This is a genomic window from Nonomuraea jiangxiensis (assembly GCF_900099965.1).
Lineage (GTDB): Bacteria > Actinomycetota > Actinomycetes > Streptosporangiales > Streptosporangiaceae > Nonomuraea > Nonomuraea jiangxiensis.
This window is the reverse complement of record NZ_FNDJ01000004.1, coordinates 572,456-620,536: the sequence shown is the minus strand read 5'-3', so window position 1 is coordinate 620,536 and position 48,081 is coordinate 572,456. Positions and strand designations below refer to the sequence as shown.

The 48,081-nt window shown below is 71.5% G+C and carries 44 protein-coding genes (1 of these 44 running past the window's edge); 23 read left to right on the top strand and 21 right to left on the bottom strand.

The features are described from left to right. The 4 genes from BLS95_RS12125 to BLS95_RS12110 all read right to left on the bottom strand — a co-directional run. Positions 1-2,509: phosphodiester glycosidase family protein (locus tag BLS95_RS12125; protein ID WP_176993144.1), on the bottom strand; the 2,509-nt coding region annotated here is incomplete at its 3' end. 233 nt (positions 2,510-2,742) lie between these two features. After that, a complete protein-coding gene (locus BLS95_RS12120; protein WP_090930992.1) occupies positions 2,743-3,618 on the bottom strand; it encodes an LLM class flavin-dependent oxidoreductase in 876 nt (291 codons plus the stop codon). Positions 3,619-3,791: 173 nt separating this feature from the next. Beyond that, complete coding sequence (locus tag BLS95_RS12115; RefSeq protein WP_090930991.1) at positions 3,792-5,450, bottom strand: FAD-dependent monooxygenase; 1,659 nt, start codon at positions 5,448-5,450, stop codon at positions 3,792-3,794. A gap of 74 nt (positions 5,451-5,524) precedes the next feature. After that, positions 5,525-6,100 (bottom strand): MFS transporter, encoded by a 576-nt coding sequence (locus BLS95_RS12110; RefSeq protein WP_176993143.1) that lies wholly within the window; start codon positions 6,098-6,100, stop codon positions 5,525-5,527. 281 nt (positions 6,101-6,381) lie between these two features. Here BLS95_RS12110 and BLS95_RS12105 point away from each other — a divergent pair, with 281 nt between their 5' ends. From BLS95_RS12105 to BLS95_RS12080, 6 genes are read left to right on the top strand one after another with little or no spacing between them, the layout of a single operon-like run. Further along, positions 6,382-7,488, top strand: coding sequence for a sensor histidine kinase (locus BLS95_RS12105; RefSeq protein WP_176993142.1), 1,107 nt, complete (start codon positions 6,382-6,384; stop codon positions 7,486-7,488). Further along, positions 7,485-8,162 carry a response regulator gene (locus BLS95_RS12100; RefSeq protein ID WP_090930988.1) on the top strand — a complete coding sequence of 226 codons (678 nt, stop codon included), beginning with the start codon at positions 7,485-7,487 and terminating at the stop codon, positions 8,160-8,162. The genes BLS95_RS12105 and BLS95_RS12100 overlap by 4 nt, the downstream gene beginning before the upstream one ends. Positions 8,163-8,220: 58 nt before the next feature. After that, on the top strand, positions 8,221-9,711 hold the full coding sequence (locus BLS95_RS12095) for an ArnT family glycosyltransferase (protein ID WP_090930987.1): 1,491 nt from the start codon (positions 8,221-8,223) through the stop codon (positions 9,709-9,711). Between the two features lie 9 nt (positions 9,712-9,720). After that, positions 9,721-10,461, top strand: a complete 741-nt coding sequence (locus BLS95_RS12090; protein ID WP_090930986.1) for a polyprenol monophosphomannose synthase — start codon at positions 9,721-9,723, stop codon at positions 10,459-10,461. A gap of 19 nt (positions 10,462-10,480) precedes the next feature. Continuing rightward, complete coding sequence (locus BLS95_RS12085) at positions 10,481-10,801, top strand: hypothetical protein (protein ID WP_143043674.1); 321 nt, start codon at positions 10,481-10,483, stop codon at positions 10,799-10,801. After that, the gene (locus BLS95_RS12080; RefSeq protein ID WP_090930984.1) at positions 10,798-11,250 is read left to right on the top strand and encodes an acyl-CoA thioesterase; all 453 of its coding nucleotides are present in this window, start codon (positions 10,798-10,800) and stop codon (positions 11,248-11,250) included. The genes BLS95_RS12085 and BLS95_RS12080 overlap by 4 nt, the downstream gene beginning before the upstream one ends. A gap of 11 nt (positions 11,251-11,261) precedes the next feature. Here the strand turns inward: BLS95_RS12080 and BLS95_RS12075 are convergent, their stop codons facing one another. Continuing rightward, entirely contained in the window at positions 11,262-12,425 is a 1,164-nt protein-coding gene (locus BLS95_RS12075) for an ROK family transcriptional regulator (RefSeq protein WP_218135706.1), read from the bottom strand. Between the two features lie 101 nt (positions 12,426-12,526). On the opposite strand from BLS95_RS12075, the gene BLS95_RS12070 reads away from it, so the two are divergent. From BLS95_RS12070 to BLS95_RS12055, 4 genes are all read left to right on the top strand, one after another. After that, a complete protein-coding gene (locus tag BLS95_RS12070; RefSeq protein ID WP_090930983.1) occupies positions 12,527-13,615 on the top strand; it encodes a sugar ABC transporter substrate-binding protein in 1,089 nt (362 codons plus the stop codon). Continuing rightward, complete coding sequence (locus BLS95_RS12065; protein WP_090930982.1) at positions 13,616-14,344, top strand: ATP-binding cassette domain-containing protein; 729 nt, start codon at positions 13,616-13,618, stop codon at positions 14,342-14,344. It abuts the gene before it with no gap. After that, positions 14,334-15,521 (top strand): sugar ABC transporter permease, encoded by a 1,188-nt coding sequence (locus tag BLS95_RS12060; protein WP_090930981.1) that lies wholly within the window; start codon positions 14,334-14,336, stop codon positions 15,519-15,521. The genes BLS95_RS12065 and BLS95_RS12060 overlap by 11 nt, the downstream gene beginning before the upstream one ends. A gap of 143 nt (positions 15,522-15,664) precedes the next feature. Continuing rightward, positions 15,665-17,722, top strand: a complete 2,058-nt coding sequence (locus tag BLS95_RS12055; protein WP_090930980.1) for a phosphocholine-specific phospholipase C — start codon at positions 15,665-15,667, stop codon at positions 17,720-17,722. Between the two features lie 69 nt (positions 17,723-17,791). On the opposite strand, the gene BLS95_RS12050 is transcribed toward BLS95_RS12055, so the two are convergent. From BLS95_RS12050 to BLS95_RS12035, 4 genes are all read right to left on the bottom strand, one after another. Then, positions 17,792-19,936, bottom strand: a complete 2,145-nt coding sequence (locus BLS95_RS12050; protein ID WP_218135705.1) for an alpha-galactosidase — start codon at positions 19,934-19,936, stop codon at positions 17,792-17,794. Beyond that, positions 19,933-20,757, bottom strand: a complete 825-nt coding sequence (locus tag BLS95_RS12045) for a carbohydrate ABC transporter permease (RefSeq protein WP_218135704.1) — start codon at positions 20,755-20,757, stop codon at positions 19,933-19,935. Before BLS95_RS12045 ends, BLS95_RS12050 begins: the two co-directional genes overlap by 4 nt. Beyond that, complete coding sequence (locus BLS95_RS12040) at positions 20,754-21,665, bottom strand: carbohydrate ABC transporter permease (protein ID WP_090930979.1); 912 nt, start codon at positions 21,663-21,665, stop codon at positions 20,754-20,756. The genes BLS95_RS12045 and BLS95_RS12040 overlap by 4 nt, the downstream gene beginning before the upstream one ends. A gap of 69 nt (positions 21,666-21,734) precedes the next feature. Beyond that, a complete protein-coding gene (locus BLS95_RS12035; protein WP_090930978.1) occupies positions 21,735-23,027 on the bottom strand; it encodes an extracellular solute-binding protein in 1,293 nt (430 codons plus the stop codon). 119 nt (positions 23,028-23,146) lie between these two features. Between BLS95_RS12035 and BLS95_RS12030 the strand changes: the two genes are divergently transcribed. The 3 genes from BLS95_RS12030 (at position 23,147) to BLS95_RS12020 (ending at position 28,780) form a co-directional block, all read left to right on the top strand. Next, positions 23,147-24,358: an ROK family transcriptional regulator gene (locus tag BLS95_RS12030; protein WP_090930977.1), complete on the top strand. Its 1,212-nt coding sequence runs from the start codon at positions 23,147-23,149 to the stop codon at positions 24,356-24,358. Between the two features lie 87 nt (positions 24,359-24,445). Further along, complete coding sequence (locus BLS95_RS12025) at positions 24,446-27,415, top strand: discoidin domain-containing protein (RefSeq protein WP_090930976.1); 2,970 nt, start codon at positions 24,446-24,448, stop codon at positions 27,413-27,415. A 165-nt stretch (positions 27,416-27,580) separates the two neighbouring features. After that, a complete protein-coding gene (locus BLS95_RS12020) occupies positions 27,581-28,780 on the top strand; it encodes a cytochrome P450 family protein (RefSeq protein WP_090930975.1) in 1,200 nt (399 codons plus the stop codon). Here the strand turns inward: BLS95_RS12020 and BLS95_RS12015 are convergent. The 3 genes from BLS95_RS12015 to BLS95_RS12005 form a co-directional block, all read right to left on the bottom strand. Then, a complete protein-coding gene (locus BLS95_RS12015) occupies positions 28,774-29,445 on the bottom strand; it encodes an SRPBCC family protein (protein WP_090930974.1) in 672 nt (223 codons plus the stop codon). The two genes, BLS95_RS12020 and BLS95_RS12015, sit on opposite strands and share 7 nt — an antisense overlap. A gap of 107 nt (positions 29,446-29,552) precedes the next feature. Further along, positions 29,553-30,230, bottom strand: a complete 678-nt coding sequence (locus BLS95_RS12010; RefSeq protein WP_090930973.1) for a response regulator transcription factor — start codon at positions 30,228-30,230, stop codon at positions 29,553-29,555. Continuing rightward, on the bottom strand, positions 30,227-31,564 hold the full coding sequence (locus BLS95_RS12005; RefSeq protein ID WP_090930972.1) for a sensor histidine kinase: 1,338 nt from the start codon (positions 31,562-31,564) through the stop codon (positions 30,227-30,229). Before BLS95_RS12005 ends, BLS95_RS12010 begins: the two co-directional genes overlap by 4 nt. Before the next feature lie 164 nt (positions 31,565-31,728). Here BLS95_RS12005 and BLS95_RS12000 point away from each other — a divergent pair, with 164 nt between their 5' ends. The 6 genes from BLS95_RS12000 (at position 31,729) to BLS95_RS11975 (ending at position 37,511) form a co-directional block, all read left to right on the top strand. After that, entirely contained in the window at positions 31,729-32,145 is a 417-nt protein-coding gene (locus tag BLS95_RS12000) for a DUF6220 domain-containing protein (protein ID WP_090930971.1), read from the top strand. Beyond that, positions 32,142-34,097, top strand: coding sequence for a multicopper oxidase family protein (locus BLS95_RS11995; RefSeq protein ID WP_090930970.1), 1,956 nt, complete (start codon positions 32,142-32,144; stop codon positions 34,095-34,097). Before BLS95_RS12000 ends, BLS95_RS11995 begins: the two co-directional genes overlap by 4 nt. Positions 34,098-34,120: 23 nt before the next feature. Next, the gene (locus BLS95_RS11990) at positions 34,121-35,560 is read left to right on the top strand and encodes an MFS transporter (protein ID WP_245764992.1); all 1,440 of its coding nucleotides are present in this window, start codon (positions 34,121-34,123) and stop codon (positions 35,558-35,560) included. 41 nt (positions 35,561-35,601) lie between these two features. After that, positions 35,602-36,015, top strand: coding sequence for a cupin domain-containing protein (locus tag BLS95_RS11985; RefSeq protein ID WP_090931053.1), 414 nt, complete (start codon positions 35,602-35,604; stop codon positions 36,013-36,015). A 193-nt stretch (positions 36,016-36,208) separates the two neighbouring features. Beyond that, positions 36,209-37,018 (top strand): ArsR/SmtB family transcription factor, encoded by an 810-nt coding sequence (locus BLS95_RS11980; protein ID WP_090930968.1) that lies wholly within the window; start codon positions 36,209-36,211, stop codon positions 37,016-37,018. Position 37,019: 1 nt separating this feature from the next. Next, entirely contained in the window at positions 37,020-37,511 is a 492-nt protein-coding gene (locus tag BLS95_RS11975) for an SRPBCC family protein (RefSeq protein WP_218135703.1), read from the top strand. 48 nt (positions 37,512-37,559) lie between these two features. On the opposite strand, the gene BLS95_RS11970 is transcribed toward BLS95_RS11975, so the two are convergent. The 5 genes from BLS95_RS11970 to BLS95_RS11950 form a co-directional block, all read right to left on the bottom strand. Further along, entirely contained in the window at positions 37,560-37,865 is a 306-nt protein-coding gene (locus BLS95_RS11970) for a hypothetical protein (protein WP_143043673.1), read from the bottom strand. A gap of 142 nt (positions 37,866-38,007) precedes the next feature. Next, positions 38,008-38,961, bottom strand: a complete 954-nt coding sequence (locus tag BLS95_RS11965; RefSeq protein WP_090930966.1) for a TIGR03557 family F420-dependent LLM class oxidoreductase — start codon at positions 38,959-38,961, stop codon at positions 38,008-38,010. Positions 38,962-39,014: 53 nt separating this feature from the next. Next, complete coding sequence (locus BLS95_RS11960) at positions 39,015-39,272, bottom strand: hypothetical protein (protein ID WP_090930965.1); 258 nt, start codon at positions 39,270-39,272, stop codon at positions 39,015-39,017. Then, positions 39,272-40,375: a dermokine domain-containing protein gene (locus tag BLS95_RS55580; protein WP_176993141.1), complete on the bottom strand. Its 1,104-nt coding sequence runs from the start codon at positions 40,373-40,375 to the stop codon at positions 39,272-39,274. The genes BLS95_RS11960 and BLS95_RS55580 overlap by 1 nt, the downstream gene beginning before the upstream one ends. Positions 40,376-40,594: 219 nt before the next feature. Continuing rightward, entirely contained in the window at positions 40,595-42,664 is a 2,070-nt protein-coding gene (locus BLS95_RS11950) for a tetratricopeptide repeat protein (RefSeq protein ID WP_090930964.1), read from the bottom strand. 286 nt (positions 42,665-42,950) lie between these two features. Here BLS95_RS11950 and BLS95_RS54040 point away from each other — a divergent pair, with 286 nt between their 5' ends. Genes BLS95_RS54040 through BLS95_RS11940 form a run of 3 tightly spaced genes read left to right on the top strand, consistent with a single transcriptional unit; the run spans position 42,951 to position 44,725 of the window. Further along, a complete protein-coding gene (locus BLS95_RS54040) occupies positions 42,951-43,196 on the top strand; it encodes a hypothetical protein (protein ID WP_143043672.1) in 246 nt (81 codons plus the stop codon). A 21-nt stretch (positions 43,197-43,217) separates the two neighbouring features. Then, a complete protein-coding gene (locus BLS95_RS11945) occupies positions 43,218-43,970 on the top strand; it encodes a 4'-phosphopantetheinyl transferase family protein (protein WP_090930963.1) in 753 nt (250 codons plus the stop codon). Between the two features lie 29 nt (positions 43,971-43,999). Then, positions 44,000-44,725 carry an alpha/beta fold hydrolase gene (locus tag BLS95_RS11940; RefSeq protein ID WP_090930962.1) on the top strand — a complete coding sequence of 242 codons (726 nt, stop codon included), beginning with the start codon at positions 44,000-44,002 and terminating at the stop codon, positions 44,723-44,725. A 196-nt stretch (positions 44,726-44,921) separates the two neighbouring features. Here the strand turns inward: BLS95_RS11940 and BLS95_RS55575 are convergent, their stop codons facing one another. From BLS95_RS55575 to BLS95_RS11925, 4 genes are all read right to left on the bottom strand, one after another. Beyond that, complete coding sequence (locus tag BLS95_RS55575; RefSeq protein ID WP_176993140.1) at positions 44,922-45,188, bottom strand: alpha/beta hydrolase; 267 nt, start codon at positions 45,186-45,188, stop codon at positions 44,922-44,924. Beyond that, positions 45,149-45,346 (bottom strand): hypothetical protein, encoded by a 198-nt coding sequence (locus tag BLS95_RS55570; RefSeq protein WP_176993139.1) that lies wholly within the window; start codon positions 45,344-45,346, stop codon positions 45,149-45,151. Before BLS95_RS55570 ends, BLS95_RS55575 begins: the two co-directional genes overlap by 40 nt. 44 nt (positions 45,347-45,390) lie before the next feature. Continuing rightward, positions 45,391-45,597: a hypothetical protein gene (locus BLS95_RS11930; protein WP_090930960.1), complete on the bottom strand. Its 207-nt coding sequence runs from the start codon at positions 45,595-45,597 to the stop codon at positions 45,391-45,393. Between the two features lie 212 nt (positions 45,598-45,809). Continuing rightward, complete coding sequence (locus tag BLS95_RS11925) at positions 45,810-46,094, bottom strand: phosphopantetheine-binding protein (protein ID WP_090930959.1); 285 nt, start codon at positions 46,092-46,094, stop codon at positions 45,810-45,812. Between the two features lie 162 nt (positions 46,095-46,256). Here BLS95_RS11925 and BLS95_RS11920 point away from each other — a divergent pair, with 162 nt between their 5' ends. Beyond that, positions 46,257-48,081, top strand: the 5' portion of a protein-coding gene (locus BLS95_RS11920) for a non-ribosomal peptide synthetase (protein ID WP_218135702.1). The gene runs 1,328 nt beyond the window's last position; the window shows 1,825 of its 3,153 coding nt (coding positions 1-1,825); its start codon is at positions 46,257-46,259; its stop codon lies off the right edge, out of view.

Here is a 48,081-nt window from a genome sequence, read left to right as displayed (position 1 = left end):
TGCCGGTCTTCGGGTCGGGCGTGCTGTCCTCCGCCGGTTCCTGGCCGACCGGGATGAGGTCGCATCCGGCGTCGGTGAGCACCTGGCGGGCGAGCGCGAGGTCCTGCGGCAGGCCGCGGTCGGTGATGTCGCCGTTGAGGACGAGCAGGTCCGGCCTGGTCTGCCGGATCCGCTTGATGGCGGCTGTGGCGACCTGGGTCAGCGCCGGGTTGTCGGCCGTGAACTGCACGTCCGACAGCGTGGCGAACTGCCACGTGTCACGGCCCTCGGGCAGCACGCCGTCGTCGGAGATCAGCGGGTCCGGCTGCGGGTCGGGCTTGGCGGGCAGGTCGATCGACGTCGGGATGTCGGCCTCGATGCGGTCCAGGACGAACGAGCCCGGCTTCTGCTGGGTGACGCTCGTGTTGATGCCCTGGAAGCCGGAGATCGCGATCGGGAACGCCGTGCTCGACGGCAGCGTGAACGTCGCGTACTGCCAGTCCGCACCCGCCGTCAGAGCGGTGCCGTAGACGCCGTTGCTCTTGCCGTTCCCGTCGTAGTAGGCGAGGTAGGTCAGGCCGTTCGGGACGCTGATGCTGGACTTGATCCGCATCCGCAGGCGCAGCGGCTGCCCCGGCACCTGGACGCGCTGGGCCGCCGACGCCGCCGTGATGCCCACGTTGCGCATCGCGTTGAAGTCGATCCGCAGGCCGTCGGGGTCCGCCGAGAACGTCGTGGCCGAGGTGCTGTTGTTGCGCCACCGGGCGAGTACGTTGTCGTCGAAGTCGTAGACCGTCTGGGTCTGCACGCCGACCGTGATCGGGAGCTGCACCGACCTGCCGCCGACCGAGATCGTCAGGATCGTGCCCGCGGCGGTGAGCGGGGTGATCTTCAGCTGGCCGTCCACGGGCTGGATGTCGACCACACCGTGGTCGTAGTCGAGCGAGAGGTCCCGCGGGTCGATCGGAGCCGTGTAGCCCTGGGCGTCCCGGCCGGTCACGGCGACGGTGACCGCGTTCTCCGGCATCGCGTCGGCGATCGACAGGCGCTGGGACGACAGCTCGACGCGGTCGAGCGCGTCGAGGACGGTGACCTCCTGGTGCGCCTTCCTGCCACCCACCCGCGCGTCGACCGTGATCGTGCCCTGCCGGTCGGCCGTGGCCTTGAGCGTGCCCTGCTTGACCGAAGCTCCCCGGGCGGACCACCGCACGGACGCCGGCTTGACCTCCACCGGCGTCTGGTGGTCGTCGACACCCTCCGCGACGAGCGCGCGGTGCAGCCCCGGGAAGACCTTCACCTCGCCGTCGGCCGACGCCGCACCCGGCGCGGGCTTGACGAGGAGCCGGCGCAGCACGCCGTCGCCCTTCGTGACGAACACCCCCACGCCGTTCGGGTCATTGCGCTCGTGGCCGTCGGACGGGATGTTGCGGACGGTCGCCTGGTCCTCGCCGAGCGCGCGGGCGACCATCGTGGTCGAGCCGCCGCCGTCGAGGTTGACCGCGGTCTCCACGCCCATCGCGGCGAGGTCGCGCGCCTCCTTGTCGATGCCGACGCCGCCCTTGCCGGTGCCGCCCGGGCCGTCCCAGGTGGCGAGCACGAGCGTGCGGCCGCCGTCCTTGAAGCCGAGCGCGGTACGCGGGGCGATCGAGGGGTCGAGACCGCCGACGACCTGGCCACCGGAGACGATGGTGCCGCCGTGGCCGAGCGCGAACTTGATCGTCTTGGCGGCGTCGTCGGCGAGCTCGTAGCTGAACGTCACCGGGTCGCCGGGCTGCAACGCGCGGATCGCGGTCGCCGCGGCGCCGCGCCCGACCAGTACGAAGCCGTCGTCCGGGATCGTCCCCGAGCCCGCGGGCCCGTTCGGCGTGACCGACACGACCTTGCCGTTCTGGACCAGCACCTCGGCGATCTGGTCGTTGCCCACGGCCGTCAGGCCGCGGTTGCGGCTGTAGTCGCCCCACGCGGACGTGAACACGATCAGGCCGTCGGCCGGGACCCCGGCGCCGTTCGCGGCGTTGATCGACAGGACCCGGTGGTCCGCGCCGGAGAAGTTCGCGGTCGCGTTGACCGCGAGGTTCACGAGCTGGGCGATGCCGTCGGCGCTGACGCCCACGTGCTGGCGCCCGCCGATGTCGGCGGTCTTGATGAGCTGCCCGTTCTGGACCTCGCCACCGAGTGCCGCGTTGGAGTTGCCGATGTCGAAGAACTCGCCGTTGACACCCGCGACGGCGCCCGCCTTGTTGGCGGCCACGCTGAGCGGCCCGCCGGACGCGACCGGTCCGGCGGTCAGCAGGTCCGTGCCGACCGCGCTGTTGGACAGGTCCACGGTCAGGAAGTGCGCGTCGTACCAGCCCTTCTGGTCGAGCGCCTTCACGTGCCGCAGGTCGATCCCCGGGCCGATCTCCTCGGCCGTGTTGATCAAGGGGATTCCGCCGGTGACCGGAGCGGGCGGGTTGTCGTCCGCGTATGCGGCGGCGGGTGACACCACCAGGGTGGTCGCCGTGGCGAGCGCCACCAGCAGTGGCGTCATATGCCGATGGTTCAAGACCATCAATTTCATGGGAACCTCGGGTCAAAAGAAGACACGGGGGCAACGCCCCCGCCTGCGCCCAGTTCGATCAAGGGCAGCACACGATTGAAGAGATCGTCCGGGACGTGCTGATGACGTCACCAGGAGCACCTGATGAACCCTGGTAGAAGAGGCGTCGCGGGGGCCGGAGCAAGGTCATCCCCGAGCTCGGCGGGAGCGGTCTCGCCGCGGTTTCACCCGCCGCTGAACGCCCCGGCGAACAGCTCCACCTGGGTCACGTCCGGGGCCCAGCAGTAGAGCATGATCTCGTCGGCGCCGAGGTCCGCCATCCGGGTGGCGGCCTCGCGGATCTGCGCGCGTGTGGTGAGCATGCTCGCCACCGCGTCCTCGGCGAAGCCGGGCGGCAGGTTCATGTAGTGGGGGCCGCTGTAGTAGCGGTACAGCCGGTCGCGGGCCTCCTCGATCACGTGGTCCGGTCCCAGGGCGGCGTTGAACTGGGCGACGAGCCGCGGCCGGCCGGTGCGTCCCTGGGCGCGCCACTCCGTCTCGATGGCTCTGAACTGGCTCCGCGCGTCGGCGACGTGGGCCGCGCACAGGAAACCGTCACCCAGGCGCGCGGCACGCCGGATCGCGGCGGGGCTGAAGGCGCCGAAGAGCACCTCGGGGCCGCCCTCGCGGGTGGGCTCCGGGCCGATGGGGCCGACCTCCTTGCCGTACGGCTCTCCCGACCAGAGGCGGCGCATCACCTCCAGCGCCTCCTCCAGCCGCGCCCCACGCCGGTGGACGTCCACGCCCGCGGCCTCGTAGTCGTCCCGGCGTGCCCCCAGGCCGATGCCGAGTGTGAACCGCCCGCCCGCCAAGCGGTCCAGGGTCGCGACCTGCTTGGCGAGCAGCACCGGCTGGCGGAGCGGCGCCAGCAGCACCTCGGTCTGGAGCCGGACCCTGCGGGTGGCCCCGGCGAGCACGGCAAGGGTGACCAGGGGTTCGGGATTGTCATAGACCAGCCGATCGAGCAGGCCGAGCGTGCTGAACGGGCCCTCGTCCGCGCGCCGGGCCCACTCCGGCAACGCCGCGGGATCGCCGATGGGCAGGCCGAGACCGACGTTCATGCGTCCCCCGAGGTTCACCGGCTGATCTCGCCGCGTACCCCGGTCTCCGTGCCCACCGCGCGTCCGCTGATGCCACCGTGCCGCGTCTCCGGCCAGAACCTTTCCGGCCCCTTGACGCGACCACGGCCGCCGGCATCGGGCCCGTCCCATCGGCCTCCACGTGGGGTGTCCGGTCAGGCGGGCCCTGGGGCGCCGGGCAGGCGGAAGGCGAGGTCCGCGAGCAGGGCGTCGGCGTCGACGGGGGTGCCGCGGTAGCCGATCTGCAGATCCGGCCGGATCACGAACGCGGCTGCTCGATCGAGGCCGTAGTGGCGGTGCGCGGAGAGGTCCGGGTCGTGGACGAGTGCCGGCTGGTCGGCGGAGTGCCCGGCGGCGATCACGTGCGCGGTCACCAGGTCCGGGTAGGCCCGCGTGATCTGGCCGGCGATCCGGCACAGCTCGGCGGCGGGCCGGGGCGCGCCGGTCCCGGTGAACAGCAGCACGGTGTGGTGCGTGCCGTGGAGGAGGTCGTGGAGGTGCCGAGGCTCGCCGTCGATGACCACCTCGGCCTGCCGGGCCCGGTCACCGGGCGCCGGCGCGTCCTTCCAGTCCGTACCGTCCGCGCGGTTGAGCGGGCTTGCCGGGTACGCGGTCCGCAGCTGGGCCAGCCAGCCGACGAACCAGGTGCGGAACGAGTCGCGGGTGAGCACCCGCGAGGCGATCTGCGGGGCGAGGTGCGAGCGAAGGAATTTGGCCGCGGCGGCCTGCCCGGAGATCAGCGAGAACAGGCGGTCCGTGGTGGTCAGCAGCCGCTTGCCGATCGGATGGCGTTCGGCGTGGTAGCTGTCCAGCAGGGGCTCCTCGGCGATGCCGCGCACCACGAGGGCGAGTTTCCAGGCGAGGTTGTAGGCGTCCTGGATGCCGGTGTTCATGCCCTGGGCCCCGGCCGGGCTGTGCACGTGGGCGGCGTCGCCGACCAGGAAGACCCGGCCGTCGCGGTAGCGGGGCACGACGCGCCGGTGCAGCCGGTAGCGGCTCACCCAGTGCTCCTTGACGACGGTGGCGCGGAACGGGAGCCGCTCGTCCAGCATCGCCTGGAACTCCTCGTGGGTCGGCTCGCTGTATTCGGCACCCGCATTCTCGCCGGCGCTCACGTTGCCGAAGATGCGGAAGCGGTGTTCGCCCGGCATCGCGAACGCCCCGACGAACCCGGCGCGGTTGGGGACGACGTAGATGCCGCCGTCCGGCAGATGCCAGTCGAGCTCGGCGTCGGCCATGATGAACTCGTCGGGATAGGTGGCCCCCTCGAACGGGATCCCGGCGGCCCGGCGGACCGCGCTGTGTGATCCGTCGCAGCCGATGAGCCATCGGCACCGGATCTGCTCGGTCGTGCCGCCGGCGCCGCGTACGGACACGGTGACCTGCTCGTCGTCCACGCGCAGATCCGTCATCTCCAGCCCTCGTTCGACGTGCACGCCGCGTTCGGCCAGCTTCTTGGTGAGGATCCGCTCGGTGTCGTCCTGGGAGAGCGTGAAGAGGGTCTGGTACGTGGTGTAGTTCGCCGGGTCCGTGAGCAGGTCGTGGAACTCCAGCCGGACGCTTTTGTCCCCGGCGAAGACGATGTTCAGGTCGGGCGCCTTGTTGCCGATCGCGAGGGCGTCCTCGACGACCCCCATGTCCTCGAAGACCTCCATAGAACGCGGCTGCACGACCACTGCCCGGGAGGTCGTCGCCGGAGCCTGCGCGCGATCGATGATCCGTACCGGGACGCCATGGCGGGCGAGTTCGCCGGCCATGGTCAATCCGCTCGGCCCGGCGCCTACCACGAGCACCGGGATGTCGATGTTGAGCATTGCCGCCCCCTAAATTCATCACTCGATGAAATAGACGGTAGTCCAGTCTCGGGGATCCGACAACCCGTGCCGGGTCAGGTTCCGGGAGGGGCGTTCCCGGGACGCTCGGCGGCCTGCGGATAGGGCGGGCCGGCCGGATTCGGTTGCGCGGGCCGCCGGGTCAGCAGGAGCACGAATCCGCTGACGGCCGCGGCGAGCAGCCCCGCGAGCAGCGGGAGCACCACGACGAGATACCCCAGCCGCCACGTCATCGCACTCGTCAGCCCTTGGTTGACGAACGGCCCCAGCACCAGGGAGAGGACACCGAGAGCAGCCAATGTCGCGACCACCGCGCCCCGGCCGCGGCCCGTCCGCCACGCCAGTGCCGCCGTCGCCCCCACCGCGGCACCGGCGCCGAGCCCGCTCAGCACCCGGCCGATCGCGAAGATTCCGGCACCGGGGGCGAGCACGTCCAGCAGCACCCCGACGATCATGAGGGCGAGGGCCGACAGGCCCACGGTCGTCAGGAAACGCCTGCCGAGGACGGCGCCCAGCGCCCCGCCCGCCGCCGCGCTGACCACGTAGGCGACGACGGTCGTGAGGAGGATGGTCTGGTCCGACAGGTGGAGGGCGGACTGCAGGGTGCCCCACGGGATGGGTCCCAAGGGCATCGTCAGCAAGTAGAGACCGGCGAGCGCACCGATCCCCGGGCCGATCAACGCCCAGACCGGTCGTTCCCCGTCCGGCGGAACGGCGTACCTCTGTGATTGGTGATCATGCATGCGGTTCAGTCTCCTCCGGGCCCGACTGGCTCGTCCATTCCGCCGCCGGGCACATGGCCGGCGGGTGGAAGGGAAGCGCGGCGGGCGGGACGGGGCTCTGACCGTGGGCGGACGGCGGGTATCACTCTGGGCGGATGCGCCCGGGAACTGGGGATTCCTACGATGGGCGGATGACGGTGACTCCCCGCTGGCTGGTGCCGGCCGGTCTCGGGCTGCTGATCCTGCTGGTCGGGCTGACGTGGGTGCAGACGCTCACGCGCGGGTGCGGTGGTTTCTGCGCCTGGTCGTTCGCCGGCGGGGCCGCCCTGATCGTCCTGTGCGTCGTCATCGTGCGTACGGTGCCGCGCCGCACCGCCGAGGTGGCCGGTCTCCTGGCTCCCGTGGCCATAGCGGCACTGACGGAGCTCACGATCAACAGCATCGGCTGGTTCGTCCTGGTGCTCTGCATCGCCTTCGTCGCGCTGACCCTGCGGCTCTGGCCGGGCATCGCCGTCTGGCTCGCCTCGCTCGCCGTGGTGGCCGCGGCGGCGTTCACCACGCCCGACCCCGGCTGGCCGAACTGGCTGGCCGCCCTGACGCTGGTCTTCTGGAGCGGCTGGGCCGCGCGTTACCGCATCGAGGTGGGCGAGCGGCTGCACCGGGCGGAGAGCGCCGCCACCGCCGCCGCGGCCCTGGCCGATCGCCAGCGGCTGGCCGCCGACCTGCACGACATCGTCGCCCACACACTCGCCGTGACGGTGCTGCATCTCGGGGGCGCGCGGCTGGCGCTCGAACACGATCCCCGGGAGGCTGCGGCGGGCATCGCCGAGGCCGAGCGCCTCGCCCGGCAGAGCATGGCGGAGCTGCGCAAGGTGGTCCACGTGCTCGCCGAGGAGAACTCCGATCCCGCGGTGGTCGCTCCCCAGCCCACCGCGTCCCGGCTCGCCGAGTTGTTCGAGGAATACCGGACGGCCGGCCTGGAGCTGGAGTCCAGCGTCCACGGCGAGCTGTCGGCGGTGGGCCCGACCACCGGGATGGTGCTCTACCGGCTGGTTCAGGAGGCGCTGGCCAACGCCAGCCGCCACGCCCCGCGCCGCCCCGTCGAGGTACGGCTGCGCGTCGCGGCGGACGGCGCCGTGTCCGCCACGGTCGCCAATCTCCTGCCTGATCGCCCGTCCCGGCACAATGGCGGCATGGGACTTCGCGCGATGGCCGACAGGGTCGGCATGGTCGGTGGCCACGTCACCGCCGGCCCCGAGGACGACCGGTGGGTCGTGCGGACGGAGCTGCCGGCATGATCTCGGTGGTGCTCGTCGACGACCAGGAGCTCGCCAGGGCGGGGCTGCGGACGATCCTGCGCCAGCCGTACGGGTTCGACGTGCTCGCCGAGGCGGCCGACGGCCAGGCCGCGCTGGCGGAGGTGGCGCGGGTCCGGCCCGACGCCGTGGTCATGGACATTCGCATGCCGCGGATGGACGGCGTCGAGGCCACCCGTGCCCTGCTCGCCGCGGACCCGGCCGCCCGCGTTCTGGTGCTGACGACGTTCGGCGAGGACAGCGTGCTCGCGGCGGCGCTGCGGGCCGGCGCGTCGGGGTTCTGTCTCAAGGACGCCCCGGCCGAGGACATCCAGCGTGCCGTCCGGGCGGTGGCGGCCGGCGACGGCTGGCTGGATCCCGCCGTCTGCGAACGGGTCCTGCGGCGTTACCGCGCGGACCCGGTGACCGACCCCGAGGCGGCCCGGCGGCTCGGCGAGCTCACCGCACGCGAGCTCGACGTGCTCAAGCTCATCGGCCGGGGGCTCACGAACGCCGAGATCGCCCGCCATCTCGTGCTCGGCGAGGGCACGGTCAAGACCCACGTCGGCCGGATCTTCACCAAACTGGCGGTACGCGACCGGGCCGCCGCGGTCGTCTTCGCGTTCGACCACGGCGTGGTCCGCCCCGGGGAGCCGCCGCCTATGCCCGGGGCCTGACTCCGGTTCTGCTCCCGGCCAGACGACAGGCGGGGGCCGCATCGGAAACCGTGGAGGCATGCTGCTCCAAGCCCCCCTCCAAGCTCTCCGCCTCCGGTCCAGCGCTCCCTCGCTCCCGGCGATCTCCTGGCGGACCGCCGGCCCCATCGCGGGCGTCGTCGTGGTCACGCTGCTGCTGCTGAGCCCGTGGTACGGCTACCACCGCGACGAGCTCTACTTCCGCCTGCTCGGCCAGTCCCCCGCCTGGGGGTACTTCGACCAGCCGCCGCTGACCCCGCTCCTGGCCCGGCTGTCCACGACGCTGTTCGGGGACACCATCGTCGGGCTGCGGGTCGTGCCCGCGCTGTGCGCCGGGCTGCTGATCCTGCTCGGCACCGCGATCACGCGGGAGCTCGGCGGTGACAGGAGCGCGCAGACGCTCGCCGCCGCCGGCCTCGGCACCGGGATGTTCCCGCTGGTCGCCGGGCACACCCTGCTGACCCAGTCGGCCGACTTCGTGTTCTGGACGGCCTGCATGCTGTTCGTGCTGCGCGCCCTACTGCGCGGCGACGGGCGCTGGTGGGTGGCGGCCGGCGCCGTGGCGGGCGCCGCCACGTTCAACAAACACCTGATCGTCCTGCTGATCACCGGGCTGGCCACCGGCCTGCTCATCTCCGTCGGCCTGGCGGTGAAGGGGCCGCGTGCCGTCTTCGCCGACAGATGGTTCTGGTCCGGGGCGCTCCTGGCCGCCGTCATCGCCTCCCCGAACCTGCTCTACCAGGCCACCCACGGCTGGCCCCAGCTCGCCATGGCCGCCACGCTCAGCGAGCAGGAGAACCGGATCATGTTCGTGCCCATGCTGGTGGCGCTGCTCAGCATGGGAGGGTTCGTGATCGCCGTCGCCGGGTGGCTCTGGCTGCGCCGGCGGCAGGAGACCCGGGCGCTGGCGATCGCATCGCTGGTCACGATCCTGCTCGGTCTGGTGTCGGGCGGACGGGCGGACTACGTCGCCGGCAGCGTGATCTTCGCCTTCGTGGCCGGCTGCGTGCCCGTCACCGCGTGGACGCGGAGCCGGGTCGCGCGGCGCCGGACGGTGTGGTGGGGGCTGCTCGGCAGCTCGGTCATCGGGATCGCCGTGGCTCTGCCCCTGCTTCCGCTTCCCGCCCTGAATTTCTCGCCCAACGAGGTGTCCAGGGAGTCGGTGGGCTGGCCGCGCTTCGTCGCCCAGGTGGCCGGGGTGCACCGGCGGCTGCCGGCGGGGACGGTCGTGCTCACCTCGAACTACGGCGAGGCCGGCGCCCTGGACCGCTTCGCACCGGGCATTCCGGTCTACAGCGGGCACAACGAGCTGTGGTACCAGGGACCGCCCCCGGAGACGGCCCGGACGGTGGTCGCCGTGGGCATGCCGCCCGCCGGACTGCGGGCGCGCTTCGGGAGCTGCGCGTCCGCCGGGGTCATCGACCTCGGCACCGGGGTCGCGAACGAGGAGCAGGGCCTGCCCATCACGGTCTGCTCGGGCTTGCGAACCTCCTGGAAGACCGCCTGGCCCGACTTCAAGCACGCGAGCTGAGGAGCGATCATGAGCACCGTCCTGGTCATCACGCCGACCTACAACGAACGCGACAACCTTCCCGGCATCGTCGCCAGGATCCGCGCCGCCGTACCCACCGCGTGCGTCCTGGTCGTGGACGACAACAGCCCGGACGGGACGGGCCTGATCGCGGACCGGCTCGCCGCCGAACTCGACGGCGTGCACGTCCTGCACCGGGAAGGCAAGCAGGGGCTGGGCGCCGCGTACCTGGCGGGCTTCCGCTGGGGGCTCGACCGGGGGTTCGACCTGCTGGTGGAGATCGACGCCGACGGCTCGCACCCGCCCGAGCGGCTCCCCGCCCTGCTGCGCGCGGCCGGGCACGCCGACCTCGTCATCGGCTCGCGCTGGACGCCGGGCGGCCGGGTGGCGAACTGGCCGAGGCGGCGGGAGCTGCTCTCGCGGCTGGCCAACCGCTATGTGCGGCAGGCGCTCCGCCTTCCCGTCGCCGACGCCACCGGCGGGTTCCGCGTCTACCGGGCCGCCGCCCTTGAGACGATCCTGCGCGGCGGCGTGGAGTCCCGGGGGTACTGCTTCCAGGTGGATCTCACGCTGCGGGCCGTACGGCACGGGTTCACGGTGGCGGAGGTGCCGATCACGTTCGTGGACCGGACGGCCGGGACGAGCAAGATGAGCGCCGGCGTCCTGGCCGAGGCGCTGTGGCGGGTGACCGTATGGGCGGCCGGTCAAAGGGCCGGGCGTGGAGCCTCGGCGCTGGTATTCGATCGCTAGCGATTGCTATGCTCGGGCGGTGAGCTCCCCATCGCCCGACCCCGCGCAGGTGGCGGCGGCGTTGCGCCAGATCAGCCGGGGCCTGGCCGCGCTGGCGGACGCGATCTCCGGTGTCCCTGACCGTTCGGAGGAGGACCGCCACGTCGCTGTCATGGCGGAGTGGGGCCGTCGCGGGCTGACCCGCCACGAGGCCAGCCGGCTGTTCCGCAAGCACGGCTTCTCACCGCAGGCGGCTGGGGGCTGGGTGCGGGGCGACTGGCTGGAGGTCCGCGACGACGGCAATCGCTATCTCACCGAGCGTTCACTGCGGTGGCTGGCAGAGCAGGAGGCACAACGATGAGCACCGAACCGTTCACCGTACGCCTGCGGGTCCCGGTCTACGAGATCGACCCGCAGCTCCACCTCAACGGCTCCGCCTACATGCGGTTCGCGGACGAGTCGCGTCACGCGTGCGTGCGGGCCGCGGGCGTGTCGGTCGAGGGCCTGCTCGGTGACGGCCTCGGGCCGGTCAACCTGGAGACGCTGATCCGCTATCACCACGAGTTGCGCCTCGGCGACGAGGTCGACGTCTCCTGCGTCTGGACGTGGGGCACCGGCAAGACCTATCGGGTCGAGCACGTCTTCCGGCGCATGGACGGCGAGCCGGCCGCCGAGGTCAACTACGTGAGCGGGGTGATCGACCTGCGGGCCCGCCGGCTGGTGCCCGACCCGGCCCAGGTGTGGCTCAGCCGCGCCGAGCGACCGGAACTGCTCGGCCTGCCGACCGCGGAGCCCGTCTCGTCCGGCTGATCTCACGGCGGTCAGCCGAGGCGGGACTGGAAGATGAGATCCCAGGCCCGCTTCCGCGCGCGGGCGACGGCTCCCAGCAGCACCCCGCTGTCGCCCAGCGCACTGGCCACCACCCGCGGCCGGAGCGGCCCCAGCTCCGTGATGCGGCGCTCGATCGCGCCGCCGAGCAGGTCGAGGTTGCGTCCGACCCCGCCGCTCAGCACGATCACCTCCGGGTCGAGGACGGCCCAGACCGTGACGAGCAGCCCGCCGATGCGCTGCCCCTCGGCCTCGACCACGGCCAGGGCGGTGCGGTCACCCCGTCCGGCCGCCTCGAAGACCTCCTTCGCGCTTCCCAGGTCGAGCCCGGCGGCGCGGGCCGCCCGCACCACCCCCGGCGCGGAGGCCAGCGCCTCCGTGGACCCGTGCTCCAGGGCGGCCGGGTCCCCGGCGGGGTCCTCGGCGGTGGGCAGGTACGACACCTCACCGGCTGCTCCGCGGGCGCCGACGTACAGCTCGCCGTTGACGACGATGCCCATGCCCACGCCGGTGCCGACGGAGACGAGGGCGAAGTGCGTCTTGCCCCTGCCCTCCCCGTAGGCGTGCTCGCCGACGGCCGCGAGGTTGATGTCGTTCTCTATGACCAGGTCGGGATCGAGGGCCGAGCGGAGTTGTTCGACGAGGTCGGCGCCGGGCACGTTGCCGGCGAAGTCCAGCCGTCCGGCCACCGGGTCGTAGACGCCCGGGGTGCCGGCCACGGCACACGTGACGGCCGACCACTCCAGCCCGGCAGCGGCGGCGGCCGCGTGGGCCAGCTCGCGTACGTGGGCCGCCAGGTCGGCCGTGGTGCTGGCGTCGTTCCGGCCGTCCTCGCGGCCCACGAACGACCCCCGCAGATCGGCCACCACGACGCGGTTCCAGTCGCGCCCGATGTCGATGCCCGCCACGTGCGCGGACCCGGCGTTCATGTCGTACAGCGAGGTCACCGGCCCCGGCCGGCCGGACACCTCGCCCACCAGGTGGACCAGCCCGTCCTTGGCCAGGCCGGCCAGCGCCGCCGAGACCGTGGGCTTCGACAGCCCGGTCACCTTGGCCAGATCGGCGCGGGAGGCCGGGCCGTGCTCCTGCAACCGGTCGAGCAGGCGCCGCTCGTTCATCACCCGCAGCAGCCGCGGGTTACCCAGCTCACCGCGCACGTCGGACTCCTCCTCGATGGGAACGTCCGAAGGGTAGCCAACACCCTGATAGTAAATTACCTTCTTTACTACCAAGGGTAGTCGCGGAAAGGAACAACGCGATGGGCCGAGGATGGAAGACGTCAGCCGCCGTCGCGGTCTTACTGGCCGCCTCCTGCGGCACCGGATCCGGCGGCGCCGGCGGCACCGCGTCCGGCGACCCCCAGCAGGAGGCGACGATCGCCCTGCTCCTGCCGGAGTCCAAGACCACGAGATACGAGGCCTTCGACCGGCCGCTCTTCGAGGCCAAGGTCAAGGCCCTCTGCCCCGCCTGCAAGGTGCTCTACAGCAACGCCGACCAGGAGCCCGCCAAACAGCAGCAGCAGGTCGAGGCCGCCCTCACGCAGGGCGCGGACGTGCTGGTGCTCGACGCGGTCGACGCCGCCGCGGTGGCCCCGCTGGTCAACCAGGCCAAGCAACGCAAGGTCCCGGTCATCGCGTACGACCGGCTGATCTCCGGGATCGGCTACGACTACTACGTCTCGTTCAACAACGTACGGGTCGGCGAGATGCAGGGGCAGGCGCTGCTGGACGCGCTCACCGCCAAGGGCGCCACGGACAAGGGCCAGATCGTGATGATCCACGGCTCCCCGACCGACCCCAGCTCGGCCGACTACAAGAAGGGCGCGCACAACGTCCTCGACGGCAAGGTCAAAATCGGCAAGGAGTACGACACGCCCGACTGGAGCCCCGACAAGGCCCAGCAGCAGATGGAGCAGGCGATCACCGCGCTCGGCCGCGACTCCGTCGTGGGCGTGCTGTCGGCCAACGACGGCATGGCCGGCGGCGCGATCGCGGCGATGAAACGCGCCGGCTACACCGAGCTCCCGCCGATCACCGGCCAGGACGCCGAGCTCGCGGCCGTCCAGCGGATCCTCACCGGCGAGCAGTACATGACCGTCTACCTCGACATCAGGGCCGAGGCGGAGAAGTCCGCCGAGCTCGCCGTCGCGCTCACCAAGGGCCAGGGGCCGCCCGCCCCCGCCAAGGTGAACAACGGCACCGCCGACATCCCCGCCTTCCTCCTCGACCCCATCGCCGTCACCAAGGACAAGGTCAAGGACACGATCGTCAAGGACGGTTTCTACACGGTCCAGGACATCTGCACCGCCGAGGTCAAGGACGCCTGCGAGCGAGCGGGCCTGCGGTAGATGTTCTCCGCCACCGGCATCACCAAGGCGTACGGCGCGGTCCAGGCCCTCGACGGGGTGCGCCTGGACCTGCGCGCGGGCGAGGTCGTGGCCCTCGTCGGCGACAACGGCGCCGGCAAGTCCACGCTCGTCAAGGTCCTGGCCGGGGTCATCACCCCCGACGCCGGGACCATCACCGTGGAGGGCCGTCCCGTCAGGATCGCCACGCCCCAGGACGCCCAGGCGCTGGGCGTGTCGACCGTCTACCAGGATCTCGCCCTCTGCGAGAACCTCGACGTGGTCGCCAACCTGTATCTCGGCACCGAACGCCGCCGCTGGTCGGTGCTCGGCCACATCGCCATGGAACGCGCCGCCCACGACCTGCTGACCTCGCTCGACGTGCGGATCCGGGACATCAGGGTGCCCGTCGCCATGCTCTCCGGCGGCCAGCGGCAGTCCGTGGCCATCGCCCGGGCTCTGATCGGCGAACCCCGCCTGGTCATCCTCGACGAGCCCACCGCCGCCCTCGGCGTGGAGCAGACGGCCCAGGTGCTCGGCCTGATCGACCGCCTGCGCGACCGTGGCCTGGCCGTGCTGGTCATCTCGCACAACCTCGCCGACGTACGGGCGATGAGCGACCGGGTGGTCGTGCTCAGGCTCGGGCGCAACGCCGGCGAGTTCCGGACGGCCGAGACGTCGCAGGAGGCCATCGTCGCCGCGATCACCGGAGCGACCGCAGATGAACGCTGAGACGCTGACCCGCGGGCCGTACACACCGAAGGAGGCGGTGGCGCGGCTGCGGCGCGGGGACCTCGGGGCCTGGCCGGTCGCCGGCGGGCTCGTCGTCATCGCGGCCGTCTTCGGCACGCTGAACGAGCACTTCCTGTCCCCCGAGAACCTCACCAACCTGGCCCTGCAACTGGCGGCCACCGGCACGATCTCGCTCGGCATCATCATGGTGCTGCTGCTCGGCGAGATCGACCTGTCGGCGGGCTCCGTCAGCGGCCTGTGCGCGGTCGTGATGACGATCCTGTACGTCAAGCAGTCCTGGAACCCGGTGGCCGCCATCGCGGTCGCGCTCGTGGCCGCCGGGGTCATCGGCCTGCTGCACGGGCTGATGCACACCCGCCTGCACATGCCGTCGTTCATCGTGACGCTGGCCGGGCTGATCGGCTGGCAGGGGCTGCTGCTCTACCTGCTCGGCCAGGGCGGCACGATCAACCTGCCGTTCGACGGGTTCGTCTCGAAGCTGAGCGACACCTGGCTCCCGGTCTGGCCGGCCTGGGGCCTGGTGACGGCGCTGATCGCCGGCTGGGCGGCGGCCGCGGTGATCGGCAGGCGGCTGCGGCGGGCGGCGGACCTGCCGGTGCCGCCGGTCTATCTGACTGTCCTGCGGATCGGCGGGACGGCGGTGCTGCTGGCGGGGGTCGTGACGGTCCTGTCCGCCGACCGGGGCGTGCCGCTGCTGCTGGTCCTCTTCGGGGCGCTGGTGGTCGCGCTCGACCTCGTGCTCCGGCACACCGTGTTCGGCCGGTGGATGTACGCGGTGGGCGGCAACGCAGAAGCCGCCCGGCGGGCCGGGATCAACACGACCCGGATCAGGGTGCTGGCGTTCGTGCTGGCCTCCGTACTCGCCGGATTCGGCGGCATCCTCGCGGCCAGCCGGTTGTCCGCGGTGAACCAGGCCTCCGGCGGCAGCGACATCCTGCTCATGGCGGTCGCCGCCGCGGTGATCGGCGGGACGTCGCTGTTCGGCGGGCGCGGCCGGCCGTACGCGGCGCTGCTCGGCATCCTGGTGATCCAGTCGATCACCAACGGGATGCTGCTGCTCAACGTGGACTCCTCCGTGAGGTTCATGGTGACCGCGGCGGTGCTGGCCCTGGCCGTGGCGATCGACTCGGTCGCCCGCAGGGCGAGTACCAGATAAGGCTACTTCCGGCACGTCTGGGCGGTATTGCAGCGTTAACGCGGGTTTCGCCCTGAGTTCCGTCAGGTGAGGACGGCCTGTTCGCGATCCGCCGAACATACTGTCGGGGTTTTGCCTGATCCACCTACGAAGCAGGTCCCCAGATGACGCACGTCAACCGCAGGCGTTTCCTCCAGTTGGCCGGTGGCACCGCCGCCACGTCCCTCCTTTCCACGAGCATCGCCCGGGCGGCGGCGATCCCGGCCAACCACCGGACCAGGAGCCTCCAGGACGTCGAGCACATCGTGGTTCTCATGCAGGAGAACCGCTCGTTCGACCACTACTTCGGCACGTTGAGCGGGGTACGGGGGTTCGGCGACCCGCGGCCCGTCACCCTGCCCAGCGGCAAGCCGGTCTGGCACCAGTCGAACGGCACCCGGGACATCCTGCCGTTCCGGCCCGACGCCGACGACCTCGGCCTGAAGTTCATCCAGGACCTCCCGCACGACTGGAAGGACGCCCACGCCGCCTGGAACCACGGGAAGTACGACGGATGGATTCCGGCCAAGGGGTCCACGTCGATGGCCTACCTCACCCGTGAGGACATCCCCTTCCACTACGCGCTGGCCGACGCGTTCACGATCTGCGACGCCTACCACTGCTCGTTCATGGGCTCGACCGACCCGAACCGCTACTACATGTGGACCGGTTACACCGGCAACGACGGCAGCGGCGGCGGGCCGGTCCTCGGCAACGACGAGAAGGGCTACTCCTGGAAGACGTATCCGGAGCGGCTGGAGGAGGCCGGGATCTCCTGGAAGATCTATCAGGACGTCGGCGACGGTCTCGACGCCCACGGCTCGTGGGGCTGGATCGACGACGCCTACCGCGGCAACTACGGCGACAACTCGCTGCTGTACTTCAACCAGTACCGTGACGCGGAGCCGGGCGACCCGCTCTACGACAAGGCCAGGACCGGCACGAACGCCAAGGAGGGCCAGGGGTTCTTCGACCTCCTCGCGGCCGACGTGCGGGCCGGCACGCTGCCCCAGATCTCGTGGATCGTCGCCCCCGAGGCGTTCACCGAGCATCCCAACTGGCCGGCCAACTACGGCGCGTGGTACATCGCCCAGGTCCTGGACGCGCTCACCGCCAACCCCGAGGTGTGGAGCAAGACCGCGCTCTTCATCACCTACGACGAGAACGACGGCTTCTTCGACCACGTCGTGCCTCCGTACCCGGCCTCCTCCGCCGCCGAGGGCGGCTCCACGGTGGACACCACCGGTGAGATCTACCCGGGTTCCTCCTCGCGCGCCGCCGGTCCGTACGGCCTGGGCCAGCGTGTCCCGATGCTGGTGGTCTCCCCGTGGAGCACGGGCGGCTGGGTCTGCTCCGAGGTCTTCGACCACACCTCCATCATCCGGTTCATGGAGCGCCGCTTCGGCGTGCACGAGCCGAACATCTCGCCCTGGCGGCGGGCGGTCTGCGGTGACCTGACCTCGGCCTTCGACTTCGCCCGTACCGACGGCGCCGTCCCCGCCCTGCCCGACACCACCGGCTACCTGCCGCCGGACAACAAGCGTCACCCCAGCTACGTGCCCGCCGTACCGGCCAACCCGGCGCTGCCCAAGCAGGAAGGCGGCCTGCGTCCGGCCCGGCCGCTCCCGTACGACCTGGCCCTGGACGGGGACGTCAGGAACGACCGGCTGGCGCTCACGTTCACCAACGACGGCGAGACCGGCGCCTGGTTCCACGTCGCCTCCGGCTCCAACCCGGCCGGTCCGTGGACCTACACGGTCGGGGCCGGGCAGAGCCTGACCGGTGAGCTCGCCCTCGCCGCCTCCGGCCAGGAGTCCTACGACTTCACCGTGCGCGGGCCCAACGGCTTCCTGCGGCAGTTCAAGGGCGGGGTGGGCAGCGAGGGTCTTGAGGTGAGCACGCGCCACGAGGGCAGGTCCGGTCACGTGAAGGTGGTGGTGACCAACCACGGCACCGCCGCGGTGCGGCTCAGCGTCGCCGACGCCTACGGCAAGGACCACCCGAAGCCGCACGCGCTCAAGCCGGGGGCGACGTTCACCACCACGGTGGACACGCAACACGCCGACAACTGGTACGACATCTCGGTGACGTCCGACCAGGACGCCACCTTCCTCCGCCGCCTGTGCGGCCACGTCGAAACGGGCCGCGCCGGCACCAGCGACCCCGCCATCATCACCGGCTGACCTCCGAGGGCCGCCCCGCGACCGGGCTTCCCGGCCGCGGGGACGACCCCCGGGTGCTCCTGGGGCTGCTCAGGCCAGGAGTTCGAGGCGGATCAGCGTGCTGGCGTAGTCGCCGGTGAGCCGCGGGGTGATCCCGTGGTTCATCAGCAGCGCGCCGGACAGCACGGCACCGCCGGTCAGCCGGTACCGGCCCTCGGGGGCCAGGCCGCGCAGCCGGATCGGGGCCGGGGCGCTGTCGTACTGCTGGGCCTCCTGGTAGACGAGGACGGCGGACTCGCTGAGGTCCGCCGTCACGTACTGGACCGCGGACGCCGACCTTCCCGGCTCGCCCAGCCGGTGCAGGCGGCCGTGCTGGACGATGTGGCGGATCTCCTTGTACTGCGCGATGAGCCGCCTGGCCTCCTCCGTCTCCTCGGCCGTCCAGGCGTTCAGGTCGCCGCCGATGCCGAGCACCCCGGCCATCGCGACGTGGAAGCGGTAGGTCAGCGGCACCCGGCGCTTGTTGATGAAGGCCGGCACGTCGGTCACCCAGCACGACATGGTCCGCACCGGATAGAGGTGGCTGAAGCCGTGCTGGATGTAGCGCCGGTCCAGCGCGTCGGTGTTGTCCGAGGGCCAGAACTGGTCCGTCCTGGCCATGATCCCGAAGTCGACCCGGCCGCCGCCTCCCGAGCACGCCTCGAACGCCACGCCGGGATGCTTGCGGCGCAGGGCGTCGATCACGCCGTAGACCCCCGTCACGTGGTCGAGCCAGAGCCGTCCCTGCCGGTCCGGCCGCTCCGGCCAGCCCGTGTCGGCGAACGGCCGGTTCATGTCCCACTTGACGAACTGGATGTCGTTGGCCGACAGCAGCGCGTCCAGCTCGCCGAAGACCCACTCGGCCACGTCCGGCCTGGCCAGGTTCAGCACCAGCTGATGCCGCATGGTGTGCGGTTCCCGGCCGGCGTGGTGGTAGGTCCACTCGGGGTGGGCGCGGTAGAGGTCGGAGTCGGGGTTGACCATCTCCGGCTCGATCCACAGCCCGAAGCCCATGCCGAGCGCGTGCACCTCGTCGATCAACGGCTTCAGCCCGCCGGGGAAGCGGTCGGTGTTGACCCACCAGTCGCCGAGGCCGGCCCGGTCGTCCGACCGCCGGCCGAACCACCCGTCGTCGAGCACGAACAGCTCGCAGCCGAGGTCGGCCGCCTTCCGGGCCAGGGCCAGCTGGCCCGCCTCGTCCACGTCGAAGCCGGTGGCCTCCCAGGAGTTGAACAGCACCGGCCGCTGCTCGCCGCCGTTCGGCAGGACGTGGCGGAGGGCGTACTCGTGCCACGCGTGGCTCATCGCGCCGAACCCGTCCGCGCTGAACAGGCCCGAGCTGACCGGGGTCTGCAGCACCTCACCCGGTTCGAGGCGGCGCGGGCCGAAACCCTCGTGCCCCCAGCCGAACAGCACCTGGGCGGGCTCGTCCAGCTCCCGCTGGGCGAGCAGCCGCCACGAACCGCTCCAGTGCAGCGTCGCGCTGTAGACCCGGCCGCTCTCCTCCGTGGCGGTCCCGTCGTCGATCGCGAACCAGGGGTTCGCGTGGTGGCTGGTGATGCCGCGGCGGCTCTCCAGGACGAAGTGGCCGTCGGCGAGGTCGGTCCGGCGCAACTGCGTCTCGGCCGCCCAGCGGCCGGTGAGGTGGGTCATCCGGTGGCGCGGCTGCTCGGGGGTCACCCATGCGGCGGAGTCCAGCCGGTGTACGTCGACGGCCTCCGTGGCGGAGTCGTTGCGCACGACCACCCACCGGTCGATGACGTCGCTGTCGTCGTGGACCCGGTAGTGCAGGGCCACCGTCAGCTCCTGGTGGCGCGCCTCGAACCACAGCGTCAGCTCCTGCCGGCCGGGCTCGGCGGTGATCTCGTGCCGGGCGAGCCGCCACTCGACGGCGCGCACCGACCCGGGGAACTCGACCGACAACGCGGCCCGGCCGAACTGCAGCCCGCCGTCCAGCGGGTACTCCTCGTGCCGGTTGGCCGGCGAGCGGAAACACTCCCACTCCGCGGCCAGCCGTTCGGCGGTCGAGGTCGCGAGGTGGGCCGCGTCCTCGGCGGTGATCGGCGGGCCCCAGTAGGTGTGGATCGGGATGTCGTCAGCGCGTCCGACGTACGCCGCGTAGGAGGTGCGGGGGGTGTCGAGCAGCAGCACTCCGGTGCCGGCGTCGTACGTCACCGCGGCCGGGCGGGCCCTCACTTGACCGATCCCGCGGTCAGGCCCGCCACGAACTGCTTCTGCAGCGCCACGAAGAACAGCAGCACCGGCAGCGAGGCCAGGAACGAGAAGGCGTACAGGGTGCCGAAGTTCGTCGAGTACTCCCCCACCGAGCGGTAGACGCCGACGGTGACCGTGGTGCCGGACTCGGGGCCGAGGATCACCAGCGGGCTGAGGAAGTCGTTCCAGACCCACACCCCGAGGAAGATCATCACGCTGGCGGCGGCGGGCCGCAGCGTCGGGAACACCACCTGCCAGAACATCCGCAGCCGGCTCGCGCCGTCGAGGCTGGCCGCCTCCTCGATGTCCACCGGCACGGTGCCGATGAATCCGGCGAAGACGAACACGCCGAACGGCAGGTAGTAGGCGACGTTGCTCAGCACCACGCCGGGCAGCGTGTTCATCAGGCCGACGGCGTCGAGGACCTGGGTGACCGGCTGCAGGATCACCGCCGGCGGGATCATCAGGCCGGACAGCAGCATCAGCATCGCCGGCTTGGTCCAGCGCGCCTTCGAGCGCACCAGGTAGTGCGCCAGCATCGCCGAGGACAGGGTGAGCAGGAGCACGGACAGCACCGTGATCTGGACGCTGTTCAGCAGCGACGACCAGTACAGGCCGTCCTCGCGCCCGAAGACGGCTCCGAGGTTCTCCCCGGTGAGCGGCGCGGGCAGGCCGAGCGGCGAGGACTGGATCTCGTCGGCGGGCTTGAGCATGCCCGTGACGACGATGTAGATGGGGAAGAAGAACAGCGCGGTCAGCGCGATGGCGAGCACCGGCCGCGCGACCGCCAAGCGGGATGTCACAGGTGTACCTCTCGACGTTGCAGCAGCCGCAGGACGACGCCGGTGATCGCGACGATGATGGCGAGCATGATCGTCGCCTCGGCCGCCGAGAACCCGATCCGGTCGCCTCGTACGCCCTTCTCGATGACGTCGAAGGCGATGGAGGCGGTGGCGTTGCGCCCGGGGCCGCCGTTGGTGAGCACCAGGATGTGCTCGTACACCTTGAAGCCGCTGATCAGCAGCATGACGGTGTTGATGGTGACCGAGGCCGCGATCATCGGCCAGGTGACCGAGCGGAAGCGGCGCAGCCGGCCGGCCCCGTCCATGAGCGCGGCCTCGTACAGCTCCTTCGGGACGGAGTTCAGGCCGGCGAGGTAGACCACCACGCAGAAGCCCAGCATCTGCCAGCAGAGGATCCCGCTGATCGAGTAGAGCGCGAGGCCGGGATCGGACAACCAGCGCGGGGCGCTGTCCACGCCGAGGTCCACCAGGATCGCGTTCAGCACACCGTCCGGGCGCAGCAGGCTCTGCCAGATGACGCTGACGACGATGCCGCTCAGGATGACGGGCGTGAAGAACACCGAGCGCAGCAGCCGGTAGAGCAGGCTCTCCCGGTTCAGCAGCAGGGCGATGGCCAGGCCCAGCACGTTCGGCACGATCACGACGATGAGCGTGACGACGAAGGTGTTCCTCAGGACCAGCCAGAACTGCTCGTCCTGGAACAGCCGGCCGAACTGCTTCAACCCGACCCAGCTGGTCTGCGGGTCGAACCGGGTCTGGTCGGTGAAGCCGAGGACGATGGTCCACACGATCGGCACCAGGACCAGGACGCCGTACAGGAAGAGCCCGGGCAGGGCGAAACCGGAGAACTCACGCGCTCTGCGCAGCCGGCCACCCTGGAGAGGGTGGTGGCGGGGTGAGCCGGGCATGGGGGAGAACCTCTCGATGAAAAGGGAGAGTGCGGGCGGACGGGGTGGTCCGCCCGCACGGGTGGTCGCCTACTGGAGAGCGGCGTATTCGTCGTTGAGCTTCTTGGCCACGGTGGCGGCGTCGGAGGTGCCGTTGAGGAGCTCGACCGCGATCTGGTTGATGGCGGTGGTGAACTCGGCGGGCAGGCCGTTGTCACCCTGCTCGATCGAGAAGGCCGGGGTCACCGTGCCGTCCTGGACCGCCTTCTCGTAGATGGCCAGTGTCTCCTTGAAGAGCGGGCCCATGTCCGCCGGCGGCTTGTAGCCTGCGACCGTGTTGAACGTGCCGTCGGCCTTGGTGAAGGCGTCGGAGGTCTCCTTGTCCTTGGTCCACTCCAGCGCGAACTTCTTGGCCAGCCCGACGTTCTCGGCCTTGGCGCTGACGCTGATGCCGCCGCCGGTCAGGTTGGGCACCACGGCCTTGCCGTCGTCGCTCGGCCAGGCGAAGACGCCGACCTCGAACGGCGGCTTGTCGTTGTCCGCCGAGGTGGCGAACCATGAACCCATCGGGTACATCGCGGCCGACCCGGCCCGGAAGGCCTTCTCGTGGTCGGCGTAGGACCGGCTGGTGCCCTCCTTGTCGAGGTAGCCGAGCTTGGCCAGCTGCGCGATCTTCTCGGTCGCCTTGACGAAGGCGGGGTCGGTGAAGTTCTTGGCGCCGGACCTGATCTCCTTGTCGAAGCCCGGGTCCCGCATGAAGACGTCGGTCCCGAGGACGCCCACCCACGAGTAGACGCTGGCGAAGGTGTCCTGGCCGCCGCCGCCGACCGCGATCGGGGTGATGCCGGCGGCCTTCAGCTTGGCGCAGGCGTCGAGGAACTCGGCCCAGGTGGCCGGCACCTTGCTGATCTTGGCCTTGGCGAAGTCGTCCTTGTTGTAGTAGAGGAGCGACTGCGGCTGGGCATTGGTGGGCAGCTGGTAGACCTTGCCGTTGATCGCGCCGGACGTCGGGTAGGCGTAGTCCTTCAGCTCGTCAGGGGTGAACTCGGCGAGCTGGCCGCCTTCGGCGAATCCCTGCGGGTTGACCGCCATCATGATGTCCGGGAGCTGGCCCGAGCTGGCCAGCTGCTTGGCGTAGGTGGTGCGGTCCACGTTCGGGGTGACCAATTTCTTGATCTTGATCCCGGGGACCTTGGCGGAGACCCGCGCGATCGCCGAGTCCCACAGCGTGGCGGGCAGGTTGGGGGTCTCGAACGTGAGCATGGTCATCTCGGCGGGGCCGCCGGAGGAGGATCGCGCGCTCGTACCACCGCTGGCGCAACCGGCGAGAGCCAGTGTCGTGAGCGTCGCAGCGGCGACCGCCCCTCTCCAACGTGCTGCCATGAGTGTCCCTTCGGTCCTGCTGTCGCCGAGCGGCAGGGTTCCAGCGTCGTTGATCGCGAACTGTAATATGCAGATAGGTTAGCGTTATTGTCGCCGCGAGCATAAGGATCCCTGATCGGATGAGTCAAGACAGAGAAGCAGCCGCCCGGCTCGGAGACTCGTCGTTGCTCCGACGCCTGAACATCGCCGCCGCCCTCGGCGCGTTCATCAAGTCCCCCGCCCTCACCCTGCGGGAACTGCGGGCGGTCATCGGCGTGTCACGGCCGACCGCGGAGGATCTGCTCGCCGAACTCCTCGATGACGGCCGGGTGGAGGAGACCGCGCCGCCGCGGCAGGCGAGGGGGGCGGGGCGCCCGGCCCGCTATTTCCGCTTCCGCGCCGAGTCCGGCTACGTCAGCGGGATCGACATCGGCGCGCACAAGACGCTGGCCGTGGTGACCGACCTGCGCGGCAACCCGCTCGCCTCCCACCGGCGGGAGCTGGATCCGGAGCTGGACGCGCCCGAACGGCTGCGGGCCGCGGTGGAGACCGCGCGGGAGTGCTGGCGCGTCGCGGGTCTCGACCCCGCCGAGATCACCGGCGCGGCCTGCGGCGTGACCGGTACGCTGCGGGCGCCGGAGGGCGTGTTCGACGTGGCCGTCAGCCAGGCCGGATCGGGGCTGACGCCCTACTCCCTGCCCGGGTTCACCAAGGTGGACGTCGCCGCCACGCTGGAGGCCGGCCTCGGGCTGCCGGTGGCGGTGGCCAACGACGTCAAGCTCGCCGCGCTGGCCGAGCAGTGGAAGGGCGCCGCCCAGGACCACCGGGACATCGTCTACATGTTCGCGGGCCACCGGGCCGGCGCCGGGGTCCTGCTCAACGGCCAGGTGCACCAGGGCAGGCACGGCGCGGCCGGCGAGATCGGGACCCTGCCCATGCTCGGCTGGGAGTCCGCGGTGGCCCGGCTGCACGCCCGCGGCGCCGAGCTCGCGGCGGGCAGCGCCTCGGCGGCGGGGCGCGAGGGCGAGCTGGTCATCGCCTCCGCGGCCCGGCAGGACCCGGAGAGCCTCGCGGTGCTGATCGAGTTCGCCGAGGTCCTCGCGCGCGGCGCCGCCGTGCTCGCGCTGGCGGTGGACCCGGAGATCGTCGTGCTCGGCGGCGGCATGTCACGCGGCGGGGCGATCATCGCCGAGCCGTTCCGCCGCGAGCTGGACAAGTTCACCCTGTTCCCGATCGAGGTGGTCATCTCCACGATGGGCGCCGACTCGGTGGCCGTCGGCGCCGCCCGGCTGGCCCTCGACACGGTCCTGAACTCGTTGCTCGAAGTACCCGGTATTGATCCGAGGTCTTGACCGTCGGCCGCCGCCGGTGGATCATCGGGATTCCGATTAGGCAATGCTGTTTGCATTATTCGCCCGATCGTTCCAACGAGAAAGCCGATGGTCATGAACCTCCCCCCATCCGCCCGAAGCGGCCCCGGACGCCGGTGGTCGCCCCGGGCGGCGTCCCGATCCCGGCGCCTGGCCGGGATCGCCCTCGCCCTGGCCCTCTCCCTCGTGGCGGCGCTGTTCGGCGCGGTGCCCGCCGGCGCCGAGGTCGAGCACCCGCGCCAGCAGTGGATGCGTGAGTCCACGGCCGGCCTGTTCCTGCACTGGGGCATGTTCACCGCTCCCCGTCACACCGACTGCGCCGCCTGGGAGCGCGACGTGACCGACGGCGGCTGGACCCCCGACTACTGGATCGACGAGGCGAGGAAGCTGCGCGCCTCCTACGTCGTGCTCACGACGTTCCACAGCCGGCTCGGCTACGCCCGGCCCTGGCCGTCGGAGATCCCCGGCAGCTGCTCGACGAAGCGTGACTTCCTCGGCGAGCTCATCAACGCCGGCAAGGCCAAGGGCGTGCACGTCCTGCTCTACATGACCGACGACCCGCAGTGGCACAACGAGGCCGGCGTCGAGACCCTCGACTCCGCCGCCTACTCCGCCTACAAGGGCCGGCAGGTGAACCTCACCACCCGCGACGGCTTCGGCATGTACAGCTACGACCTGTTCCACGAGGTCATGGACAACTATCCCGACCTGTCCGGCTTCTGGATCGACAACGACAACGCGTACTGGGAGCGCAACCACCTGTACGAGCAGATCCGTGAGCAGCGGCCGACCTGGTTGTTGAGCAACAACAACGAGGACACGCCGATCATGGACACGGTCAGCAACGAGCAGAAGACCGGCATGACCCCGGCCTACGACTACCCGGCGGCCACCTACACGCCGATGCCGCGCCTCACCGAGGCCGACTACAAGCTGCCGACCAGCGGCCAGTGGTGGTACGACGGCAAGGACAACGCGGTCGACGTCCCCCTGAACGTCGGCCGGTACATCGCCAACGCCGGCTCGTCGATCAAGTCGCTGATGGCCGAGACCGCGATGGTGAACGGCAGGTTCCCGCCGAGCCAGGAGAAGTTCAACGACTTCATGGACACCTGGCTGCCGCCGATCTGGTCCTCCATCTCGGGCACCGAGGGCGGCGGCTACATGTACGGCGGCATGCAGCCGGGCTTCTGGAACGACGGCGCCCACGGCGTCATCACCGTCGCCGACGCGGCCAGGACCCAGTACGTGCACGTGCTGACCAGGCCCAAGAGCCAGGACCTGGTCCGGCTGCGGGACAACGGCTACCGGGTGACGCAGGTCACCGACGTCCGGACCGGCGCGCCCCTGAGGTTCACCCAGTCCGGCGGCTACCTGTCCATCCTCGGCGTGACCAACTGGGACACCTACGACACCGTCTTCCAGGTCCGCACCTCCGGGCAGCAGCACTTCCTCCCGTCCTCCGCGATGCGGGCCACGGCCTCGGCCGCGAAGGAGGGCTTCCCCGCCTCGAACGTCGTGGACGGCGACTACACCACCTACTGGGACAGCGACGGCGACCAGCCGGTGTCGGTGACGCTGGACCTCGGCAAGCGCCGCAAGGTGGCCTACCTCGCGGTCAACCAGCGTGAGTGGTCGCCCACCCACGCCCGCGAGTCGTTCGGGCGGGCCGAGGACTCCGCCCGGATCATGAACTACCGGGTCCACGCCAGCAACGACGGCCGGAACTGGGGCGAACCCGTGCGTACGGCTGCGATGCGCAGCGCCCGCGGCGTGCAGTTCATCGACCTCGGCAAGCAGGACGCGCGCTACCTGAAGCTCGAAGTGCTGGACACCTGGAGCGGCGCCCAGGCCAAGCCGTTCTACAAGCAGCTCAGGATCGACGAGATCCGGGTGGCGACGGACTACCCGGTCCGCGACGCCGACGGCATGCCGCTGGAGGCGGAGGCCGGGGCCAACGACCGCGACGGCAAGGCCCGGGTCACCGTTTGCGACGCCTGTTCCGGTGGCAAGCAGATCACCGGGCTGGGCGGCGGCGGCAACGCCGTCACCTACCGTGGGGTCCAGGCCGCCGCGGCGGGGACGTACCAGCTCGAACTGGACTACACCGCGGCCGAGGCCGGCTCCTTCTCGGTGAGCGTCAACGGTGACGCGCCGATCAAGGAGAGCGTCGCCGCCACCGGCGTGGACGTTCCCCTGGACGCGTCGATCGCCGTGCCGCTGGCCGCCGGAGCGAACACGATCAAGGTGTTCAGCGACGACGGGCAGGGCCCCGGCCTGGACCGGATCGTGGTGGGGCCGATGCCGCCGGCGTCGTACGTGCCGAGGACCACGATGACCGTGGCCCCGGCCGGCGTGGTCTGGGTCGGCCCCGGGCAGCAGTCCGTCGAGATCTCCGCCAAGCTCCGCCTGGACGAGGACACGGTCGACGACGTCCGGCTGGCGCCCGTGGTGCCGGCGGGCTGGACCCTCGAAGGCGCCCCGGTGACCGCCGCCAACCTGCGGCTCGGCCAGTCGATCGAGGGCACCTGGACGGTCACGGGACCGGCCGGCGGCCAGCAGGGTCCCGTGCAGGTGCCGGTCAAGGCGGACTTCCGGACGGTCGGCCTGCCGCACAGCGTGTCGAAGGCGGTGCCCGTCCAGGTCCGTCCCGCGGACCGCGTCTTCATGCGGGAGGCGGAGAGCTCGCTGAACGACCTCGGCAGCGCCGGTGTCACGAGCTGCTCGGCCTGCTCCGGTGACCAGAAGGTGCGCAACATCGGCGGCTCCGCCGACGCGTCCGTCCGCTTCGACGACGTCGTGGTGGACCGGGCCGGCGACTACCAGCTGTACATCGACTTCACCGTCAACGGCGACCGGTCGTACTTCGTCACCGTCAACGGCGGGACCCCGATCGAGGTGCCGGTCAGCGGCGTGGGCAACAGCACCGTGTACACGCAGGCGGTGACCGTCTCCCTGAACGCGGGCGGCAACACGATCGTCATCGGCAACGACGACGACTCCGCCCCCGACCTCGACCGCATCTCCCTGGCCGGGTAACCCCGCCGCGCGCAAGAGCGAACCGGCGGCCGCCCGGTGGGAGCACGACCGCTCCCGCCGGGCGGCCGCCCGCGCTTCCAGGTCACGGGGTGACGCGGAAGGTCACGTCCTGCCGGTCGGTGGCTCGTAGTCGCTGTTTCGCCCGTCGGGGTAGGGTTTCTGCCCATGCGATCCGCGGCTTCCGACGGCCCTCCCCTCGACCCGGCCCTGCTCCTCACCGATCCGCACGCCGCCTACGACCGGCTGCGGGGCGCCGGACCCGTACATCGGATCCCGGGTCCCGACGGCTCGCCCGCCTGGCTGGTCACCCGGCACGACGACGTCCGCCGGCTGCTGGCCGACCCGCGGTTGTCGCTGGACAAGCGGAACTCCGGCGCCGGGAACTACCGCGGGTTCGCCCTCCCCCCGGCGCTGGACGCGAACCTGCTCAACATGGACCCGCCCGACCACACCCGGCTGCGCCGCCTGGTCACCAAGGCGTTCACCGCCCGGCGGACGGAGGAGTTACGGGGTCCTGTGCAGCGGATCGCCGACGAGTTGCTCGACGCCATCGAGCCGCTGGGGCGAGCCGACCTGATCTCCTCCTACGCCGCTCCCCTGCCGATCAGCGTCATCTGCGAGCTGCTCGGCATTCCCCCGGGCGACCGGGCCGACTTCCGGGCCTGGAGCGACGCCCTCATCACCCCCGACCCCGCGCGGCCGGAGGGCATGAAGCAGGCGATCGGCGAGATGGTGCGCTTCGTCGGCCGGCTCATCGCCCGCAAGCGCGCCCATCCGGCGGACGACCTGATCTCCGGCCTGATCGCCGCGCGTGACGGCGGCGACCGGCTGAGCGAGGACGAGCTGACCTCGCTGGTGTTCCTCATCCTCTTCGCCGGATACGAGAACACCGTGCACCTCATCGGCAACGCCACGCTCGCCCTGCTGGAGCACCCGGAACAGTTGCGGGCGCTGCGCGCGGACCCGAGCCGCCTGCCCGCCGCGGTCGAGGAGCTGGTCCGCTTCGACGGGCCCGCCGCGCTGGCCATCCGCCGTTTCCCGGTGGAGGACGTGGAGATCGGCGGGACGGCCATTCCGGCGGGCGAGACGGTGCTGCTCTCCCTCGCCTCGGCCGGCCGCGACCCGCGCCGCTTCGCCGACCCGCACCGCCTCGACCTGAGCCGCGCGGAGGTCGCCCATCTCGCGTTCGGGCACGGCATCCACCACTGCCTCGGCGCGCCCCTGGCCCGGCTCGAAGCGGGGGTCGCCCTGGGCACGCTGCTGCGGCGCCTGCCGGGCCTCGCGCTCGGCGTCCCCCGCGAGGAGCTGGCCTGGCGGCCGACCATCCGCGCCCGCGGCCTGGTCAGCCTGCCCGTGACCTACTGACCGAACGTCCCCGGCCGCGGCTGGGCACCGGGCGCGCGGCGTTGCGGGTAGCCGGTGCCCGGCACGGGCGGAGCCTCGCCGCCGGGCGCGGGCGATTGCGGGTAACCGGTGCCCGGTAGAGGCGGTGTGTCGCCGCCGGGCGGACGGGTGTGGGGCTGGGCGGTGGTGCCGGTCGGACGCGGACCGGGCTGGGCGTGGGTGCCGGGCGCGTCCTGGCGGGGGACGTCACCGCGCCAGGCGCCGGTCTCGCCGCCGCGCGACTCGATGAACTCCTTGAAGCGCCGCATGTCGCCCTCCACGCGCATGCGGACCAGTTGCAGCCAATCGCCCGCGGTCTCGACGAATCCCTCGGGGTCGTACTCCATCTGGAGCGTGACCCGGGTGGTGCCGTCGTCGAGGGGGTGGAAGGTGACGGCTCCGGCGTGGCGCGGCTTGTCGAGCGTGCGCCAGGCGACGCGCTCGTCGGGGTGCTGGTCGGTGATCTCGGTCTCGAACTCGCGCTTGACTCCGGCGATCTCGGCCAGCCAGGCGGCGCGGGTGTCGGTGAGCTGCCTGACTGATTCCACCCCTTCCATGAATTCGGGGAACGTCTCGAACTGCGTCCACTGGTTGTAGGCGACACTGATCGGGACACGGACATCCAGGGAGTAGTCGATCGTACTCATGACCTTGCCGCTGCCCGCATGCCGGCCGGACTAACGCCCTGCCGTAGCCGGGCCGCTCAGGACGCCCGGTTATCGGACAATCCCCGCCGGAGGCGTGCCGGTCCCCGCTACGGCGTGACGTCGCTCAGCCCGGTCTGGTAGGCGATCACGACCAGTTGCGCGCGGTCGCGCGCGCGCAGTTTCCCCATCGTGCGGCTGACATGCGTGCGTGCCGTGGCCGGGCTGAGGAACAGCGCGGCACCGATCTCCTCGTTGCTCATCCCCTGCCCCACCAGGGCGAGCACTTCGCGCTCGCGCTCGGTCAGCACCGCGAGCCGGTCCTGGCCGGACCTGGCGGCCCTGCGCTGCGCGGTGAACTGGCTGATGAGGCGGCGGGTGATCCGGGGCGCGAGCAGCGCGTCACCGGCGGCGATCACCCGGATGGCGTGCAGCAGCTCGGCGGGGCCGGCGTCCTTGAGCAGGAACCCGCTCGCGCCCGCCTGCAGGGCCTCGAAGACGTTCTCGTCGGTGTCGTAGGTGGTGAGGATGAGAACCTTGACCTGCTCCAGCCCGGCGGTCTCGGCGATCTGGCGGGTGGCGCGGATCCCGTCCAGCCGGGGCATGCGGATGTCCATGAGGACGACGTCGGGGCGGGTGGCCCGGGCCAGTTCGACGGCTTCCGCACCGTTGGTGGCCTCGCCGACCACCGCGATGTCGTCCTCCAGGTCGAGCAGGACCTTGAAGCCGGACCGGACCAGACGTTCGTCGTCGGCGAGGACCACCTTGATCGGCGGCTCGGGGCTCACAGGTGCGACCCGAGCGGGACGAGCGGCAGGCGGGCGGTGACCTCGAACCCGCCACCGGGACGGGTCTTCGCGTCGAGCTCGCCGCCGAGCAGCTGGCAGCGTTCGCGCATGCCGGCTATCCCGCGGCCGCTCGTCGGGGAGCCGCCTGCGGGAGCGGACAAGAAGGCACCGCCTGCGAGAGCAGGCGAGAGGGCGCGGCCCGCGGGAGCGGGCGAAGGGGCACGGCCTGCGGGAGCGGGCGAAGGGGCGCGGTCGGCGGGAGCGGGCGAAGGGGCGCGGCGGCCCTCGTCGATCACCCGGATCCGCAGGGCGTCGTCGCCCGGTTCGAGCACCACCGTCACCCGGGTCGGGCCGACGTGCCGGATGACATTGGTGATCGACTCCTGCACGATGCGGTAGGCGGCGCTGCCCACGGCGCTCGGCAGCGGCGTCACCGGCGACGCCTGCTCGATGGCGATGTCGAGCCCGGCGTCGCGGGCCTTTCCTGTGAGCTCGTGGATCTGGTCGAGCCCGGGGTAGGGTTCGCGCTCGTCGCCGTCGCGCAGGACGCCGAGGATGGCGCGCATCTCGCGCAGTGCCCGCGAGCTGGTCTGCTCGATGGTACGCAGTGCCTCGCGCGCCTGCTCCGGTCGCTTGTCGAGCACGTGCGCGGTGACACCGGACTGCACGTTGATGATGGCGATGGCATGCGCGACGGTGTCGTGGACCTCGCGGGCGATCCGCAGCCGTTCGGCGCCGACCCGTGCCCTGGCCTCCTCCTCGCGGGAACGTTCCGCCAGTTCGGCCCGCTCCAGCGCGTCGGCCGCGATGACCCGGCGGGAGCGGACGGACTCGCCGAGCGTCGCGCTGATCGCCGTCGCGCCGATCCGCAGGAACACCCACCCGAGGCCCACGCTCGGCTCGACGTCCATCGCCGGGATCATCCACCCGATGGAGAGCACCGTGGTGCCCATGCCGGCGACGAGCAGCGAGCGGCGCCCGTCACCGTAGGCGGCGACGGTGTACATGGCGATGAAGAGCGCCAGGCAGGAGAGCCGTTGCGGGTAGTCGAGAGCGAAATAGACCAGGCTCGCCACCGCCGTGATCGCGAGCACCGTGACAGGCCACCGGCGGCGGGCGACGACGGCCACGCCGCTCACGACCAGCAGGACGTAGCCCGCGCTCCCGAAGTCCGTGACCGGCCTGGCGGCCGGCTCGGGGAGAACGGCCGCGTAGTCCGCGACGCTCTGCACCTGAATCACCGTGACGAACACCGCCAGCAGCACGTCCGAGAACCAGGCCGGCCGGCGTGATAACCAGGCGGACAGTTGTCCCGGCACCGCTCGCAGATCCATGCCGCGATCGTACGGGATCAGCGAAAGCTCACGCTGTCGCCCGGACGCGCGCCCGCCTACGACGACCGGCGTAGCCCGGCGCCCTTCCGCTACGCCCATTCACGTAGACGGCGTCACCCGCCGTCCGAAGCGGAGCAGCCCCGGTCGGCGCGACGCTGACCGGCATGAGCAAAGTCATCATCGGCCTGGCGGGTCTGCTGCTGGGCGCCGTCGTCGTACAGTTCTACCTGGCCGCCGTGGGCGCGTTCGATCCCGCGCCCACCGAGGAGGCCTTCCAGCCGCATCGGGTGCTCGGATACTCGATCCTCGCCCTCGCGGTCGTGGTCACGCTCGTCGCCGCCGTGGCCCGGATGCCGGGACGGCTCATCGGGACGGCGGGCCTGCTCGTCGGGCTGGTGCTGGTCCAGGCGCTGATCCGGCAGGTGGCCGCGTCGTTCGGCGACGCCTCGGCCGTCGGCCCGTTCGTCTTCGGCCTGCACGCGGTCAACGGGCTGCTCATCATGGGCGTGATCGAAATGATCATGCGACAGGCACGGCAGGTCTCCCAGAAGGCGGCCGAACCCACCCATGTGGCGTCATGACCACCGCCACCCTGACCATCCTGGACCTGGCCGTCGCGCTGCTGTGCGTCGTCGCGTGGTTCGCGGCGGGCGTCACCATGGCGCTGCGGCGCGCGGGGCCCGCGCTGGCCCTCCTGGTCGCGGCGCTGCTGGTGACGCTGGCCAGGGCGGTGTCGGTGGCGGTGCTGGCCGGTCGGGGCTGGTGGTTCGTCCAGGAGAAGGTGCTGCTCGGCCTGCCGATGCTCGTGGTGGCCGCGCTGGCCGCCGCCGTCGTCGCCGGTCCCCGGCTGCGCGCGCGGGCCGCGCAGCCGGCGGGCATCGACGTCGCCGGCGTCGTCGCGCTGCTCACCGCCGCCTATGCCGCGCTGGCGAGTTTCGTACTGACCTTCCTCATCGGCTATCCCCTGACCCTCGGCACCGCGCTGATCACGGTCGCGGCGGTGCCGGCGGGCGCGCTGCTGACCGTGCGAGCGCTTCCTCGGCCGGACCAAGCCGGGGAACGGGAGAGCGGTCCGGAGCGCGCGGGGGTTTCGCGGCGCCGTTTCCTCGGTGTCGCCGGTGGCGTGGTCGTGGTCGGTGCCGCCGGTACGGGGGCCGGTCTGTCGGTGCGGCCCGGCGCGACGGTGACCCACGGGGGCGGTCACGGTCCGGCCTCGCGCGCCGCCGTACCGGTGACCGAACTGCGGGGCGCCGCCGCACCGGGGCCGGGCGGCGTCCGGCGGGCGCACGTCCTGACCGCCAGGAAGGCCACCGTACGCCTGGAGTCCGGGCGCGACATCGACGCGTGGACCTTCGACGGCACCGTGCCCGGCCCGCGGATCACGGCCACGCAGGGCGATCTCATCGAGGTCAGGCTGGTCAACCACGACATCGACGAGGGGGTGACCCTGCACTGGCACGGTTACGACGTGCCGTGCGGCGAGGACGGCGCGCCCGGCGTCACCCAGGACGTCGTGGCGCCCGGCGGCGAGTTCGTCTACCGCTTCCGCGCCGACCAGGCGGGCACGTACTGGTATCACACCCACCAGACCTCCCACCTCGCCGTACGCCGGGGCCTCTACGGTGTCCTCGTCGTGCACCCCCGGGGCGAACAGGACCCCGGCCACCTGGACCTGACCCTGCCCGTGCACACCTTCGACGGCACGGTCACGATCTCGGGCGGCGCCGAGCACCTCGCACCGGCCGGCACCCCGGTACGGCTGCGGCTGATCAACACCGACTCCGAGCCGCACCGGTTCGCGCTGGCGGGCACGTCGTTCCGGGTGGCCGCCGTCGACGGCCGCGACCTCGACCGGCCCGGCGAGATCAGCCGGCACGCGCTGCGCCTGCCCGCGGGCGGGCGCTACGACCTGGTGTTCGCCATGCCGAGCACGTCCGTGGCGCTGGCAGTCGACGACCACGCCGCCACGGTCCGGCTGCGGCCCGGGGCCGGCGCCCCCGACAGCGAAGCGTCCGCTCCGGACACCACGGGCTGGCCCGAGCTCGACCTGCTCGCGTACGGAACCCCGGCCCCGCCCCCGCTGCGCGCCGACGCCGCCGACCGGCACTTCACCCTGGTGCTCGACCGCGGGCTGGCCATGGTCGACGGGGCGCCGGCGTTCGCGCAGACCGTCAACGGCCGCGGGCACCCGTCGATCCCCGACCAGCTCGTGGCCGAGGGCGACCTCGTCCGGTTCACCGTGGTCAACCGGAGCCTCGAGACCCACCCCTGGCACCTGCACGGCCATCCGGTGCTGGTCCTGTCCAGGGACGGGAAGCCCGCCTCGGGCAGCCCGCTCTGGGTCGACACCTTCGACGTCCGTCCAGGAGAGGTGTGGGAGGTCGCGTTCCGGGCCTCTAATCCGGGCGTCTGGATGAACCACTGCCACAACCTGCCGCACGCCCATCAGGGAATGATGCTGCGGCTCCGCTACGACGGCGTGACCACGCCCTTCGGCGGCTCGCACTCGGCCGGGCCGAGTCACGCCCACTGACAGCAGGAAAGGAAGGAATCGCGGTGACGAGGACGATGGGTGCGCGGCCAGGGCTCACCCTTGCCGCTGTATCGGTCGTGCAGTTCATGGTGTCGGTGGACCTGTCGGTGGTGAACGTCGGTCTCCCGCAGATCGCCGCCGGTCTCGGCTTCAGCCCCGTGGGCCTGACCTGGGTGATCCACGCCTACGCGCTCACCTTCGGCGGGCTGCTCCTGCTGGGCGGCAAGGTCGCCGACCGGTACGGCCACCGGCGCGTCCTGCTGCCCGGACTGGCCCTGTTCGGCCTGGCCTCCCTCCTCGGCGGCTTCGCCCAGGAGCCCGGCCAGCTGATCGCCGCCCGCGCCGCGCAGGGCATCGGGGCCGCCGCGCTGGCTCCGGCCGCGCTGGCGCTGCTGACCGCGGCCTTCCCCGCCGGCCGGGCCCGCATCCGGGCCTTCGGCGTGTGGAGCGCGATGAACGCCGCCGGTGGCGCCCTCGGCGTCCTGATCGGCGGGGTGCTCACCGAGTACGCGAGCTGGCGCTGGGTGATGTTCGCCAGCGTGCCGATGGCCGCCGCCGCGCTGGTCCTGGCCCTGGGGGTCGCCGCCGGCCCACCGCCCGCTCGCGGCGGACGCCCGGACGTGCTGGGTGCCGTGCTGGCCACGGCGGGCATGGCCCTGCTCGTGTTCGGCGTCGTCCGTACCGACCAGTACGGGTGGGCCTCGCCGGTCACCCTGGCGACGGTGGCGGGCGCCGTCGCGTTGCTGGCCGCGTTCGTCCACGTCGAGCGGACCACCTCCCGCGACCCGCTGATCCGGCTCGGCCTGCTGGCCAACCGCTCGGTGTCCGGCGCGAATCTCTACAACCTGCTGCTCGGCGCCGCCATGGCGTCGTCCTTCTACTTCATGTCCCTCTATCTCCAGCAGGTGCTCGGGACCGGCCCGGCCCTGACCGGGGTGGAGTTCGTGCCCTTCGCGCTCGGCGTGGTCGCCGGCTCCGTGCTCGCCGTCAGACTCGGCTACCGGCTGGCGCCGCGGACCCTGCTGGTCGCCGGCGGGCTGCTGGCGGCGGCCGGGTTCGCCTGGTTCGGCCTGATCAGTGCGGACGGCGCCTTCATCACTCACGTCCTGGGGCCCTCGATCGTCGCCGGCATCGGCTTCGGGCTCTGCCTCGGGCCGCTCGTCAACACCGCGACCGCCGGCGTCGCGCCGCACGAGAGCGGCATGGCCTCGGGCCTGCTCAACAGCGCACGCCAGATCGGCGCCTCGCTCGGGCTGGCCGTCCTCGGCACCGCGGCCCACGAACGCACCGGCCGGATCACCACGCCGGAGACCCTCAGCGACGGTTACGCGTTCGGCCTGGTCCTCGGTGCGGTGCTCCTGGTCGCCGCCGCCCTCGTCGCCCTCGCCGTCCTGCGCCGGGCCGGCGGGCCGGCACGGGCGGAGCAGGCCGGCGACCGCCCCTCGCTCGTCGCCCGGGGCTGACCAGCACCCGTCGAAAGATCATCGCAGGAAGGATGCCCGGCGTGACCGTCACCCCGATCGAGCTCTTCGCGTCCTACATCCACCTTCACCAGGGCGGCAAGGTCGACGCCTGGAGAAGGCCGCTGGACTCCGGCCAGGACGGCTGGCAGCTGACGGCCTTCCATGCCAAGACCGCCGCCGACGTCCACGCCGACCACTGGGAGGTCCATCCCGAGTCCGAGGAGATCGTGTCCTGCCTCATCGGGAAGATCCGCCTCTACCTCCGTCCCGAGCGGCCGGGGCAGGCGGAGGAGGAGATCAGGCTGATCGCCGGAACGGCCGCCATCGTTCCGCGCGGGCGCTGGCACCGCATCGAGCTGGACATCCCCAGCACCATCATGGTCGTCACCCTGCCGAGGGGCAGCCGGCTGGAGAAGCGGGCCGAACCCCTCGAATCCGGCCCGCCACCGGCCTGAGGCAAAGTGCCCCAGGGCCCAGGAACGGCATGGGAGCCCCCGGTCCGGGTCGCAGCGGCCTCACGCGCGGGTGGCCCGGACGTCCACGTCCGATGCTCATGACCGGCTTGCCTCAGATCATCGCGTTGACAGGCAGCCGTTTGGGTGCATATCGTCAAAGGCAGCCAAAAGGCTGCATGAAGAACGAGAGGACATGGACGACGTCTTTCGGGCGCTGGGAGATCCCAGTCGCCGGCTACTGCTGGACCGGCTCAACGAGCGCAACGGACAGACCCTTCGCGAGCTGTGCGCCGGCCTGGGCATGGCGCGGCAGTCGGTGACCAAGCACCTGGCCATCCTTGAGGCGGCCAACCTGGTCACGACCGTGCGGCGGGGGCGGGAGAAGCTCCACTTCCTGAACGCCGTGCCCATCAACGAGATCGCCGAGCGCTGGATCAGCCGCTACGACCAAGACCGAGTCCGCGCCTTGGCGGACCTGAAACGAGCTCTGGAGGGGACCCCCATGTCAGACCGGGGATTCGTGTACACGACCTACATCAAGACGACACCGGAACTGCTGTGGCAGGCGCTGACGGATCCGGCTTTCACGATGCGGTATTGGGGGGTGGCCTTCGAGACGGACTGGCGGCCGGGCTCGGAGATCACCCTGAGGCTCAAGGAGAGCGGGGCCGAGATCAAGGATCCCGCCCAGGTGGTGCTCGAATCCGAGCCCTGTCGCCGGCTCTCCTACACCTGGCACACCTTCACCCGCGAGTGGGCCGAGACGTACGGCCTGAGCGAGGAATACCGGGCCCGCATCGCCGACGAGCCCAGGTCGAAGGTGACGTTCGACATCGAACGGGACGGCGATGTGGTCAAGCTGACCGTGACCCATGACGGCTTCGAGCAGGACAGCGCCGTGCTCGGGGCGGTCAGCGAGGGCTGGCCGCACATCCTGGCGAACCTGAAGACCATGCTGGAGACGGGCGAGCCGCTCGTCGAGGAAACGCGAGAGGACAAGTGACGTGTCCGCCGGCAAGCTCGAAATCTCCACGATTCCCGCAGTCAAGGTCGGAATGCTCATCCGCCGGAAACCGGCCGAGGTGTTCCGGGCGATCGTGGACCCGGACATCACCACCAGGATCTGGTACACCAAGAGCAGCGGCAAGATGACCCCGGGCGCCGAGCTGCTCTGGGAATGGGAGATGTACGGGGTTTCCAGCCACATCTCCGTCGAGGAGGTGGAGGAGAACAGCCGCGTACGGTTCACCTGGAGCGGCTACACCCCCGAGAGCCGGACCACGGTGGAGTTCCGTTTCGTCCCGGCGCCGGGTGACACCACCTACGTCCAGATCACCGAGACCGGGTTCACCGGCAGCGGCGACGAGGTCGTCCAGTACGCCATCGACTCCACCGGCGGCTTCACGTTCCTGGTCAGCTCGCTCAAGGCCTTCCTTGAGCACGATCTCGCCCTCGGGCTCGTCGGCGACGCCCACCCGGAGGGTGTGACGGCGTGAGGCCCGCCTGCCGGCTGATCGGAAATGGCGGGGTGGTCTCGCCAGGCGTCACTTTGCGACCCTGACGCTCTTGCCCTCGGTGACGGTCTGTGGCCCGTTGGCGAAGTTCCCGCCGCCGAAGGTGTTGGCGCTGGACACCGAGGCGTCCGTGAAGATGAAGTTTCCGCTGTTCACAGCGCGGCCCCAGTTCCGGAAATTGCCACTGTTCCAGTTGTTGCCCTGGCCCTTCGGTGCCCCGGAGCGCATGACGGCTTGGGCGGAGTCGGCCTCGGCCGGTGACGTTCCCATCAGCACGGCCGCGACGATCAGCCCGAGATACGACACGACCGCAACGACCCGCGCATGTGCCGTCAACGCGTCTCCTCCGTACCACTCGCATGATCCACCAGGATGTACGCACAGTAGTCGGCACGGCGCGCCCCACGATGCCGTGCGGGTGGCGCATTCCGGGTCGTTGCCCAGTCTGTGCCTGCTCCTGAAGCTCGGCGGACTCGCCTCAGCGCAGGCGGGGCAGGACGTCGCGCGCGTAGAAGTCGAAGAACGCGTCCTGCTCGCCGCCGATCTGGTTGACGTAGACCTCGTCGTACCCGGCGTCCACGTACTGCCGGATCGCCTGGACGTGGACCTCGGGGTCGGGGCCGACGGGGCTGCCGTTGACGGCCTGCTCCTCGGTCACCGACTCGGCGAGCTGCTCGAAGTGCCGGGGCAGCGGCAGGATCTGCGAGGCCTCGCCCTTGATGCCCTGCGTGGGCCACAACCGGTGCACCGTCTTGCGGGCCGCCGCCTCGTCGGTGGCGTAGCAGGCCTTGAGCCCGCCAAGCGCGGGCTTGCCCGCGCCGCCCGCCTCACGGAACGAACGGACGGAGTCGGCGTTCGGCATCACGGAGACGTATCCGTCGGCGATCCGCCCGGCCAGTTCGGTGGACTTCCTGCCGAGCCCGGACATCAGGATGGGGGCGGGTTCCTCCGGCAACGTGTAGAGCCTGGCGGTGTCCACCCGGTAGTGGCGGCCATGATGGGTGACCAGCTTGCCGGTGAACATCTTCCGCATGATGTCGACGGCCTCCTCCAGCATCTCCAGCCGCTCGCTCAGCGGGGGCCAGCGCGGGTCGACCACATGCTCGTTCAGCGCCTCCCCGGTGCCCACGCCGAGCCGGAACCGCCCGCCGGTGAGCGCCGCCGTGGTGGCCGTGGCATGGGCGATCACCACCGGGTGCGTCCTGAACAGGGGGCAGGTGACCGCTGTGGCGATCGGCAACGACGTGGCCTCCGCCAGGGCGCCGATCACCGACCAGACGAACGGCGACTCGCCCTGCTCGTCCAGCCACGGGTGGAAGTGATCGGAGATCCACAGGGCCTCGAATCCCGCGCGTTCGGCGGCCTTCGCCTGCCGTACCAGCTCTTTCGGGCCGTGCTCCTCGCAGGAGAGGAAATAGCCGAATGTCGTCATCGCACTCACCTGCCCGTCGCGATCGGGAGAAACCTCCGTACGGGGCCGGGAGCCTACTCGTCGGCGGGTACGGAGATCGTGGCCACCAGGGCGTAGTTGACCTCGACCTCCTGGTAGGTCACGTGCTTCCTGACGGCATCGGGCAGGTTGGTACGGTCGCTGCCGGAGCTCGACTCGTGATCGGGGCAGCCGGTGAAGCCGACGTGCGTCCGCGGCTCATCCTCGAAGCGCAGTTCGTCCGCCGACACCGCGGCGGTGAGCTCGATGTCCGCCGGTTCGCGAGGTGACGGCCTGCCGTGGCCGGTGCTCATCAGGGCGCCTCCCGTCGCCGAACCGGATGCGGGCGCCTCGGCCGCTCGCGCGGGTCCTCCTCCTCGGAGCGACGCCGGACGGGCCGGCCCTCTCCTTCGACCCGCCTGCCCCCTTCGGCACGCCTGCCCTCTTCAGCACGCCTCGCACTGTCAGCACGCCTGGCGCTGTCGGCACGTCCGTCCCTGTCAGTACGCCCGTCCCCCTCGGGACGCCTGACCCGCCTCGGCTCGCGATCCCGTGCGGGTTCGCCGTCCCGGTCGGCCAATTCGTCGGCCACCCGGCCGACCTCATCGCCGACCATCCGGCCGACCTGATCGACTGCTTCACCGGCATCCCGACCGACCTCACCGACATCCCGACCGACCTCACCGACCACCTCACCGGCACCCCGACCGACCTCACCGACCACCTCACCGGCACCCCGGCCGACCTCACCGACCGCCTCACCGGTCCCCTGGCCGACCTCCTGAAGAGCGCCTCCGGCACCACGGCCGACCCCTTCGACAGCTCTGCCGGCGCCGCGGCCGACGCCCTCGACGGCTCTGCCGGCGCCCCTGCCGAGGTCCCGCAACGTGCCCCTGGCGCCCGCGCCCACCTCTTCCACGGCGCCCCCGGCTCCGCGGCCGATCTCGCCGACCGCCCGGCCGGTGCCGCGGCCGACGTCTCGCAGGGTCGATTCCAGGCCGCGCGTCAGATGCTCGAGAATCTGCGGGTTGTCGTCGATGGTCTGCAGCACCCTGTCCAGGATCCGGGCGACGTTCTCCAGTCGCACCTTGAGCGTGGCCTGCGCCTCGACGCCCTTGATGTCCAGCGCCACGTGCCCCAGGTCCACGTCGGCCCCTACGCCGAGTCGCAACAGGTCGAGGACCTCGGCGTTCAGCGACACCCGGGCGCGCAGGTCGTTCACCTCCAGATGGATCTCGTCCACCTTGACGACGGGGACGTCGAGGAAGACGTCCGGCTCGCCACTCAGCGGCCGGGGGCCGCCCGCCAGTTCGTCCCGCCGCCGCTGCTCCACACCGGCTCCAGGGGTCCGGTCCACCTGCGTGCGCGAGTTCCGGAAGCGGTATCGCCGGTGATGCCGCGTTGCACGGTCCTCCATGAGACTCCCTCGGTTTCCGTCGAGATCTCTCCTCTCAGGATATCGAAACCGTACAAAACGCCCATAAAACGGAGGTATCCGGCAGGATTTCGCGTCGCGGTCACGCGGCGACCCTTCGCAGGCGCGAACCCACGTACCGGGCGCCCGCCCGCGACCCGGGCAGGCGCGGCCCTGACGGTCGTCCGGCCGACCACGCGATGGGGACCGCTCAGCCGGGGGTCACGGGGCGTACAGTTCCAGGCTCTCGGCCTCGTCCAGGTTTCCGAGCGCGCGTAGCGTCAGCGCCAGGTTGCCCCGGCTGGCCGAGGTGCTCGGGTGCTCGTCACCGAGGATCCGGCGCCGTGCCTCCAGCACCGCCCGGTGCTTGGCCTCGGCCTCCTCCAGCCGGCCCAGGCCGTGCAGCACCAGGGCCAGATTGCTCTGGTTGATCAGGGTGTGCGGGTGCTCGTCGCCCAGGACCCGGCGGCGGACCTGGAGTACCGCGCGGTGCTCCACCTGGGCCTCCTCCAGCCGTCCCATGTCACCGAGGAGCTGGGCGAGGTTGCCCCAGCTCGCCAGCGTGTCCGGGTGCTCCTCGCCCAGGACCCGGCGGCGCGTCTCCAGCACCGACCGGTGCTCGGCCTCGGCCCCCGCCTGCCAGCCCAGCTCGCTGTGGGTTCGCGCCAGGTTGTTGCGGCTGGCCAGCGTGTCGGGGTGCTCCTCGCCGAAAAGCCGGCGGCGGGCCTGCAGCACGGCCCGGTACTCGGCCTCGGCGTAGGTGAGATGGCCGAGCGCGCGCAGCACCAGGGCCAGGTTGTTGCGGGTGGCCAGCGTGTGCGGGTGTGTGTCGCCGAGCAGCACCCGGCGCGCCTCCAGCACGGCACGGTGCTCGGCCTGCGCCTCCTCCAGCCTGCCGCGCTCCCCCACGACGGAGGCCAGGTTGTCGCGGCTGGTCAGCGTGTCGGGGTGGTCGTCGCCGAGCGTCAGCTTGCAGAACTCCAGCACCGTACGGTGCTCGGCCTCCGCCTCCTCCAGCCTGCCCAGCTCGCGCAGCACCAGGGCCAGGTTGTTCCGGCTGGCCAGCGTGTGCGGGTGGGTTTCGCCGAGCTGCCGGCGGCGGATGTCGAGCAGCTCGCGCCGCTCGGCCTCGGCCTCGGCCAGCCGCCCGAGGGTGCGCAGCGTGCCGGCCAGGGCGTCACGGATGGCGAGCGTGTCCTGGTGGGTGTCGCCGTGTTCGGCACTGGCCAGCACGATGGCGTGCCGGTAGGCGTGCGCGGCCGACTCGTGGCGTCCCTGGGCGCGGAGCCGGTCGGCGAGGGCCAGCGCGTCGTTCATGGCGGCGTACTCCAGCATCGTGGCGATCGCCCGGTCGGGCACGGGTGCGTCCTGGGGCGGCCGGTGCAGGTCGGCCAGGTATTCGGACACCTCGACGGCGCCGCCGGCGGGGACCGGCCGCAGCATCGCGGCGGTGGACCTGGGCAACGTCGCCCACGACCAGGCCTCCTCCAGCGACTCCGGCTGGGCGCCCTGGACGTCGTGCAGGTCTTCGAGCAGGTCCATGGGCAGCGGCGACAGGTAGCCGGCGCGGCGGCAGTCGAGCGCGGCGCTCACGAGGGCCACGCCGCGCGGGTGACCGCTCAGCCTGCCGTGCTCGTACTCCTCACGCAGCTCGGGGCCCGCCGAGAGGAACTCGGCGATGCCGTAAGTACCGCTCTCCTTCAGCGCGTCGGCGACCCGCCCGTCGGGCACGTGTACGGCCCGCTCCAGCTCGGCCGCGCTGAACAGGCGGGGCAGCGGGATCCGCTGGGCCTCGGTGAGCACATGAGCGGCGTGCCCGGCCAGCCCCCGCACGTCGTCCCTGCCCTGCGCGCTCTCGATCAGGCGCTCCTCCGCCACCTGGCGGATCGTCGCGATGACGGCCAGGTGACCGGGACCATCCAGGAGGCGGACCAGCTGGGCGGACGTGACCGTGCCCGACAGCAGGAAACGGTCCAGGTCGTCCAGCCACAACACCGCCGCCGGCAGCTCGACCATGCGATCGACCAGTGCCGCCATGGCGTCCTTGCCCAGGTCGGGCTCCGGCGCGAACAGGTCGTGGCCGGGGAGCGCGGCGCGCATCCCCTCGTAGGCCGTACGTGTCTTGCCCGCGGCCGGATCGCCGGCAAGGAGCACGAATCCGCCCGCCAACAGGTGCCGGCACACCTGCGGGTCCACGTCACGCGGCACATAACTGGGCACCCCGCCGGACTCGGCCAGGACGCCGGGGTGGACGCCCAGCGCCAGCGGGTCTCTTGCCTGGTGGACCTTCAACGCGCCTCCTCCTGGTTCGTCCCTTGATTCGAGGAAAACGCACACCGGGCGGTCCCGGCTACCGGTCCCGTGCCCTCTTGCGGCCGGCCTGTCCTCATGCGGTCAGCCCGCGTGCAACATGCTGCCGCGCTTCCGCCTGGTTTCCCGGCACCCCCGACCGCACAGTGGGAATGTGCCGAGAAAGCCAGTCCCGACCCACTGGAGAACATTGACAAAAGAGCAGGAGAGCCGCCCTTTCATTATCCCCGGCCATTCATTGTCCCCGGCCGTGGAAGGCGGCCGGCCCATGGTGCTTGAACTGACCGTACGCAGGAACGATGGAACGGGAATTCCGAATTCCCCGATCGACGGAATCCGAGTGCTCGCGGCCTTGCCCAGGCACTGGCAAACATATTTGCGGCAGGCCGGCGGAGACATCGTCGTGCATGTGCACACCGACGAATCCGAACGCGTCGGCGACGAAGTACGAAAGCTGTTCGCCGGCCCGGAGAACGACGAATGGGTCCTGGTGGCCTGCCGCCCCCTTCCATGACAGGAGTAAGGAGGAGAGATCATGCCGGAACTGGTGCTGGGCGCCAACGAGTGCAGGGTGTGGTGGGCGGATCCGCGCAACCGTTCTGAGGAGACGCTGGCCGAAGTGCTGAACGAGCACGAGCGGGCCAGGGCCGAGCGGTACCTCCACGAGGAGGACCGGCGGCGTTTCCTGACCGCCTGCTGGCTGCTGCGCACCAAGGCGGCGGCCCAGCTCGGTACCGAGCCCGAGGACGTGCCGGTCGACCGTAGCTGCCCCGACTGCGGCAAACCGCACGGCAAGCCGCGCATCCGCTCCGGCGGAAAGGAGGATTTGCACGTCTCCGTGTCACACTCCGCGGAGCGCATCGCGGTGGCGCTGACGTCCGTCGCCCCCGTCGGAGTCGATGTGGAGCAGATCCCCGACGTGCCGATCAGGGAGCTGGCCGGGAGCGCCCTGTCACCCGGCGAACGGGCGGTGCTGGGCTGGATGCCCCCGCACCACCAGCACGCCGCCTTCACCCGCATGTGGGTGTGCAAGGAGGCGGCGCTCAAGGCCACGGGCCACGGACTGCGCATTCCCCCCGACCAGGTGCACGTCAGTCACCCTGACATGCCACCCGCCCTGCTCGCCTGGCCGCTCGGCATACCGCCGAGCACCGTCGGCCTGCAGGTGCTCGACGCGGGCCCCGGCTACCGGGCCGTCGTCGCCCTGCTCAGTCCCGAGCCCACCACCGTCACCCAGAGGTACGAAGACCGGTTCCTTACCCCCACCCTCGAGCGCCAGGCCGCGTGACGTGATGTAGTGAGAAGGAGGTCACTGACATGAGTAGCTCATTCGTCCTGGTGCCGGGCCCGTGGATGGGGGCCTGGGTGTGGGAGCACGTGACCCGGGGGCTGCGCGCCCTCGGTCACGAGGCCTACCCGATCACGTTGTCGGGGCTTGACGACCCGCTCACGGACGTCTCGGACATCGGGCCCGAGACCCATGTGGACGACGTGCTGTCGGTGCTGGAGAAGCTGGACCTGCGTGACGCCATCCTGGTCGGTCACAGCTATGGCGGGCTGGTCGCCGCCCAGGTGGCCGACCGCGTGCCCGACCGGGTGGTCCGTACGGTGTTCGTCGAGGGGTTCCTGCCTCACGACGGCCAGTCCATGTTGCACGCCTTCCCCCGTTCGCAGCACACGAGCGAGCTCGAACTGATCACCCTGCACCGGGGCCGCTGGCCGGTGCCGGACGCCGAGGTGATGGCGGACGGGCAGGATCTGACGCTCACGCAGGCGCGGCGGCTCGTCGAGCGGTGCGTGGGCCATCCCGGGCGGACGATCAGCGAGCCGGTCACGATGAGCCGGCCGCTCGACCAGCTGTGCGCCTCGTACGTGGTGTGCCAGCTGGAGCACTTCGGCGGCCTGCTCTCCCCGGACGTCCAGGCCATGCGGGACCAGGCGGCCTGGACGTTCCACTCGCTGGACACCGGCCACTGGCCCATGGTGTCGGCCCCCAGGGAGCTCGTCTCCTTGCTGGACGACATCGCGGGCCAGCGTGGCTAGGGCAGCACGTACGATGACCCCCCGCGACGCACAACGGCCCTCCGCACGCACGACGGCGGAGGGCCGGACCCATCGGACGGGACGGCGGCTGCCGGCCACTGGCTGGAGGCTCGTCAAGCCACGTCGGGCAGGTAGGCCGGCCAGGTGTGCGTCAACGCCACGGGCGAGTGCGTCGTGGTCGACGACCCGGCGGGGCTCAGCCGGTGCCTCCTCTTCGGGGCGTGCTCGGCGGCCGCACCTCCGGGCAGCGGACCCCCTTGGCCGGGAGCGACTGCGAGATCAGGTAGCGGTCGATCGTGCCGATGGTGCACGCGCTCCGGCCGTACACGCCGTGTCCCGAGCCCTCGAACGTGAGCACGCGAGCCTCGTCGCCGATCTGCTCGGCCGTGCTGAGCGTCCACAGGTGGCCGGTGGCGGGGTCGATCAGCGAGGAGGTCGGCAGGATGGGCGGGGTGGCGTCCACCCGCAGCCGGTGCTGCGGGTGGGGAACACCGGCGTGCCGACCCTCACCTCCTCGTCCTTCGCGGCGCTCGGCGCCGGGGACGGGCCGCCGGTGTCGATGGCCACCAGCATCTGGGCGAGCTCCGCCCAGTTGGGGTTGTACAGTCCGGCGAACGCCATGTCCACCAGCTCGTAGGCCCCGATGCGCGCATCCGGAAGGCCCGTTAGTAACTGCTGCCGTGCACCACGAAGTCGACACCGGAGCCGCCCGGACCGCCGGGGTTGACGACCAGGGAGCCGACCCGTGCGGCCGGGTCTGTGGCCTTGCGCCGGGCTACCGCCATCTCGACGGTGGCGCCGCCGGGAATGTCCCAGTCGATGGGCACGTTCAGCGTGCCGCATTCGGCGGTCGTGTCCTCAGCACACGGCACCCAGGTGATCGTCCGTCCGGGAGTGGCCGCCTTCGTGGGTGCACGATCGAACGGGCCTGGTGGCTGCCCACGATCATGCGACCACGCGGATAACCCCGCCATAACCGTCCGCACCAGCCCCTGGCCGGCGCGGTGAAGGTGCAGGTGCTGGGTGGCTTGCGAGCCGGCAGGACGCCGCCGCCAGGATGACGACCTGACGGGTGGAAATCGGGCTAGCGCTCGCCGCCCGCCTGCGCCGAACTCTTGACCTGCTCGGTCACGGACCAGATGAATTCCTTCATCGACGGGTTCTCGAAGAGGCTGCCGGCGTCGATCCTGATTCCCAGCTCGTCCTCGATCCGCGACGCGATGCGAATGGCCGACACCGACTGGCCCTGCAGTTCGAAGAACGTGGCGTCCTCCTGGTCCTGCGGCATGCGGAGCACGTAACGCCAAATCTCCTCGACCTGCTGCTCGACGGCGGAGAGACTCGGCTCGCTCGGGTGGTTAACCGTCATCCGAAACGCTCCTATGCGTGTGTGGCTTAGCTGGGCCGACTACCCTTCGACCATCGTTGGCCGTGCCGTCCGCGTACGCATCTCCGGGATTGCTCTGCGGCGATGCGATTTGCGCAGCTTATGAGAAGCACCGCCCGGTCCGCCGACCGCAGAATGCGGAGCGTGGTGACCGATGAATTCCTTGGGGCTGATGCCGGGCCCGCCATGACCTCCCCCGCTGAGGTCGAGGCGTGGTTCATGCACCGCCTTTTCCCGGAATCGCCGGCGCACCAGTTGTTCCGCGTTTATCGGATAACGGGTGAGCTGCGCGTCGAGGCGTTGCGCGCGGCCTGGCGGGCCGTGGTCGGCGAGCATGCCGCCCTGCGTACCACGTTCGCGGAGGCGGACGGAGTGCCGCTGCGCCGCGTCGCCAGGCAAGGGCCTCCGATGGCCTTCTCCGACCTCACCGGCGCGGACCCGGAGCAACTGGACCGCCTGCTCGCGATCGAGGCGATGACGCCGGCCGATCCCGCCGACGGGCCGCCGGCCAGGGCGATCCTGCTCCGGGTCGGCGAGGCCGAGCACGTGCTGCTGCTCACCCTGCACAGGGCCATCGCCGACGAGCACTCGATGTCCCTCCTCGCCGAGGGCCTGAGCACGGCGTACGCCGCCGAGGGCACCGCGTACGAGGGCCCGCGGCCGCCCGCCCCTTCGCTGCCCGGCGTTGCCCCGCCCGCCCCCGAGACCACTGCCGGGACGGCTCTCGACTGGTGGACCAGGCAGCTCACGCCGTTCCCGCCGCGGCTGGAGCTGCCCACCGATCGGCCCGAACCGGCCGAGCCGGCCTGCGGCGGCGGCACCGTACGCTTCGACTGGGGTGACGACGTCCGGGCGGGCCTGCGGGCCCTGGCCGGCACGGCGGGCACCGAGCCGTGGGTCGTGGTGCTGGCGGCCCTGCAGGGCCTGCTGCGTCGTTACGGCGGCGAGGACCAGGTCGCCGTCGGCGTGCTCGCCTCGACCCGGCCCGCCTCCGGGGAGGGCGGGATCGGCGCCTTCAGGAACCTCCTGGTGCTCGGTGCCGACGTGCCGGCAGGGCTGAGCTTCCGTGAGGTGGTGAGCGGTGCCTCCCGCCTGGTGGGCGGCGCCTTCGCCCGGCGGTGGCTGCCGATCACGGAGCTGACGCGCGGGCTCGACACCGGCCGCCACGTCCCGCTCTGCCAGGTCGTCCTGGTCCCGGCCGCGCCGGAGGCCGAGCTGCGCCTGGCCGGGGCCACGGCGCGCCGCCACCACCTCCGCGAGGGCGCGACCTGGGCCGACCTCACGCTCACCGTGGGCCCCTGCGGGGCGAGCGGCTCGCTGACCTACCGCGCCGCCCTGTTCGACCGGTCGACGGCCGGGGCCGTCCTCGACCACCTGCGTACTCTGCTGTCCGCCGCGCTGGCCGACCCCGGCCTGCCCCTGGACGCGCTGCCCGTCGAGGACGAGGCCACGGTCGCGGCGGGCGTCGCCGCGGCCGACGCCATCGCGGCTCCCGCGGTCCTGCCGGTGCACCAGCTCGTACGGCGGCAGGCGGAACGGCATCCGGACGCGGTCGCCGTCTCCTGGGAAGGCGGCACGATCACCTACCGGGACCTGATAGCCCGGGCACACGCCGCCATCTCCGGACCGACACCGGTGCCGCGGGGCGGGGCCGTCGCCGTCCGGCTGGCGCCCGGGCCCGGGCCCTACGTCGCGCTGCTGGCGATGCTGGCGGCCGGGGCGCACGTGGTCTGGTTCGGCACCACCGACGCGGGTGACCGCGGCAAGGCGGTGCTCGACGACCTGCGGCCCGCCTTCCTCCTGCTGGACCACGACGCCGACGGCGACGAGCTGGCCGCCTGGTACCGCGACGAGGCGGGCGGCCGGCTGGTCGCGCTCCCGGCACTCGACGGCGCCCCGGAGCCTGGGGCGCCGTGGGCCGGCGAGCCGGGAGACCGGGCGTACGTCGCCTACACCTCCGGGTCCACGG

What these genes read in the sequence shown, in the direction of transcription:
- BLS95_RS12120 (WP_090930992.1), bottom strand. Translation starts at nt 3,618, where the DNA reads ATGAACGTCGGTCTCGGCCTGCCCATCGGCGATCCCGCGGCGTTGCCG.
- BLS95_RS12115 (WP_090930991.1), bottom strand. Translation starts at nt 5,450, where the DNA reads ATGCTCAACATCGACATCCCGGTGCTCGTGGTAGGCGCCGGGCCGAGC.
- BLS95_RS12110 (WP_176993143.1), bottom strand. Translation starts at nt 6,100, where the DNA reads ATGCCCTTGGGACCCATCCCGTGGGGCACCCTGCAGTCCGCCCTCCAC.
- BLS95_RS12105 (WP_176993142.1), top strand. Translation starts at nt 6,382, where the DNA reads ATGACGGTGACTCCCCGCTGGCTGGTGCCGGCCGGTCTCGGGCTGCTG.
- BLS95_RS12100 (WP_090930988.1), top strand. Translation starts at nt 7,485, where the DNA reads ATGATCTCGGTGGTGCTCGTCGACGACCAGGAGCTCGCCAGGGCGGGG.
- BLS95_RS12095 (WP_090930987.1), top strand. Translation starts at nt 8,221, where the DNA reads ATGCTGCTCCAAGCCCCCCTCCAAGCTCTCCGCCTCCGGTCCAGCGCT.
- BLS95_RS12090 (WP_090930986.1), top strand. Translation starts at nt 9,721, where the DNA reads ATGAGCACCGTCCTGGTCATCACGCCGACCTACAACGAACGCGACAAC.
- BLS95_RS12080 (WP_090930984.1), top strand. Translation starts at nt 10,798, where the DNA reads ATGAGCACCGAACCGTTCACCGTACGCCTGCGGGTCCCGGTCTACGAG.
- BLS95_RS12070 (WP_090930983.1), top strand. Translation starts at nt 12,527, where the DNA reads ATGGGCCGAGGATGGAAGACGTCAGCCGCCGTCGCGGTCTTACTGGCC.
- BLS95_RS12065 (WP_090930982.1), top strand. Translation starts at nt 13,616, where the DNA reads ATGTTCTCCGCCACCGGCATCACCAAGGCGTACGGCGCGGTCCAGGCC.
- BLS95_RS12060 (WP_090930981.1), top strand. Translation starts at nt 14,334, where the DNA reads ATGAACGCTGAGACGCTGACCCGCGGGCCGTACACACCGAAGGAGGCG.
- BLS95_RS12055 (WP_090930980.1), top strand. Translation starts at nt 15,665, where the DNA reads ATGACGCACGTCAACCGCAGGCGTTTCCTCCAGTTGGCCGGTGGCACC.
- BLS95_RS12040 (WP_090930979.1), bottom strand. Translation starts at nt 21,665, where the DNA reads ATGCCCGGCTCACCCCGCCACCACCCTCTCCAGGGTGGCCGGCTGCGC.
- BLS95_RS12035 (WP_090930978.1), bottom strand. Translation starts at nt 23,027, where the DNA reads ATGGCAGCACGTTGGAGAGGGGCGGTCGCCGCTGCGACGCTCACGACA.
- BLS95_RS12030 (WP_090930977.1), top strand. Translation starts at nt 23,147, where the DNA reads ATGAGTCAAGACAGAGAAGCAGCCGCCCGGCTCGGAGACTCGTCGTTG.
- BLS95_RS12025 (WP_090930976.1), top strand. Translation starts at nt 24,446, where the DNA reads ATGGTCATGAACCTCCCCCCATCCGCCCGAAGCGGCCCCGGACGCCGG.
- BLS95_RS12020 (WP_090930975.1), top strand. Translation starts at nt 27,581, where the DNA reads ATGCGATCCGCGGCTTCCGACGGCCCTCCCCTCGACCCGGCCCTGCTC.
- BLS95_RS12015 (WP_090930974.1), bottom strand. Translation starts at nt 29,445, where the DNA reads ATGAGTACGATCGACTACTCCCTGGATGTCCGTGTCCCGATCAGTGTC.
- BLS95_RS12005 (WP_090930972.1), bottom strand. Translation starts at nt 31,564, where the DNA reads ATGGATCTGCGAGCGGTGCCGGGACAACTGTCCGCCTGGTTATCACGC.
- BLS95_RS12000 (WP_090930971.1), top strand. Translation starts at nt 31,729, where the DNA reads ATGAGCAAAGTCATCATCGGCCTGGCGGGTCTGCTGCTGGGCGCCGTC.
- BLS95_RS11995 (WP_090930970.1), top strand. Translation starts at nt 32,142, where the DNA reads ATGACCACCGCCACCCTGACCATCCTGGACCTGGCCGTCGCGCTGCTG.
- BLS95_RS11980 (WP_090930968.1), top strand. Translation starts at nt 36,209, where the DNA reads ATGGACGACGTCTTTCGGGCGCTGGGAGATCCCAGTCGCCGGCTACTG.
- BLS95_RS11965 (WP_090930966.1), bottom strand. Translation starts at nt 38,961, where the DNA reads ATGACGACATTCGGCTATTTCCTCTCCTGCGAGGAGCACGGCCCGAAA.
- BLS95_RS11960 (WP_090930965.1), bottom strand. Translation starts at nt 39,272, where the DNA reads ATGAGCACCGGCCACGGCAGGCCGTCACCTCGCGAACCGGCGGACATC.
- BLS95_RS55580 (WP_176993141.1), bottom strand. Translation starts at nt 40,375, where the DNA reads ATGGAGGACCGTGCAACGCGGCATCACCGGCGATACCGCTTCCGGAAC.
- BLS95_RS54040 (WP_143043672.1), top strand. Translation starts at nt 42,951, where the DNA reads ATGGTGCTTGAACTGACCGTACGCAGGAACGATGGAACGGGAATTCCG.
- BLS95_RS11945 (WP_090930963.1), top strand. Translation starts at nt 43,218, where the DNA reads ATGCCGGAACTGGTGCTGGGCGCCAACGAGTGCAGGGTGTGGTGGGCG.
- BLS95_RS11940 (WP_090930962.1), top strand. Translation starts at nt 44,000, where the DNA reads ATGAGTAGCTCATTCGTCCTGGTGCCGGGCCCGTGGATGGGGGCCTGG.
- BLS95_RS55570 (WP_176993139.1), bottom strand. Translation starts at nt 45,346, where the DNA reads ATGGCGTTCGCCGGACTGTACAACCCCAACTGGGCGGAGCTCGCCCAG.
- BLS95_RS11925 (WP_090930959.1), bottom strand. Translation starts at nt 46,094, where the DNA reads ATGACGGTTAACCACCCGAGCGAGCCGAGTCTCTCCGCCGTCGAGCAG.